The organism is Luteolibacter flavescens (genome assembly GCF_025950085.1).
GTDB lineage: Bacteria > Verrucomicrobiota > Verrucomicrobiia > Verrucomicrobiales > Akkermansiaceae > Haloferula > Haloferula flavescens.
In genome coordinates, this window is record NZ_JAPDDS010000019.1 from 1 (window position 1) to 57671 (window position 57671).

The 57671-nt window shown below is 63.7% G+C and carries 40 protein-coding genes and 1 CRISPR repeat array (1 of these 41 running past the window's edge); of the genes, 18 read left to right on the plus strand and 22 right to left on the minus strand.

Annotated features, from left to right (window positions below):
- Nucleotides 1–202: hypothetical protein (locus tag OKA04_RS22545; RefSeq protein ID WP_264503485.1), on the plus strand; the 202-nt coding region annotated here is incomplete at its 5' end.
- A 206-nt stretch (nt 203–408) separates the two neighbouring features.
- On the opposite strand, the gene OKA04_RS22550 is transcribed toward OKA04_RS22545, so the two are convergent.
- The 7 genes from OKA04_RS22550 to OKA04_RS22580 form a co-directional block, all read right to left on the minus strand.
- Nucleotides 409–1710 carry a hypothetical protein gene (locus OKA04_RS22550; RefSeq protein WP_264503486.1) on the minus strand — a complete coding sequence of 434 codons (1302 nt, stop codon included), beginning with the start codon at nt 1708–1710 and terminating at the stop codon, nt 409–411.
- Nucleotides 1707–2999: a site-specific integrase gene (locus tag OKA04_RS22555; RefSeq protein WP_264503487.1), complete on the minus strand. Its 1293-nt coding sequence runs from the start codon at nt 2997–2999 to the stop codon at nt 1707–1709. The genes OKA04_RS22550 and OKA04_RS22555 overlap by 4 nt, the downstream gene beginning before the upstream one ends.
- Before the next feature lie 315 nt (nt 3000–3314).
- Nucleotides 3315–6098, minus strand: a complete 2784-nt coding sequence (locus OKA04_RS22560) for an ABC transporter permease (RefSeq protein ID WP_264503488.1) — start codon at nt 6096–6098, stop codon at nt 3315–3317.
- Nucleotides 6095–6856 carry an ABC transporter ATP-binding protein gene (locus tag OKA04_RS22565; RefSeq protein WP_264503489.1) on the minus strand — a complete coding sequence of 254 codons (762 nt, stop codon included), beginning with the start codon at nt 6854–6856 and terminating at the stop codon, nt 6095–6097. Before OKA04_RS22565 ends, OKA04_RS22560 begins: the two co-directional genes overlap by 4 nt.
- Before the next feature lie 95 nt (nt 6857–6951).
- Nucleotides 6952–9081 (minus strand): TonB-dependent siderophore receptor, encoded by a 2130-nt coding sequence (locus tag OKA04_RS22570; RefSeq protein WP_264503490.1) that lies wholly within the window; start codon nt 9079–9081, stop codon nt 6952–6954.
- A 302-nt stretch (nt 9082–9383) separates the two neighbouring features.
- Entirely contained in the window at nt 9384–10196 is an 813-nt protein-coding gene (locus tag OKA04_RS22575) for a DUF4198 domain-containing protein (protein WP_264503491.1), read from the minus strand.
- Between the two features lie 273 nt (nt 10197–10469).
- Nucleotides 10470–11693 (minus strand): RICIN domain-containing protein, encoded by a 1224-nt coding sequence (locus OKA04_RS22580; protein WP_264503492.1) that lies wholly within the window; start codon nt 11691–11693, stop codon nt 10470–10472.
- Between the two features lie 365 nt (nt 11694–12058).
- On the opposite strand from OKA04_RS22580, the gene OKA04_RS22585 reads away from it, so the two are divergent.
- The 17 genes from OKA04_RS22585 (at nt 12059) to OKA04_RS22665 (ending at nt 36810) form a co-directional block, all read left to right on the plus strand.
- Nucleotides 12059–15505 (plus strand): hypothetical protein, encoded by a 3447-nt coding sequence (locus tag OKA04_RS22585; protein WP_264503493.1) that lies wholly within the window; start codon nt 12059–12061, stop codon nt 15503–15505.
- Nucleotides 15502–16197 carry a hypothetical protein gene (locus tag OKA04_RS22590; protein ID WP_264503494.1) on the plus strand — a complete coding sequence of 232 codons (696 nt, stop codon included), beginning with the start codon at nt 15502–15504 and terminating at the stop codon, nt 16195–16197. The genes OKA04_RS22585 and OKA04_RS22590 overlap by 4 nt, the downstream gene beginning before the upstream one ends.
- A 153-nt stretch (nt 16198–16350) precedes the next feature.
- Complete coding sequence (locus OKA04_RS22595; RefSeq protein ID WP_264503495.1) at nt 16351–17220, plus strand: helix-turn-helix domain-containing protein; 870 nt, start codon at nt 16351–16353, stop codon at nt 17218–17220.
- Nucleotides 17221–17449: 229 nt separating this feature from the next.
- Nucleotides 17450–19813: a hypothetical protein gene (locus OKA04_RS22600; protein ID WP_264503496.1), complete on the plus strand. Its 2364-nt coding sequence runs from the start codon at nt 17450–17452 to the stop codon at nt 19811–19813.
- Between the two features lie 90 nt (nt 19814–19903).
- Complete coding sequence (locus OKA04_RS22605) at nt 19904–20695, plus strand: alpha/beta hydrolase (RefSeq protein WP_264503497.1); 792 nt, start codon at nt 19904–19906, stop codon at nt 20693–20695.
- Nucleotides 20696–20709: 14 nt separating this feature from the next.
- Nucleotides 20710–22392: a glycoside hydrolase family 16 protein gene (locus OKA04_RS22610; RefSeq protein WP_264503498.1), complete on the plus strand. Its 1683-nt coding sequence runs from the start codon at nt 20710–20712 to the stop codon at nt 22390–22392.
- Nucleotides 22393–22417: 25 nt separating this feature from the next.
- Nucleotides 22418–23305, plus strand: coding sequence for a heme/hemin ABC transporter substrate-binding protein (locus OKA04_RS22615; RefSeq protein WP_264503499.1), 888 nt, complete (start codon nt 22418–22420; stop codon nt 23303–23305).
- On the plus strand, nt 23302–24381 hold the full coding sequence (locus OKA04_RS22620; RefSeq protein WP_264503500.1) for a FecCD family ABC transporter permease: 1080 nt from the start codon (nt 23302–23304) through the stop codon (nt 24379–24381). Before OKA04_RS22615 ends, OKA04_RS22620 begins: the two co-directional genes overlap by 4 nt.
- Nucleotides 24381–25175 (plus strand): heme ABC transporter ATP-binding protein, encoded by a 795-nt coding sequence (locus OKA04_RS22625; RefSeq protein WP_264503501.1) that lies wholly within the window; start codon nt 24381–24383, stop codon nt 25173–25175. Before OKA04_RS22620 ends, OKA04_RS22625 begins: the two co-directional genes overlap by 1 nt.
- Before the next feature lie 1116 nt (nt 25176–26291).
- Nucleotides 26292–28613 (plus strand): TonB-dependent hemoglobin/transferrin/lactoferrin family receptor, encoded by a 2322-nt coding sequence (locus tag OKA04_RS22630; protein WP_264503502.1) that lies wholly within the window; start codon nt 26292–26294, stop codon nt 28611–28613.
- Nucleotides 28614–28620: 7 nt separating this feature from the next.
- Nucleotides 28621–29487 (plus strand): DNRLRE domain-containing protein, encoded by an 867-nt coding sequence (locus OKA04_RS22635; protein WP_264503503.1) that lies wholly within the window; start codon nt 28621–28623, stop codon nt 29485–29487.
- Between the two features lie 20 nt (nt 29488–29507).
- The gene (locus OKA04_RS22640) at nt 29508–30335 is read left to right on the plus strand and encodes a hypothetical protein (protein ID WP_264503504.1); all 828 of its coding nucleotides are present in this window, start codon (nt 29508–29510) and stop codon (nt 30333–30335) included.
- A 226-nt stretch (nt 30336–30561) separates the two neighbouring features.
- A complete protein-coding gene (locus tag OKA04_RS22645; RefSeq protein ID WP_264503505.1) occupies nt 30562–31326 on the plus strand; it encodes a PEP-CTERM sorting domain-containing protein in 765 nt (254 codons plus the stop codon).
- A gap of 473 nt (nt 31327–31799) precedes the next feature.
- Nucleotides 31800–32480, plus strand: a complete 681-nt coding sequence (locus OKA04_RS22650; protein WP_264503506.1) for a response regulator transcription factor — start codon at nt 31800–31802, stop codon at nt 32478–32480.
- Complete coding sequence (locus OKA04_RS22655) at nt 32477–33910, plus strand: sensor histidine kinase (RefSeq protein ID WP_264503507.1); 1434 nt, start codon at nt 32477–32479, stop codon at nt 33908–33910. Before OKA04_RS22650 ends, OKA04_RS22655 begins: the two co-directional genes overlap by 4 nt.
- 112 nt (nt 33911–34022) lie before the next feature.
- A complete protein-coding gene (locus tag OKA04_RS22660) occupies nt 34023–34367 on the plus strand; it encodes a hypothetical protein (protein ID WP_264503508.1) in 345 nt (114 codons plus the stop codon).
- A gap of 85 nt (nt 34368–34452) precedes the next feature.
- Nucleotides 34453–36810, plus strand: a complete 2358-nt coding sequence (locus tag OKA04_RS22665; protein ID WP_264503509.1) for a TonB-dependent receptor — start codon at nt 34453–34455, stop codon at nt 36808–36810.
- Between the two features lie 95 nt (nt 36811–36905).
- On the opposite strand, the gene OKA04_RS22670 is transcribed toward OKA04_RS22665, so the two are convergent.
- From OKA04_RS22670 to OKA04_RS22740, 15 genes are all read right to left on the minus strand, one after another.
- A complete protein-coding gene (locus OKA04_RS22670) occupies nt 36906–37997 on the minus strand; it encodes an alpha-hydroxy acid oxidase (RefSeq protein ID WP_264503510.1) in 1092 nt (363 codons plus the stop codon).
- 44 nt (nt 37998–38041) lie between these two features.
- Nucleotides 38042–39028: a tetratricopeptide repeat protein gene (locus OKA04_RS22675; protein WP_264503511.1), complete on the minus strand. Its 987-nt coding sequence runs from the start codon at nt 39026–39028 to the stop codon at nt 38042–38044.
- Entirely contained in the window at nt 39025–40059 is a 1035-nt protein-coding gene (locus OKA04_RS22680) for an ABC transporter ATP-binding protein (protein ID WP_264503512.1), read from the minus strand. The genes OKA04_RS22675 and OKA04_RS22680 overlap by 4 nt, the downstream gene beginning before the upstream one ends.
- Entirely contained in the window at nt 40056–41690 is a 1635-nt protein-coding gene (locus tag OKA04_RS22685) for an ABC transporter permease (RefSeq protein WP_264503513.1), read from the minus strand. Before OKA04_RS22685 ends, OKA04_RS22680 begins: the two co-directional genes overlap by 4 nt.
- A 14-nt stretch (nt 41691–41704) precedes the next feature.
- A complete protein-coding gene (locus OKA04_RS22690; RefSeq protein WP_264503514.1) occupies nt 41705–42727 on the minus strand; it encodes an extracellular solute-binding protein in 1023 nt (340 codons plus the stop codon).
- Nucleotides 42728–43066: 339 nt separating this feature from the next.
- Nucleotides 43067–46172: direct repeats of the CRISPR family, unit length 33 nt; unit sequence GTTTCAATCCGCGCCTCTCGTGTGAGAGGCGAC.
- A gap of 232 nt (nt 46173–46404) precedes the next feature.
- Nucleotides 46405–46695 carry a CRISPR-associated endonuclease Cas2 gene (cas2, locus tag OKA04_RS22695; protein ID WP_264503515.1) on the minus strand — a complete coding sequence of 97 codons (291 nt, stop codon included), beginning with the start codon at nt 46693–46695 and terminating at the stop codon, nt 46405–46407.
- A 13-nt stretch (nt 46696–46708) separates the two neighbouring features.
- Nucleotides 46709–47749, minus strand: a complete 1041-nt coding sequence (gene cas1c, locus OKA04_RS22700) for a type I-C CRISPR-associated endonuclease Cas1c (protein ID WP_264503516.1) — start codon at nt 47747–47749, stop codon at nt 46709–46711.
- The gene (cas4, locus tag OKA04_RS22705; RefSeq protein WP_264503517.1) at nt 47746–48405 is read right to left on the minus strand and encodes a CRISPR-associated protein Cas4; all 660 of its coding nucleotides are present in this window, start codon (nt 48403–48405) and stop codon (nt 47746–47748) included. Before cas4 ends, cas1c begins: the two co-directional genes overlap by 4 nt.
- A gap of 55 nt (nt 48406–48460) precedes the next feature.
- Entirely contained in the window at nt 48461–49102 is a 642-nt protein-coding gene (locus OKA04_RS22710) for a hypothetical protein (RefSeq protein WP_264503518.1), read from the minus strand.
- 3 nt (nt 49103–49105) lie between these two features.
- The gene (cas7c, locus tag OKA04_RS22715; RefSeq protein WP_264503519.1) at nt 49106–49963 is read right to left on the minus strand and encodes a type I-C CRISPR-associated protein Cas7/Csd2; all 858 of its coding nucleotides are present in this window, start codon (nt 49961–49963) and stop codon (nt 49106–49108) included.
- 37 nt (nt 49964–50000) lie between these two features.
- Nucleotides 50001–51773 (minus strand): type I-C CRISPR-associated protein Cas8c/Csd1, encoded by a 1773-nt coding sequence (cas8c, locus tag OKA04_RS22720; protein WP_264503520.1) that lies wholly within the window; start codon nt 51771–51773, stop codon nt 50001–50003.
- Nucleotides 51770–52495, minus strand: coding sequence for a type I-C CRISPR-associated protein Cas5c (cas5c, locus tag OKA04_RS22725; protein WP_264503521.1), 726 nt, complete (start codon nt 52493–52495; stop codon nt 51770–51772). Before cas5c ends, cas8c begins: the two co-directional genes overlap by 4 nt.
- 15 nt (nt 52496–52510) lie before the next feature.
- Nucleotides 52511–54826, minus strand: coding sequence for a CRISPR-associated endonuclease Cas3'' (locus tag OKA04_RS22730; RefSeq protein WP_264503522.1), 2316 nt, complete (start codon nt 54824–54826; stop codon nt 52511–52513).
- A gap of 395 nt (nt 54827–55221) precedes the next feature.
- On the minus strand, nt 55222–55953 hold the full coding sequence (locus OKA04_RS22735) for a hypothetical protein (protein WP_264503523.1): 732 nt from the start codon (nt 55951–55953) through the stop codon (nt 55222–55224).
- Between the two features lie 132 nt (nt 55954–56085).
- On the minus strand, nt 56086–57671 hold the 3' portion of the coding sequence (locus OKA04_RS22740) for an Ig-like domain-containing protein (RefSeq protein ID WP_264503524.1). Its footprint extends 2734 nt past the window's final position; 1586 of the gene's 4320 nt are visible here — the last part of the coding sequence; its start codon lies off the right edge, out of view; the stop codon is at nt 56086–56088.

Below are 57671 nucleotides of genomic sequence, written 5' to 3' on the forward strand. Positions count from 1 at the left end.
CATAGGTGTCGGATATCCGACACCGACGATTGCCCAGCTCCAAGAACCTACGGACGGTGCTGCGGACCACGCTTACGCTGGGGCATCACTGCGGGCAATCAGGATGGGAGAAGCTTCAGATTGGTTTTCTCCGACTGGGTTCAACCTGAAGTTACCATTCACCGTGGCGCTGCTCAGAGAGGGACGCTTTGGAGGCTTCTGAGCAGGCGTGGCCTAGAATGTTTCATTTTCACTCACGGTGCTTCCAAGACTGATGCCGAGCGCGTCGCCAAAGCTCTGATCGAACGGATTGGGAGGCGTAAGCCGCGATGGCTTAGTGGAGTCCTTGAGCGGTTGCACCACGATTTCCAGTAGCATCGTCCTCATGTCTGAACCCCAACGAATCCGAATGACGGATCGTGCGAAGCGTCAGAATCGTGGAATGCCTTCGTCTGAGTCGCCATCGTCAAACTCTGAGGCGCTTTCCGCTACATCAGCAGGGTCAAGTCCGTGGATCTCCAATTCGTCGGATGTCATCGCGCTATCCGAATAGCTCTCATCGTCATGAAGCTGGCTGACTAGATTTTCAGCTTCCTCATGTAGCGGTCCAAAGTCGAAACCAGCGGGCATGACTCCCCGGATATCCGGAATTAGCTTTTTGTTTAGATCGGATCGCTTGGAGCGAATCCTGAGATTTAGGTCATTTCCCAGTTCGTCGCCTGGTTTTCTGCCATGACGTCGGAGATAACGGAAAATGGCCCAAGGGCGATAAGAAGCAGAGCTTGCTTCCAATGTGGAGGGGGCCCCCTCCTGCAAGCCGCCGTCGCCATCAGCGGCATTATCTTCTCGAGGGCTACGCGGTCCACGGTCGCCGAACATGACCATGATCAAGTTGTTTCGCTCGATTGCGTCGAAGGTCCGAGATGCACCTCCAAAATCCATGCCGTTGCGGCTATTGATGAAGTTGGATACCGCGGCGGATAGATCTCGATACGATGACCGACTTGGCTCCAATGGCTCCTCCCCGGATGGCTGCTGGAGTAGCCACATCAACTTCTCTGCCTCGGATTCGATTCGGACGTCGATCGGGATTGTCGGGTCGGTCGCTGAGACCGAATCAACCCCGTCCTCTTGCCGGTGCGAGGAGCGAAGCTCATCAAGGTGTGTGTAGAACCAGAAATTGACATCCCTCATGAGCCTGATGACCGAGTCCGCCGATTTGAGCCCGGGCCACTCGAAGTCGATGAGTCGCTTCCGGATCGCTCCCTCGGTGAGAATCTCGTCAGGTCTGAAGATCTGTTCCGCAAAGACGATCCTTTCGGGGTCGAACGGAGCATTAAGCATCACAAACGCCCTTCGCATCGCAGACTGAAACATCCGATCGAGATCCGGATGGCTCATTGGCTCAAGCAGGCGGAGCCTTCTCATCCGTCGGCGGTCAAGGCGGGTTTTATTCATGATGTCCATCGCGAACTGAAAATCGGACGAGACCTCGCCCGCCGATCTGACATCGTTGAGCGATTCGATGGCATCTAAAACCACTTGTCGAAGCTCCTGCAACATGTCGATGGCCGTGGTGTGATACGAGCTAGCCACGATCTGCGCGGACACGAGACTGGTCGCCAGGGTGACGACATCCTTCATGTCAGGGCTGCCCTGACTGGACGTCGACGAGCGCTTCGCCGCTTCCTTGGCTGAGGTCTTCTTGGCGGGGGCTTTCTTCGCGCTCATGATTGACTTGTGCCCATCCGGGTCGGTTCCAGTCGTGGGAGGTCTGTTAGGCTTGCGTAGTAGGCGGAGGTTACCGCCGGGGTCGAATGGGCGAGCAGCTTTTGAGCATGGAATAGGCTGAAGCAGGTCGCCACGTACGAGCCAAACTCCTTCCGCAGGGCGTGACAAGGCTTGGAATCGGTAACGCCGCGCTTCTTCAGCCAAAAGCCGAGAGCCTCGTGGGAGTGATTGCAGCGGTAGGTGCGCTGAAGCTTCTTGGACGGCTTGGCTGCCGCAGGACCCGGGACAATGAACACGGAATCGTCCTTTTTCAGTGGACTGAGTGCATCCCAGACCTCGTCGGCCACCGGGATGATCCTCGACTGACGGGATTTTGGCCTGAAGTCGGTCGTTTCTCGTACTTCGAGGTAGCGGCGTTTGTCGGCTGCCTGGAATACCCAGTCCCAGCGGGCCTTGTCCGCCTCGTTGCGGCGGAGACCGAGGCCCAGCTCCAAAATTAACAGCGCGTAAACCGCCAGTTGTGGATCTCGGAAATCCGTGGACGACCGATCGTCGTCGTCCGGTTCACCCGCGTCTGGATCCCCGTCCCGAAGCAATGACGCTTTCTCCCAAATGGCCGCCACCAACTCGCGCGACATCGGCGAGTAGGCTTTCACTTTGACCCCGCGAACCTTGGTCCCAGCGAAGGGGTTGGGAAACTCGATACCCTGTTGGCGGAAGACTTCGAGGGATTGGCGGGAGAAGACTCCCGCTGCGTTCCGGATCATGGCGGCCAATGTGGTGATGGCGGAATCTCGGTTCCGATCCTCTTTCTCGGCCTGCTTCAGGTACTTTGCCTTCGCTTTCTGAATCGCGTCGGGTGTCAGATTCGAGATCCGCGGCACCCCGGCCAGGGTGCCAATCCGTGCGAGCATGGCGGCGTAGTAGCGGGCAGTCTCGGGCGAAGGCGGTTTCTCAAAGAGTCGGGCGTTGCTCTCGTAGAGCTTGCCGAGCTCCACGAGCGTGGGATTGCTGCCGATCGTCTCCTCCTTCTTTCGCGCGTGCAGTTCGATCGCTTCTTTGAATCCCCGGCTCTTGATGTCCGCTAGGATCGTCTTGGCCTTGGTTTTGGCCGCGCGCTCATTTTTTTCGCCTGTCGAGAACTGCCGGCGCTTGCCGTCGACCATCACGCGCACATGGAGGTAGGGGCTGTTCTCTTTTGTGAAGAGCCGGAACTCGTTCTTTCCTGCCGACTGGACCTTGCGGGGAGTCGTTTCGACAGGGGGATCTTTGCGTTTCGAGACAGGCATCGGTGGCGATTTACTGTGCCAACAATGTGCCAATCCATGCGCCGCAAGACTGAATCAGAGTCGACGATAATCCACTTGGGATGGGTCGTAAGTCGCTAATCGTGGGTTAAATAGTGTGGAGTTTCGTGGGTTCTAGTGGAGTCCTGAAAATCTGCAAAAATGGACTTAAAATCCGTTGCAGGGTAACCTGCGTGCCGGTTCGAGTCCGGCCGGTGGCACTTATTGGGATCAATGATTTCGATCTTTGGTCTCGGCGGATTCAGGAGGGTTGACCTGGATTTGAGGGGGACTTCAGAGCTCGCTCCTCAGCAAGAGTCAGAAAGAGCCTCTCCCCTGCTGCAGCAGATCCAGCGGCTTCGCCCGGCCGAGGAAGACCGCGGGCCACAGGGCGGCCAGCGAGGAGAGCAGGAGGACGATTCCGAGCCCGGCGAGGACCGGGCCCCAGGGGATGACGAGTGCTTGCGTCATGCCACCGAAGAAACTCACGTGCCGTGAGATGCCAGCGCCGCACCAGCCGGCCATGATGCCGAAGGCGAGGCTGACGGCGCAGGCCACCAAGCCGATCAGCAGGCCCTCTGCCAGCACCAGCCGCACGATGGTGCCGCGCGTGATGCCCACCGCCCGGAGGATGCCGGTCTCCCACCGGCTTGACCGCACCGAAGCCAGCAGCGCATTCAGCACCCCTACCGCGGTGATGATGAGGATCACCAGCGGCAGCCGGCTCAGCACCCACAGCCAGGCAGTGGCGTGCCCGTGGACCAGCGCGCGGATGTCGGCGATAGTGTGGACCTGCACGTAGGGTTCGTCATTCCGCGCTTCACCAATGACGACTTCCCGCCCGAGAGAGGAAGCGAGGAGATCGCGCGCCGCCGCGGCAAGGGCGTCGGCATTGGTACTAGATTCATCGTAGTCGATCCAGGCGTGCGAGGCGGCTTGGAAGCGGAAGTCCTCCGCGACGCGCGTCAGGTCCGCGAAGACCAGCGCCGCGGACCGGTGCGTGCGGGTTCGCATGCCCGTGGGCTTCGTCTGCCAGTGCCAGCCGGGCATCTTGACCGCGCCAGCGATGGTGTAGCGCACGGGAGTCTCCGGGCTTTCCGGCGGGACGAGTTCGAAGGAGTCGCCCACCTGCAGCCTCGCCTCGCGCAGGAAGTGATCCGGCACCAGGCACGCGCGGGATTCACCCATGAGCCGGATGGCCTCGTCGCGATCGCCCGCCACCCACTCGAAGGGGATCAGTGGATCATCCCCGCCAAAGGCCCGCGCGGGATCGATGCCCACCATCACCACGTTGTCCTGTCTCACCACGGTCGCCCGCTCCGCGCTGTGGGTGAGATCTTCCTTCAGCCGCGGCTGCTCGACGATGACCGGCAGGCTCTTCTCCACGCCGGGAAATGACGCGACCTTCTCCGCATCCTCGAAGGGAATGCCGCCCGGCCGGAAGCCGACCAGCGCATCCGGTGCCCACGCGCCGGGCAGGAAGCCGCTCAGCATCGTGTGCCCCCACACCTGGATGCCGGTGTAGAGACCCAGCCCCACCGTCATCGCAAATGCCGTGGACACCGTGCGCCCGAGATTCCCGGAAAGCCGGCTCGCCAGCAGCTCGCGGGGTACCATCAGCACCCTCGCCACCACCGGTCCGCCGAAGCGGTCCACCAGTCGCACGATCGCCGGGGCCAGCAGCAGGAATCCCGCGGCGAGCGAGGCCAGTCCCGCGAGCATGAAGAAAACGAAGGGCCGCCCGTCATCGTGGTCGATGCCGTGGGCCAGCACCGGATACACGGCTAGCAGCAGCAGTCCGGCCATCACGGGTTGCCACGAGATCCCGCGTTCCACCGCGGCCACCGGCGGGGCCATCGCATCCACCGGGCGCACCCGCATCGCCCGCACGGCAGGCCACAGAGAGGCAAGCAATGCACCCCCGTAGGAACACGCCGCCGCGAGCAGGATGCTATTCCTCCCCACCACCGCGCCTTCCTCAAAGAGATCCGGCGCGGACTCCACGGCGAGCGTCATCAGCACCTTCCCCACCGCGCATCCGGCGACGAAGCCGATGGTCCCGAGCAGCAGCCCCTCGATGAGCACGATGACGCCAACCTGCGAACGCGTGAGCGCCACCGCCCGCAGGATCGCGAGCTGCCGCACGCGCTCGCCCACGCCCATATTCAGCGTGCTGAAGATGATGAAGAGCGCCGCCAGCATGGACACCACCGTGGCCATCCGTGCCTGCATCCGCACGTTGTCCGCGGACGCGCTTTCATCCAGCGCTTCCTCGATGTCGTGCGCTTCCTGGAACTGGCTAGGCGTGGAAAGCGCGGCCAGCCTCGGCGACCAAGCGTAGCGGAATTTCGTGAGGTCAGCATCTTCCCGCAGGCTCACGCCGATGAAGCTGATCTCCGCCTTGCGGCCCGTCAGGCTCTCCGCCAGCGCGGTCGGCACGAAAACACCTCCCACCGATGGCGTGAGCAATTGTGACCCCGCCACCGTCGCGCTCCATCCGTCCACGCCCGGGGTATCGACGAGGCCGACCACGAGCAGCCGCCGCGATTTCTCCCCGCTGCCGATGACCACCTCGCCCCCCACGTCCAGCCCCATGCCGCGCGCGGCGGCCACGCTCATCGCCGCTTCCATGATATCCGCCCGGGCCGGATCAATCCAGCGCCCCGCCACGAGATCGAAGGGCGGGGCAGGGGCATCCGTGGCGAGCAGTCGCGCATCCGGCAGGCGACGCCACGGGATGACCTCGCCGCCTTCCGGGACGTGGGGCGTCACCTTCTCGCGCAGCGCCCACATCGGGTCGGCCGCGGCCACCGCGGGGTCCGAGCGCAGTCCGGCCAGCACTTCCACCGGCACGTGCTTCTCGGCGTGGGAAGGAATCGCGCCGGGTGCCTGCTGGCTGAAGTGCTGGATCGGCGCGACCGACAGCGGGTAGCGCCCGAGCGCGAGATCGGAATACTTGTCGAAGGAGCCGAGCATCGCATCATACCCGCTCACCACCCAGATCACCATCGCAGCGGCGGCTGCCGTGGCCAGCGACGTGAGCGCGATCCTCAGCGGGTGCTCCCGGACCCACGCCGCCGCGAGACGTAGCGGAGTGCTCATGATCCCGCGGGGGCGTGCAGTGCGTGTTGGTAGGCGAGCGCCACGGCCTCCGGATCATGCCCGGCAGGCGTGGCGAATTCCGCGAGGCGCCGCCCGTCCCGCAGCACCACGATGCGGTCCGCCCACATCGCCACCGCGGGCTCGTGCGTGACCATCACGATCGTGCGGCCCTCGTCTGATGAAAGCCCGCGCAGCAGGCGGCACAGCTCCTGGCCCGTGGCCGAGTCCAGGCTGCCGGTCGGCTCGTCCGCGAGGATGATCGCGGGATCGGACACCAATGCCCGCGCGATCGCCACGCGCTGCTGCTCCCCGCCGGAGAGCGCGTCCGGCTTGTGGTGTCGCCGCGCCTGGAGCCCGAGCTTGTCCAATAGCTTCCGCGCCTTTTCCAGCGAGCCAGGCTGGTCCATCACGGGCAGCCGCACGTTGTCCTCGGCGGTCAGCACCGGTATCAGGTTGAAGGCTTGGAAAACGAGGCCGATGCGGTCGCGGCGGAAGCGCGTCAGCACCGCGTCCTTCATCGTGGCGAGATCCTTTCCTTCCACCCGCACGGACCCGGAGTCCACGCCCGCGAGGCCCGCCATCACGTGGAGCAGCGTGCTCTTGCCCGAGCCCGAGGCCCCCATGATGGCGACGAATTCACCGGCAGCCACGCTCAGCTCCGTACCATCCAGCGCGCGGACTTCCGTCGTCCCCTGGCTGAAGCTTTTCACGACGGCCGAGACTTCGAGCGGAGGTGGCGAATGCGGGGTTTCGGGCATGGCGGACCGGGGTTTTCAGGAAAACACATGCGGCACCCGGCGGAAATCTCCGGGTGCCGCAGCCTTGTATCTGCGATGAAGAATACGCGGGCGGATCAGAAGTCCACCTTCACGGAGAAATTCGCTCCGATGGGTGAACCGTAGGCCAGATAGCCTGCGTCGCCGGGGTAGAATTCGCCGGACTCGTAGTAGCGCTCGTCGAGCAGGTTCTGCACGTTCACGCGCAGTGTCCAGTCGGTGTCCGCCGCGCGGAACTTGTAGCGCGCACCCACGTCCACCACAGAGTAGCTGCCAGTCTTGAACTGCTCCTGCTGGTCCAGATACTGGCCGTCCACGAAGCGCACGCCCGCGGTGAGTGCCAGCCCCGGCACCTGCGGGATGTCCAGCACGGACCACAGGTTCACCTGGTACTCGGGCACGTACTGCGGCGTGCGGCCGGAGGTCAGCACGCTGCCGGTATCCACCTGCTCGGCATCCAGCAGCATGGTGGCGACGCCTGCCTGCCACTCGTCCGTGATGCGTCCGCGCAGGGCGAGTTCCACGCCGCGGTGGCGCTGGAGTCCGCTGAGAGCGGCGATGTTCGAGACGGGGTCGATCATCGCGAGATCCTGCTCGATCTGGAACACGGCCAGCTCGCCGGAGAAGCGCCCGTCGCACCAGTCGGTCTTCACGCCCAGCTCGACCTGCTCGGACTCCTGCACGCCCAGCGGCGCGAAGGCATTGGCCGCGGTGCGTCCCGCGAAGCCGCCGTCTTGCAGGCCCTTCGTGTAGGTGAGGTAGGCATGCACCTGCTCCACCGGCGCGTACATCAGTGCCGCGGTGGGAGACCAGTCGCTGACGGTGTCATTCGACGCCGGGTCGCTCGGGTAGGTATTCTCATACCGGCCATAGCGGGCGCCGAGCATCGCGGACCATTGCTCGGTGAACTTGATGGTGTCCGTGACGAAGAAGCCGAGTTCCTCGTATTCGAAATCGATCGCGCGCCACGGGCCCGGAGCCGGGATCGGCAGCGGCACGGGACGGTAGGCATCGTTCGGACCCACGTCGGGAAAGCTGCGTTCACCGTAGCTGTCGTAGGAGCGGTATTGTGAGCCGATCACGATGTCGTGCTGCAGGCTGCCGGTGTTGAAAGTGCCCTGCAGGTGGACGTGCGCACCCCACGAGTCCCACTCGAAGGGCCCGTTCGTCAACAGCGCGCCTTCCGTGTAGGTGCCGTCATCCTGCACCGAGTAGGGGTAGCTCAGGCGCGACTCGCGGTCGGACTCCTGGTAGTTCACGGAGGCACGCAGCTTCCAGTCCTCGTTGAAATCGATGTCCGCACCGATTGCCACGTCGTAGCTCTCCTGCTCGTTGCGCGCCCAGTCCTGCATGATGTTCGTCTTCACGCCGGTATCCAGCACCAGGCCATTCGCCGAGATCATCGGGCCGTAGTAGCCGTTGCGCGTGAGGTCCTGCGTGCTGAGCGAGGACCAGATGGTGACCGTCTCCGTCGGCTTCCACTGTGTGAAGAGCGAGCCCATCTGACGGTCTCCGCCGGCATTGTCGTAGAAGCTGTCGAACTCGTCGCCCGCGAGCACCAGGCGGTAGCCGAATTGCCCGTTCGCCACCGTGTCGCTCACATCGAGCTGCGAATACATCCGGCCGAAGGTGTTCACGTCGAATTGCAGGCTCGTCGAGAGTTCCTCGGTCGGGCGCTTGCGCACCAGGTTGATCGCACCGCCGGGCGGCATGAATCCGTAGCGGAGGGCCGCGGGTCCCTTCAGCACCTCCACGCGGGACTTGTCGTCCAGATACGGCGAGACCGTCTGGATCATCGGCAGGCCATCGACACGGTAGCCATTGAAGTTGTCCACGGTGAAGCCGCGCAGCGAGAGATTCTGCGTTCCGTAGAAGCCACCCGGCATCTGCACCGCCACGCTCGGCTCGTTCTCGAGCACTTCCTTCAGCGAGAAGGCGCGTTGGTCCTCGATCAGTTGCTGGTTGAAAACGCTCACGCTGAAAGGCGTCTCGAGCAGCGGCGTGTCCGCGAAGAGTGCGGCGGACGAGGAAAGCTCGCGATAGCGGAGCTGGGAATTATCCGCCGTCACCACGAGCTGGGAGAGATTCGTGGTGGCATCGGGCTCTCTGGCCGGAGTCGTCTGGGCGGACACGGTGACGGTGGTGAAGCCGGCAGCCAGCAGCATCGCCACGCGGGACGGGGTTGGGTTGTTTCTTGTCTGTTTCATGGAGCGGAGGGTTGGGGCGATGGCATCCCGGCCGCCAGTGGCGGTCGGCAAACACGGCGGCTCATTCGGATGCCGAACGAAGACGCGCGGTATTTCTTAGGAGGAAGAATGTCACCGCGGGTCGCGGATGACACTTCCGCCCGGAAAGAGAACGGGCGCACCGGATCCCTCCGGCACGCCCGCGATGCGTATGGGAAATCAATGCAGGGACCCTGCCTTCCCCGCGTCCGCCTGTCTGGCGAGCGCTTGCGAAACATTGACGCGCGTTTGCCCTCCCGCTTGCGGGGTCAAACGCGGGGTGATCACTGCGGCAGCACGTCCAGCGTCAGGAAGTAAGCCGCGCCCCGCTCCAGCGGCTTGCCCTTGTATTCGCCGGGCTTTTGCTCCGCTTCCGCGGAAAGCCAGAAACGTCCCGCCGATGGCCATGCGACTTTCACCAGCCCCTCCGCATCGCTGGTGATGGTCAGCTCACCGACCTCGTCGCGGAAGCGGTCGTCGCCCTTCACCACCGCGACCTTCGTCTCCGGCAACGGCTTGCCGTCCCGCAGGAGGCGGAAGGTGGAGGTCTCGCCGTGGAAGAGGTCGTTCGGGTGCGAGATGAACTCGAACTCGATGCCCTCGCCCGTCGGCTTCAGCGGAGTCGGCTCGCCACAGGTGACGACGGTCTCCACGCGGCTGATCCAGCGGGACAGCTCCACGCCTTCCAGCTTTGTCAGGTCCCGCTTGTCCATCTCGGCAGGCGTTCCGCGGGCGTGGCGGGTCTCGCCGCCTTCCTTCCAGCTCAGGAACATCATGTCATTGATCGTCGCGATCCGGTAGGTCCCGGTCTCGTCCAGCTTCAGCTCGAAGGACGTGCGGATCTTCCCTTCCGCCGGGCTCAGCAGCTCCAGCTTCTTCCCGCTCGGAGAAGTCGCGGTCGTCGCCGCCAGCGGCAGCGAGAGATGATTCGGGAAGAAGAGGTCATTCGAGATCGCACCCTCCACGGCGATATGCTGGCCCGTGCCCGACAGAACCGTGGTGGACGCCACCAGCCACAGGCGATGCGCGTGAGTCGCAGGCGAAAGCAGGAGAAGGGCAAGGCCGGCAGCGAGCGGGGTAAGTCGTGGGCGAATCATGGCAATGTCCAGAGTCCTCCGACAGAATGCATGAGGCTGCCAATGATAATTTCCCCAGGCCCGCTCAAACTGTGCAAGGACGCTGCATCGTGCTCTTCGGAACATTTCAACGATGTCGCGGGAGGCGGACAATTCATCGCACCCCTGACCATCGGTGTAATGGAACGGGCATGGCAGAGCGGCTCGGTGATGAATGGGGATGATGTAGAAACAAACCTGCCGCCGCCAGAGAGGGAAGAGACGGCGGCAGGCGTTGCATGCCCGGGTGTATTGTTATTCCACGCCGAAGAGCTGCATGTGGAAGTACTGCGGATCGGTATCGTGGTCCGTCCAGAGGTAGTAGGGGTTGTTGTTCGCGGTGTTGCCCAGTTTCAGCGAGAGGACGCTGGAGGGGGCGCATTGGGGCTTGAATTGGAACCAGCCACCGCCGGTGTGGTAGATCTTCCAGCGCTGGGCACTGCTGGTATTGTGCGTCCAGATTTGGACCTTGGTTCCGTCAGCGGAGGCGCCGCCATTCACGTCGAGCGCCTTGTCCGGGGAACTGAGCGGGCTGAAGCGCCAGTAGCCGCCGCCATCGTCGGTGATGAGCCAAAGCTGGTTGAGCAGGTCGTAGTAGTCGTAGTTCACCAGGCCGGTGCCGTCGGCATACTGGTCGAGCGGTACTTCGAGACAGCGGTGCGTGGCGAGGTAGGGTGAGATGCGGTAGATGCCACCGTCCACGATCGCGGGCGGCTGGATGGATGGCGGGGTGGCATTCGGATTCCACTGATAGACGCGTGCCCAGGCCACCTGCATGAGGGCCTCGCCTGTCATGGTGGGGTAGTAGGCATCGAGCTGGATGCAGAGACGGTGCAAGTAGTCGGGCACGCGCGAGGGATCATCCAGCACGGCGATGGGCAGCTCGTCCGGGCGGAAGGGAGCATTCTCCTGCTTGCGGTAGATCTTGATGCTGTCGGGCGTCCAGTCCATGGCGACGGTCCACCACTGCCATGCGGGTGCGGCGGGATAGGTCCGCTTCCAGGCGTGGTGGGTGCTGGTGGCGTCGAGGTAGTGGATGTTCGTCTCGAAGTGTGGCCGATCCCCGTCGGTCATCGTCTCGTAGATGTCGTTCTCGCCCTCGGCGGGCCAGTTGTCGGAGATGGGCCAGGTGAGCACGACGCCGCTGGTGCGGTCGTCCGCGGTCTGCAGCGTGCGGACGCGGAATTCGAAGCGACCGTATTGGAAGTTCTGCGTCGTGGCGATGCCGCCGCTGACGAGCTGGCCATTCACCATCTTCGCGGTGATGTTGAGCATGCTGTCGGAGACGGTGACGGCGCTCGGCTTGCGCAGGCCATTGCCCGCGTGGCCGACGCTGTCGTAGATGTACCATTTGCTGGTATCGAGCGGTGCGTCGAAGCCTTCGAAGAAGGTCTCCTGCCACCAGCCCGCGTGTGCGGTGGTGATGCCGGTGAGGACGAGCGCCGCCGTCGCGATGAGGCGGCGTGCCGTTTGTGTCATGGTGCTATGGATCGTCGGCTGCATGGTGTTCCAGTCGTGATGTGATGTGTCGTTGTGTTGCTGCCTGGCGGTCCCCCGGGTCTCCAACGCCCGAGTGGACCGGCCGGGCCACATCGAAGCTGTGGCGGGTGTCGCCGCGGGTCGAATGCCGGCTCTGGCGCGCGGCGGGCATTCTCTGGTGCATCTTGGAACACGAAACTGGAGGGCAAGTGCGGGGCGACGCAGGTCATTAAGAATCCACCAGCATTCCACCGCTTCGTGCCAGATTCGACTTTGGCCGGCGGGAGGGGCGCGGGGGCATCATGCGGACCGGACGACCCCGGCGGCCGAGAGTGAGTTCGCGTCCCGGCCCCCACGTCACCTGCATGAAGCGCACCCGGCATCACGATCTTCTTTCCCGTGCGGTGGCGCGAGGCTTCGCCTTGCCGGTGGTGCTCCTGCTCATGGTGGTGCTCGCGGTGTTGGCGCTCGGCCTGATGACGCTGTCCACCGTCTCGCTGCGGGCCGCCACGGCGGAGACGGATCGCCAGGTGGCGCGAGCAAATGCACGGCTCGCGCTGTCGCTGGCGCTCGGCCAATTGCAAAAGGCGGCAGGCCCGGACCAGCGGATCAGCGCGCCCGCGACGCTGCTTTCCGAGGACGCGCATCCGGCGAAGACGGGCATCTGGGAGTCCTACAAGCTCTCGCCCGAGGGTGACGACGACATGGCGGTCCGGAAGCGAAGGCGGAATCAGACGGACGATGCCGATGGTGAATTCGTGACATGGCTTTCCTCTCCCGGTGCGAGCGATGTGCTGGATCCGGAAGGAGGTTCTGTGGAGGAGGATGGGATCACGCTCTTCCCCGGGCATGACGGACGGAAGGCTCTGTCGGCTGAAGCGGTCCATGTGAGTGGCGGGGCGGCGGCATGGGCGGCGGCGGATGAGGGTGTGAAAACTCGTATCGACTTGCCGGTGGAAAGCGGGCTGCCTGACGAACTGGCGGCAGCGCGGCTCCGGGCTCCCGCGCGCAGTGCTGCGGAGGTCCTGCCGGGCTTGGGTGGCCTGGTGGCGGAGGGTGATGACGCAGGGAAGCTGGCGAGCCTCGCGCAAGGCGACCTGCTGGCGGGCCGCGCGGCGCTGGATGGCTATCGCGACGATCTCACGGTGTGGTCGGCCAGTCTGCCCGTGAATGTCGCCGATGGTGGGCTGAAGGTGGATCTCACGAGGGCATTTGAGGGAGATACGCTGCCGGCGGCGTTCCAGGGTCGCCACGTATATTCCGGGACCACCACGCCGCTGGTGCCGGCGGACCCGATGTATTCCACGCTCGCGGATTGGTACCGTCTGTCGCGCCACGAAGCGGGGTCGGTACTGGAGACGAGGCTGCCTCGCGACTACAAGCCCGTGGTGAAGCGCTACGACTCCGCGACACGGACGGTGGTGAGCAGCCCGAATCCCGCGGCGACGGACGGAATGATGTTGGCGCCGGTGGTCACGCGCGTGCAGGTGGTCTTTTCGCTGGTGGCGCGTGAAGCGCACGAGCCGTGGTATTCCACGCTCCAGGGCATCGATCCGAAGCTCAAGTACATGCTGTACCTGATCTACACGCCGGCGGTGACCCTGTACAATCCCTACAACCGGTCGCTGGCGGTGGATGATCTGAAGGTGTCCTTCAAGCATCTCCCGCTCGCCTTCCAATTCTACCGCAACGGGATGCCGGAGACGCAGCGTCCTGCACTGCTGAGCCAGATGCACGGGGTGTATGAAAACCGGGACGACTGGGAGGACGAGTTCGTCGCGCGGCTACGGACGTCGCCCGGCTCGCAGGGCGGGGCGAAGATCACGCTGCGGCCGGGTGAGTCCCGGATTTATGGGCTGAATCATCCCCGCGGGACAACATGGCCGCAGATGCTGAATTTCATCTACCAGGGCGGGCAGACGAGCAAGACGACTGACTCGCTGATGCCGGGACCGGGATGGGATTATCGCGGCGGCTACATCGTCGATGTGTTGAGGCCGAATGCCGCGGGCCGTGCCCCGTCGAGCACGAGCCACTACATCATCGGGATGAGGGGCACGGACGTGGTGGATGTCGCGTGCTCGCTGCGGCCGCCTGCGAACGGGAAGGTCTCGCAATTCGGCATTGAGATTTCGGCGAAGGTGGGCGGTGCGGATAGCCTGCTCGGGGTGTATCAGTACCGCTACAAAGATGCCTCCACGCTCGAGGCGGCGCTGAGCGGGAATCATCCCTCGCTGGGGCGGATACGTTTCCCCTTCCGCCGGGAGCGGCCATGGGCGGTGGACGAGCTCTACCAGCGGCGCAGCGACTCGGATCCGGTGGAGACCTGGACGGGGCCGAAGCCCTTCGCGATCTTCAGCCTGGCCGACCGAACCTCGCTCGACTCGCTGCATGCGGGGAGGCCGGTGAGGGAGAATTCCTTCGTCCACCACGTGCTCGACCTGGATCTGGCGAAGTCGCGGCCGGGAACGCTGCCGCTGGAGGCAAGCTTCCTGCCGATACTGAACCAGAGCTCCGGCACCGAGGGCTCGATCGAAACCGACGCCGAGGGCGGCGACCGTGTCTATCACCACTCCGGTGTCACGGCTGACAGCGGGGTGCTGGATTTCTCCAGCTACGAGATGCCTCGTACTTCACCCGTGAACGTTGCCTCGCTGGGTCATGCGAATCTTGCGGGCAGCGGCCACCTGCCGCTGCCGACCTACACGGTGGGCGAGTCCTTTGCCCATCCGCTGCTGCCGCGGGACCGCGCCGTGCACCGGGGTGGCGGAGCGGGCTATGACATGGCGGACCATAGCTGGCTGGCGAATCACGCGCTGTGGGACGGTTGCTATTTCTCCGGCATCCGTGATGCGGCGGAGGCGGAGCGCTTCCACGACGGCGAGCCCCTGCCGCTGAATCCGCGTCACGAGGCGTGGACGGACGGGGACGAGGATGGCAGTGCCTATGGCGCGGCGGTGACCGGAGCGGAGGGCTGGCATCGCACAGCGGCCCGGCAGATGATGAAGGGCGGATTCAACGTGAACTCCACCTCGGTGGCTGCTTGGAGGGCGCTGCTGGCATCCGGGAAGTCGATGGAGATTCCCGTGATCAATCCGGTGAATGCCACGGAATCGACCGTCACCAGCGCCGCCGCCGCGTATCCGCGCGTGCTGCCCTCGCTTTCCGCCGAGACGGGCCCGTGGGACCAGGACCGCGATCGCTCGTGGACCGGCTTCCGCGTGCTGAGCGACGAGGAGAATGAGAAGCTGGCCGAGGCCATCGTCCGCGAGGTGCGGGCGCGCGGGCCATTCCTGTCCATGTCCGAATTCGTGAACCGCAGCCTGGTTGCTGGTGACGCCGCGCTTGCGGGCACGCTGCAGGCGGCCATCCGGCATGCGGGGATCAATCCGGCGACGATACCCGACGGCCGACCGATCTCGGCACAGGACGTGGCAGCCTTCGGCTATGCAAATCCGGACGCGGCCTGTGGCGACGCGCTGGAGGCCGGGCAGGCATCGCTGACACAGGGCGACCTCCTGGCCGGCATGGGCTCCACGCTCACCGTCCGCTCGGATACCTTCGTGCTGCGGGGCTATGGAGATGCTCGCGACGATCGCGGGAGCATCCTCGCCCGCGCGTGGTGCGAGGCGGTGGTGCAGCGCATCCCGGAATTCATCGACCCCGCGGATGCCGCCGACGGGGTGATCGAGCTCCCGCGCGCGGATGGCATCGGCGCGCGCGAGTTGAGCGAGGTGAACCGCCGCTTCGGCCGCCGCTTCCGCGTGGTGGCATTCCGCTGGCTTTCTCCTGCCGAGGTCCACGAATCATGAAATCGCTGCACGTTATCTTGGGCATGCTCGTCCTGATCCTCGCGGATGCGACCGCGCAGGAGGCGCGCCGGATCAAATTCCGCGCCGTCTGTCTCGCGCATGCGGGCGAGGTGAAAAAGGTGAGACTGCTCGCTGCCTCGCAGCCGGTGGAGATCGATCTGATCACCGGCGACTTCACGCGCGAGGCCGAGGCTACCGTGGCGGGCGGGACACTGCGCTTCGCCCTGCCGGATGCCGGGGCTGATGGCGAGCCGGAGGTCGTCGCGACGGTGGATGCCTTGGAGGGTGAGCGGCATCTGCTGGTCTTCGTGCCAGGCACCACGGGGGAGCGAACTTATCGGGTGCTGGCCATCGATGACTCGGAAGCGGCGTTTCCCATGGGCAGCAGCCGCCTGATCAATCTGGCACCCGCGAAGGTGCGATTCACCATCGGGGAGAATTCGCGGGAGCTCGCGTCGGGCGGCACGGGGGATCTGCCTCTGCCGAAAAAGCTGAACTCCATGAACCAGTGCCCGGTGCAGGCGGCGATAGCGGAGCCGGGCGGCGAGTGGCGGGTCTTCAGCAGCACCCGCTGGCATGCCACGCTGCAGGAGCGCAGCCTGGTGATCACCTTCATCGATCCCTCACGCGGCAGGCCGGCCTTCCGCCGCTGGGCGGACGTGCCGCCATGGCGGAGGCCGAAGCTGGATTGAGCCGGAGATAAGTGCATTTTTCCCGACGATAAAGAGGGCAATTCACCGCCAAAAAATCGCAAGTCACCCTGAGACCGGGATGATCCGTCATTGATAGTGTCTTCACTCATGAAGGCGCATCGCTCTGGCATTCCTCTCCTGGATGATCTTGCCGTGGCACATCCGTCCCGCCACAGGACGCTACCCCTGATCGTGAAGCCGATCTGGGGCCACGCCTTGCGTGCGAGCCGCCAGGTACCCCACCGTCATCCGTACTATGAACTCTTCATCCTCCGCGGGCGTGGCACTTTCCTGAGCGACGGGCAAGCGCATCACTTCGACGGACATACCGGTATCTTCATCGCACCGGGGAAGGTCCACGGCTGGGAGCTGGACGTGAGCACGCAGGGATGCCTCATTGCCTTCGGCGGGGAGATGCTGCAGTCAAATCCCCATGCCGGGGACCTGTCCTCGCTGCCCTTCTTTTCCTTCCTCACCTCCCGGCCCCTGCTGGATATCCCCGGGTGCCAGGGCGAGGACTTCGATGCGATGCGCGACACCATCTTCCAGGAGTTCCAGGGAGACGGCGAGTGGTCGAGCGCCATGCTGGTGCAGATGATCCAGCTCCTGCTGGTGAGGTCGGCGCGGATGTTTCCCGCGATGTTTGACGAGCAGGCGAGCGCACCCGCGCGCATCACGCAGAAGTTCCTCAGCATCCTCGCGGGAGCCTGCCCGGCGGGACGGCGCGTGCAGGACTATGCGGCGGAGCTGGAGCTGACGCCGCATCGCCTGATCGAGTGCGTGAAGTGCCTCACCGGCCGCACACCGGGCGAGCTGATCGATGACCGCACCATGCAGGAGGCGAACCGCCTGCTGGAATACACAGGGATGACGATGGCGGAGATCGCCTATGAACTCGAGTTCAAGGATCCCTCGCACTTCGGGCATTTCTTCAAGCGCCACGCGGGATGCACCCCGGGCGAGGCGCGCAAGAGGCTGCACTCGCAGCCTGCCGCGGAGCGGTGCATGAGCCTGGCGGGCTGAGCAGCGAGGGGGTTGCTGACAGGGGGTTTCAAACGGGATGCCGCGTCCCGATGTCCAGAATCCACCATCGATTGCGGTTTCCTTGCCAGAAGCTGCCATCGCCCGGGCTGAGGACCGGCGGCCATGATCGTATCCACGCAGCGGCAACGTGGAGTTGTCCGCCCGACTGCCCCCGGGGTCACTCATCACCTTGTGTGTATGGGTGGAGGCTTCATCGCTGCGTCCTATCATGAACACGTATCTTGCTCAGAAATCTTCCTCCCCCGTGGTCTTGGCCGGTCTGATCGCCGGCTGCAGCCTGGCGTCCGCCGCTCCCATCGGCATCAATTTCTGGACCGACGCCTGGAATCCCGGTGGCGACGTCCTGCCCACCGAGTCTGCCTTCGGAGTGCCTGCAGGGAACTGGGTGAATGCGCGTGCCACTCATGGTCGCAATCCGGGCTTCGTGCAGACGGCAGGTCCGCTGAGCCTGACCACGGCCGATGGCACCGCGCTCACGGTGAGCTTCAACTACGGCTCGCTCTTCGACGGCTCCACCGGGGCATCCGCTCCGCCCGCCGCGGCCGAGCTGCGCATCCTGAACCAATACATCCAGAATACCACGGCCGCGAGCTCGGCCCCGGGCTACAGCGTGACGGTCTCCGGCCTCTCCGCCATTCCGGGCGGTCGCTATCAAGTGAAGCTGCTGGGTGCGAGCCGTGACGTCACCGAGTGGGGAAATACCTCCGGCTTCAAGCCCGTGACCCTCACCGCGGGAAGCGAGACCGCGACGCTGACCTATTCTGCGCTCTCCGGCCATCCGCTCAATCCCGCGCGTGCGAACGCAGCCGTCGCCATCTCCAGCAGCTCGCCGGTGCTGACCGCAGACTCGATCACGCTTTCCTCCCCGGTGGGCAGCATCACCGGTGACGGCCTCGCGGCGATCCTCATCTCGCCTGCCACGGACATCAATTCCTTCGACGCTTCCGGCGAGGTGACGGATTGGGAAGTGCTTCCGACCCCGTCCGGCACGGTGGTCATCGGACACTCGACCAGCATCGCGCCGCGCTTCGTCGGCGGCATCCAGGAGACACCGCATGCCGAGGGCGAGTGGTCCACGGATGTGGATGCAGATCCCGCATCGGGCTCGCTGATGATCGATGCGATGCACAGCCAGACCACGAACAGCCAGTTCAACGTGCGGCGGAATTTCGCCGAGCCGGTGGATGCGGGCGACTTCGAGGCACTGGAGCTGGACATCCTTTTCGACCCCGCTTCGGTCCGCCGCCGCTTTGGCAACTACTCCTTCTTCACCGTCTATCTCCAGTATCTGGACGGGGAAGAGACACGCGAGATCGAGATCGACTCCTTCAATACCCAAGGCACGAAGACGAATTCCCAAGGCGGCGGTATCCCCGGCGTCGAGGGCAACTCCTCCACCTACGCGGACCAATGGGTGTGGCAGCGGGTAACCGCGCCGCTCCAGACGGCTGCGGCCCTACCGGCCCTCTCCAGCATCACGGGCATCCGTCTCGCGTCGACGGCCTCGGGTAACAGCGCACCGAGCGGCGTGGCGTATGTGGACAATCTCCGCTTTGTCGCTCCGGAAGCACAGGGCGAGTCGCCCGAGCCCGCGCTGGCGATCGAGAAGGCTGACTCCGGCCTCCTCCTCTCGCTGACGGCGGCCGATCCGGAGGCGACGCTCGGCACCGCCGAGTATCAGAACGTGCGTGTGCTCCCTGGTGACTACACCTGGATCGGCAAGGCGACGGCCGAGACCCCGGTCACCTACAGCTTCACCATCGAGGGCTATCCCGGCACTCCTGCTGGGGCTACGGGTCAATTCGAGAGTCACATCTTCCTGGTTCCCGCGGCGGATGACTACGAGTGGAGCCACAATCCGAACATCACCCACCCGCATGCGGTGCGTCTCACGCTGAATGGCGACGCCACCAGCGCCTGGGCCCATCTCGGCTACAAGATCGATTTCCCGGATGCAGATGGCTACTGGACCACCGACAATGGCCTGGGCGGACAGCTCGGCTCGGTGGGCCGTCCCTCGGTCTATGGCACATGGAGCCTCCGCTTCACCGCTGACAACGTGGTCACGCTGGTCGCACCGAATGGAGCGACACAGACTTGGACGATCGTGCTGCCGGACTTCACGGGAGTGGAGAATCCGCCGCCAACGATCGCGGATGCCTTCGCCGGTCCCATGGCGGTGTACTTCGGCTCGGGCGTGCGCGACGCGCAGGGCCAGCATCATCTGAATGCCCGGGCTTCGTCGGTCTTCAGCAATATCTCGATCACGGGCGTGCCCACGCCAGTGAATGAGTCCTTCACCGGTCCGCTGGACACGCAGCTCTACAGCCTGGAGTCGTCGATCAATCCGGCATCCGTGCTACCGCTGGCCGCGACGGAGAGTCCCTTCTGGGTCACGTGGAACAGCGCCGCCACGGGCTACCGCTTGCAGGAAAGCACCACGCTCGATGCGTGGACCGACTCCGAGACCTCGATCCTGGGAGCTCCGGGTGAAAGGCAGCGAGTGCTGAAGCCATCATGGCTCCGCCCGGCCGGCGGCAAGGGCTTCTACCGCCTGACCGACGCGCCCTGATTCATCATTCGATCCAATGATAGCGGGGATGGTCGTCCTTTCGCCATTCCCGCTTCTTCTTTTCCTCCACCCTCTCTCCACCACCGCATCGTGAAAAAGCTCCTCCTGCTCGCCGCCATGTTCATCGCGCCGCTGCACGCGGCAGAATCCTGGGATGAAAGGGAGGTCGCCCATGGCAAGATCCACGTCCACACCTACGAGGCGAAGTCGCTCGGAAAGGAGCGCGAGTGTGTGGTCTACACGCCGCCGGGCTACGAGGACTCGGATCAGCGCTACCCTCTGCTCGTGCTGAACCACGGGCGCGGCGAGAACAACCGGACGTGGACGGAGAAGGGGAAGGCCCACGTGATTTACGACAACCTGATCGCCGAGGGAAAGGCAGTGCCCGCCGTGATCCTCATGATCGACGGTCATCAGCCCTTCAAGGACGACGGCACCAATCACCATGCGCAGGCAATGCGCGCTTTCCGCAGCGAACTGATGGAGGATGCGATCCCGCTGGTGGAGCAGAGCTATCGATTGCTGTCCGGCCCGGCGAACCGCGCGATCGCGGGGCTGAGCATGGGAGGTCGCCAGGCGCTCGAGAGCGGTCTGGAGCATGCGGACAAGTTTGCCTGGATCGGTGTCTTCAGCCCCGCCTTGCCACCGGGCGGCGATGCCTATGTGGAGAAGTTCAAGCAGGCGGAGACCTACAACCGCGCCTTCAAGCTGCTGTGGATAGGCTGCGGAAAGGATGATCCGGTGCTGGGCCGCGTAACCCCGCATCTGGCCGCGCTGAATGAAGCACGTATCAAGCACGAGTGGCACCTGAGCGATGGTGTTCATGACTTCGAGCTTTGGCGGGTTCACCTCGTCGCCTTCTCGCAGAGGATCTTCCGCTGACCTGATCTGATCAGATGCGCCTGTTTTCCCTCGTTCTCGGCATCCTCATCTCCTCCGCTCCTATAGGTGCGGCGGCATGGAAGGAGGTTTTCCGCGATGACTTCGACGGCACCTCGGTGAACGCCGCGGAGTGGTCGATGTATCACAGTCCCGGCCACAATGGGAACGGGCTCCGGAGGGCGTCGGCCTTCTCGGTGGCGAATGGCATCCTCACCTGCACGGCCCGCATGGTGAATGGCCAGCTCGTCAGCGGAGGCATGGCGCACCATCGGAACTACCTCTACGGCAAGTTCGAGTTCCGCGTGCGCACCACGCCGGAGAGCGGCACCTCCACCAGCGGCGTGGTGCTGACCTGGCCGCAGTCGGAGCAGTGGCCGCGCGATGGTGAGAATGACATCTACGAGACCACGACGAACCGCGACCGGAAGTCCTTCCACACCTTCATCCACTATCCAGACGCCCAAGGTCGCGATGCCACGTGGCACCGGCAGCACCAGGTGGATGCCAGCCAGTGGCGGACCGTGGCGATGGAGTGGGAGCCCGGCCAGATCCGCATCTATCACAAGGAAGAGAACGCACCCTTCCGCGGGGACGAGCAGCCCGCGGCAATCCTGAGCGATCCCGCGATGATCCCGGACAACCCGCACCACCTGTGCATCCAGCTCGACGCCTTCGCGCAGACGATGACCGGCGAGTCCCGGCTGGAGGTGGACTGGGTGCGCATCTATCAATGGGAGCAGCCCGCCATCGCTCCAGATCCAGCCTCGGGCAGCCTGTTGCCCGCTCCACCCGCCGGGAAGACGTGGAAGATGGTGTGGAACGATGAGTTCGACGGCCAGGTGATCGACGGGACGAAATGGGACCGGCCGAACTGGCCCCGACGCGATCACTTCTGGCGGGCAAACAGCGCCTTTCTCGATGGCCAGGGGCACATGGTCCTCCGCACGGAGAAGATCGATGGGAAGTACTACTCTCCCTGCATCCGCACCATCGACCGCTTTTACAAGGCCTACGGCTACTTCGAGACACGGGCGAAGTTGCCGCGGGAGGAGGGACACTGGACCGCCTTCTGGCTCTATCACCCGGACGTGAACAAGGTGGGGAACGAAGGCCGCGATGGCACGGAGATCGATATCTTCGAGTGGCCGCACCGCGATGGCTCCGTCCACCACGCGCTGCACTGGGATGGCTACGGGGCCGCCCATAAGAACACGAGCAAGACCTCCCACCCGCCTGGCATCCTGGACGGTGGCTTCCACGTTTTCTCCCTGTGGTGGACGCCGGAGGAATACGTCTTCTACGTGGATGGCCGGGAGACATGGCGCACCTCGGACGGAGGCGTGTGCCAGATCCCGCTCTACCTGAAGTGGTCCAGCGAGATCGGCGATTGGGCGGGCGACATCACGAAGGCGGAGCTGCCGGACGACACGGTGATCGACTATGTGCGGGTCTTCGATCTCGTGGACGTGCCCTCGACGTCGTTCAACATCCGCACCTTCAACCGGCGGAACAACCAGATCCACCTGAGCTTTCAGACGCAGCCGGGCAAGCTCTACACGATCTTCTCCAGCCCGGATCTCTCCACCTGGAGCGCGGTGCCGCTGCAGCAGTCGCTGAGGGGCTCGGGCGGCATCTTCGCGCGTTCCTTTCCCGATCCCGGCGGACAGAGGCATTTCTTCCGGATCGATGAGTTCTAACAATTTCTAACACCTGACAGCGATGATGAGAAAGACGACAGCGGTGATTTTCCTTTTGCTCACCCTGGGCCGGCTGGCAGCCACGCCGATCAAGGGAGCGGATGGCGTGGAGGTGGAGATCGGAGATCCGCAGCGGATCGTGGCGCTGAATGCCTCCACCGTGGAGATCCTGGTGGAATTCGGGATGGGAGACCGTATCGTCGCGACAGACAATGGCGGCGAGCGCGTGCTGGCACCGGCGAAGACAACGGGCCTCGGCCATCCGTACAGGCCGAGCGTGGAAGGCATCATCGCACAAAAGCCAGATCTGGTCATCACGCCGCTGGAGAACATCAAGGAGCCACCGCTCGCCCAGCTTCGCAGCGCGAAGGTCCCGGTGCTGGTCCTGGAGGACTCGGACACGGACGGGGTGGATGGCCTGAAGCGACGGATCACGATGATCGCCGCGGCATTGGCGGTACCCGAGAAAGGCAAGGCGTTGAACGACTCGATTGATGCACGTCTGAAGCCGATCGCCGAGACGAATGCGAAGCTCGCGAAGAAGAAGCGCGTCTTCTTCCTCTATGCGCACGGCCCGGGCAGCGCCGTGATTCATGGTCGCGACACCGGCGCGCACTGGCTCATCGAGCTCGCCGGAGGAGCGAATGCTGCCGACTTCACCGAGGGCACGAAGCCCCTGACGCCGGAAGCGCTCGTCGCAGCCGCGCCGGATGACATCATCATGCTGGAGAGGGGGCTGAGCGCGGTGGGCGGCATGAATGGTGCGCTGGCTCTGACGGGTGTCTCGCTCACGCCCGCGGGGAAGAATCGCGCGATCCACACCGTGGATGACAATATCCGATGGATCGGCCCCAGATTCCTGGGTGAGGTGGAGAAGCTCCACGCGGATCTCTACGGCAAGCCGGCGAAATGACCGTCTCCCCGGCATCCATGGGAAGGCGGCCGTCGCGCCACCGCGGTGTGCTGGTGCTGCTGCTGTGCCTGCTGGTCGGCAGCATGCTTCTGGGAGCGGGAGCCGGAGCTGTGAAGATTCCTGCCAGCCACATCCTCGCAACGGTGGCGGAGAAGGCAGGGCTGCGGGGCATGCTGGAGTTCCTCGGGTTGGCATGGCCGGAGGTCACAGAGCTGGAGGCCACGGTGCTGCATGCCATCCGGCTGCCCCGGGTGCTGCTGGCAGCGCTGGTGGGTGGCGCGCTCGGGCTTTCCGGTGCGGTTTTACAGGGCCTGTTCCGCAATCCTCTCGCAGACCCGGGGCTGCTGGGTATCTCCAGCGGGGCGACCTTGGCGGTGTCCGGTGCCATCGTGCTGCACCTGGCTTCGCTCGGACTATACACGTTGCCGCTTGCGGCATTCGCCGGCAGTCTGACGTGCATGCTGGTGATTCAGATCTTCGCCCGCCATGACCGGCGGACGAATGTGGCGACGATGCTGCTGGCGGGCATCGCGATCAATTCGCTCTGTGGCGCGGGGACGGGGCTTTTCACCTACTTCTCCAGCGAGGACCAGCTCCGCGCGATCACCTTCTGGATGCTCGGCTCGCTTTCCGGCGCGACGTGGACCTCCGTGGGTGCCGCTGCGCCACTCATCCTGCCCGGCCTGCTCATCCTGCCGCTGCTGGCCGGACCGATGAATGCGATGCTGCTGGGAGAGAGCACAGCGCAGCATCTCGGCGTGAGGGTGGAGTGGGTGAAGGCGCTCGTCGTGTTGCTGATCGCGCTTGGCGTGGGAGCCGGAGTCGCGGTCTCCGGGATGATCGGCTTTGTCGGTCTCATCGTGCCAAATCTGATCCGGATCTGGACCGGGCCGAATCATCACGTGCTGCTGCCCGCCTCCGCCCTGCTCGGCTCCGCCCTGCTGGTGCTGGCGGACATGGCAGCGCGCACCGTGGTCGCACCGCTGGAGCTGCCGCTGGGCATCGTGACCGCGGCGTTGGGTGCGCCTTTCTTTCTCATCCTGCTGGTCCGGCAGAGACGCACCGGGGAACTATGATGGATCCCGTACTTCATGGCCACGGGCTATCCTTCCGGGTGAGGGGAAAGCAGCTCTTGCATGGGGTGGACATCGGCCTGCACGCCGGGGAGATCCACGCCGTCGTCGGCAGGAATGGAGCGGGAAAAAGCACGCTGCTGAAGCTGCTGACCGGCGAGATGATGCCGTCCGCAGGCAGCATCGGGCTGGATGGCCGTCCCCTCGCCGTGCACAAGACACGCGATCTTGCCCGCCGCCGCGCGGTGCTCGCCCAGCATACCACGCTCACCTTCAACTACGGCGTGCTCGAGGTGGCCCTACTCGGCCGCCTGCCCCATCTGAAGCACGGCCGGGAGACCGCGGAAGACATCACCCATGCGCGCGATGCCCTCGCTCGCGTAGGTCTCGCCAGCTTGTCAGACAGAGGCTACCTCACCCTCTCCGGCGGCGAGCAACAGCGTGTCCACCTCGCCCGCGTGCTCGCCCAGCTCGCAGGTGGGGAACCACAGGAGAAGGTGCCTCTCCTCTTTCTCGACGAGCCGACGAACAACCTCGATATTCATCACCAGCATCAGGTCCTAGAGATTGCCCGCGAGCTCGCATCTGCCGGTGCGGCGGTCTTTGCCATCTTGCACGACCTGAATCTCGCTGCACGCTACGCCGACCGCGTGACCCTCCTGCAGGATGGCAAGCTGCTGGCCACCGGCACCCCCGCGACGGTATTCACCCCCGAGCTGCTCCAGCGGGCCTTCGACCACCCCGTCCTTGTCGAGACCCACCCCATCCACCGCTGCCCGATTGTGATCCCCATCTGACCGCTCGCTGCTCCATCAAAAAACGTAGAGGGTGCTCGGATGCGTTGGCATCGAGAATGAATACATGAGTTGGTGCCCTTATTGCCTCTGAAAGTTGAGGTTACTGGTTGCGAAGAAGAGACAGTTGCAGGTCGTGCCTTGCTCGACGGTCCGTCCGTCCCAGACGATCGAGGAAGGAAGCCACAGTGCGGTGGCGCCGATCTGGATGACGCGATCCAAGTCCCCCGACATCGATGCCGAAGATGATCCGCAGCCAGGCAGGAATGAGTCAGACGTGACAGTCAGTAGCGCGATGGTGAGCATAGAGCAAAGGGACGCTAATTTCTCCGCGCATTCTCGTCTGGGAAATAAGCTCGGCTTCAGTGGTTCTATTGGTTTTCACCTGCGGATGGTTTCCGATCTGGACCAGGAAAGAGAAGTCCTGCGAGTGAGGGTGGGGCCTCGGGCATGAGCTTATAGATCGTGGTCTGAGGTTCTTTCAGGGGCGGTATGCTCTGACGCGGCGATGTAGATCGGTGGCTGTATCGTAATGGTCATGCTGCTTGATCAGCCAAGGTAGCGCTGGAGCCGAGGTCTGACTGCGAGAATCCGAGTGCACCCTTCGGATCACGCGCGGTGTATTGACTTCTGCTGGCGTTGGCTTGCTTTGCCCACGGGTGATTCCGTGCGCGTCAGATGGACTATGCATGTGTCGGCATGTGACCGTGGGTGCATCCACGCGGGCGGTTGTTGTGTTAGGCCGGATGGTCTTGTAGCGAGGGGCTTTCAAGATGCTGAATGGCCCTTATCGTGAGAGCGATACAGCTGGGCGTATCTGTCGCTTGTGGCAAAAGTTCGGGATCGATTGTTGGCCCCTGAAAGGGGCTTCTGTCGTCTTTCCAAGAGGCAAATATGAGATTGGAAAACGGGCCGATTTGGCGTGATGCCCTATGACAAGGGGTCGTCAAACAAAAGCAAACAGGCGGTAGCAACGGACGCATGGCGTCTGCAAGGGTCGCCTCCAGATGAGCGACGGAGCTTGCCACGAAAGTGCAAGCGGACGACCGCGACGATCGGTTTCCCCAAGATGATTTTTCCCCTGTGAGTTCCCCAAGTCCATTTCTCATCCGGGTGACAATGCCGCCGAAATTCCTGCTCCTCGCAGCGGCGCTGGTGCTCATGCCGGGCCTGCATGGCGAGGAGAACGAAGACCCCGGCGACGATGCGGAGAAGAAGGATGAAGGTGGGGATGGCGGCAGCGAGGTGGTCCATTTCGATGAACTCGTGGTGGTCGGCACGCGCACGGCAAAGCCGTGGATTGACTCGAATGGATCGGTGACGAGCGTGCGTGCGGACGATCTCGTGAGGGAGGGCACGTACGATGTGGGTAGTATTTCAAGGTATGACCCGCTGGTCTCGGCTCCCTTCGACTTCAGCACGAGTGATACGCTGTATGCATACGCCGGCAGCGGTTACACGGGATTCAATGTCCGTGGTGCCGAGGGGAACAGGATCTCGCTGGAGGTGGACGGCATCCGCCTGCCTCCGCAGTATGTCTCGACTTCCTTCGACATGGGGAGTGCCGGTGGATCGGGTGGCATGGGGCGGGACTATTTCGATCCGGCGATGTTCAGCCTCATCGAGATCTACAAAGGCGGCGGCAGCGCGCTCTATGGAAGCGATGCGATGGGCGGGGTGATCGCGATGCGGACCCTCGATGCCTCCGATATCCTGGATGGAAAGGGATGGGGAGGCTTCTCGCGGGTGCAGTATTTCTCGGTGAATGACATGCTTGCCCGGCAGGTGGGCGGAGCTTGGGAGAAGGGGGACTTCCGCATGATGCTGCTCTATAGCGGGCGGAATGGAGGAGAGACGGAGAACCAGGGAAGGTCCCTGTACCAGCCGAATCCCGTGAACTTCGACAGCCATTCCGGGCTCGGGAAATTCGACTATTCCGCGGGCGACCACCGGTTCCAACTCACCCTGGAATCCTTCCGCCGCGATGTGGACGTGAACACGCGCAGCGCCGTGCGGGAGGCTGCGATGGGAGGCTTCAACAACTATGTGCTCAACTACCAGATGATGGAGCGCCAGAGGGCGAGCCTGCGCTGGGAAGTGGAGCCTGCCGCCTCGTGGATCGACAAGATGGAGGCCCAGGCATACTGGCAGGCCTCGGAAAACCGGAGTGACAATCTCAGCGCGAGCAAGGACCGCGACTTCGGCGGCGTGATCGTGAAGGGGCGCAAGAGGAAGCAGTCGATCGACTTCGGCACGCGCATCGCGGGACTGGCTTATCAGGCACTGAAGCAGTACGAACACGGGGCCATCCGGCAGCAGTGGCTTGGCGGGGTGGATGTGAGCCTGGAGCAAAGCGAGAGCTCCTTTGCTAGGGTGGACACCAGCGTCCCCTCGGACCGGAACCGCACTCCCTTCGCTCCGTCCGATACCTGGCGTGCGGGTGCCTATCTGCAAAACGAGATCCGTGCGGGAGAGCGGTGGAGTTTCACACCGGGCCTGCGTGTGGACTACCAGCTCATCAAGCCGGAGATATCCGAGGAATACCGGGACCGGATCGAGGAGCTGGCGCTCAATGGAACCTACGTCGAGCTGTCTGATGAATACGACAATGTCGCGGTCTCGCCACGCTTCGACATCGCCTACAAGCCGACATCGGCGACCCGCCTCTACGGGACCTATGCCATGGGCATCCGGAATCCATCGGCGGAGGAGCTGTCGATGGTATTCATCCACCCGGACTCGAGCGGCGGCACCGCCGGGACGGTGAATCTGCCGAATCCGGACCTGAAGGAAGAGGTGAGCCATGCCTTCGAGGTCGGCTACAAGGCGGAGGGCGATCCGGGACGCTTCCAGGTCGCGGGCTTCTACACGCTCTACAAGGACTTCATCGAGAACAACCGGTTCACCGGGGAAGTCGATGACGAGGGACGCGAGATCAACATGTCGGTGAACCGCGGCGAGTCCGTCATCTATGGCGCCGAGCTGAGCGGGGAGGCGAATCTCGGGTATTGGTCCGGCACGCTGTCCGGGTGGCGGATGGGAGCCGCCAGCGGGATCTCGATCGGCAAGAACAAGGCCGACGACTCGTGGCTGAATTCCATCGAGCCGTGGAAATCGAGCGTGTTCCTGGCCTACGACAGTCCCGGCGGGAAATTCGGGACGCGGCTCACGGGGACCTATGTCGACAAGGTCCGGAGAGTGGATGACACCATTCCGGAGACCGGGACCCTCTTCCGCCCCCCGGCATATTTCCTCGCCGATCTCTCCGCCTACTGGCGTCCCGACGAAGGCCTCACGGTGAATGCCGGGGTCAACAATCTCCTCGGTGAGAAATACTGGTCGTGGGCGGCAGGCCGCCGCACGGCCGCCGCCTACGGGGACCGCGATCGCAGCAGCGCGGCGGGGACGAACTGGTACCTCTCGGTATCGCAGACCTTCTGAACGAACTATGAAGTTTCTAGTAGTTGCCTCATTCATCCTGGCCGGGCAGATGGCCTCGAGGGGAGAGTCCGTGACGCTGACGCCGGTCAAGGACCGCGATGTCTATCAAGGCACGGGGAATCCCACCGGCTCGGATTTTTCGCTCGGGGTGAGCGCTTCCCTGGCACTCGGAGGCGGGCATTCCCAGAAGTCGGTGATCCAGTTCGACGTCGGGTCCGCCTCTATCGGCATGGCCGAGGCGGAGATCGGGAGTGCGACGCTGAGGCTCTACGTCATGTCTCCCGAGGTCTATCCCTACGAGCAAAACATCGGCGGGGATGTCCTGATCTCCTACCAGATGCAGACTTGGACGGAGGCGTCGCTGCGCTGGTCCACCTTCAGCCGCGGGGACTCCATCGGCACCCTCAAGCTCATCGGGGACAGGCCCTACAATGACGGCAGGGGCACCACGATCTACGAGATCAACACGTGGGTGGAGGTGGACGTCACCGCAGCGGTGAAGGAGTGGACCTCCGGCAGGAAGACGAACCACGGATTCCTGCTGGAGCCGGATGAAGTGAATACCCCTTACCTGAGTGCGGCCTTTGCCGACTCCATCACCGGGTGGAAGCCGGAGCTGGTGATCACCCGTGCGGAACCGCCTGCCGCTTTCAAGCTTCTCTCCTGGGAGCGTGGGGTGGGCAAGGTCACCCTCACCTGGAGCTCGGTCCCCGGACGCAGGTATGCGATCGAGGAATCGGTGGATCTGGTTGCATGGAATTCCATCGGGGAATTCACGGCCTCCGCCACGACCACGACCGGAGAGGCGACCACGGACGCCGGTGGCGGAGACCGCGCCTTCTACCGGGTGAATGAGATTCTGACCCAACCTTGAGACCTTCGAACAAGATGAAGATGAGAACCCGACCCCTACCGCTCCTGCTTCTGTTGCTCGGCCTCGTGCAGCCAGAAGTGCAGGCGGCGACGAGCATCATTCCCACGGAAAGCGCCTTCGCCACGTCCGGCTGGGGTGTCCCCGCAGCGCCCTACCGCAGGGATGTGTGGAGCGGGAGTGTCCTTGGCATCAGCAATGCCGATCCCTACCAGATGGGAGAATACATGGCCTCGCCGGAGGGCGGTGGCCAGCAGTGGCAGTACGAGCTGAAGTCCTGGGAAGAGACGACCTACCTGGTCTTCGACAAGGGCTCCTTCGGAAGCGCTTCCTACGTGCAGTCCGCGATACTCTCGGTCACGACCACGGGACGTGCAGGAGCCCCTGCCGGGATCGGCGATGGCATGTCGATCGCGGCGCACGCGCTTTCCGACGATCCGACGAAGATCCTCTACACCTCCGCGGATCCAAATGCCGGGGTCTATAATCCCGCCAGCCCGTCCTACGATCCCTCGCTCGACTACTCGAACAACTACGGGACATTCAAACTCGATCACCTGGGAGCGATCATGGGGACCGTGGCCCACGATTCCGGGTTCGGCCTCTACGACATCGACCTCACGTCGATGGTGAACGGTTGGCTCGCGGACCCGGACGCCGAGGGTGCCTTCGCGCTGGCGCTCACGGGGAGGGCGGAGGGAAACAGCCCGGACGCGTGGCTCGCGATCTTCGCCGGGAACCAGGTGGATGCTCCTTTTCTCACGATCACCACGATACCTGAACCCGGTGCCATGACCCTCGCGTCTCTGGTGACTGTCCTGGTCGTGGGATTCCGGAGAAGGCCGCGCTGATTTTTGTGCATAGGGCTGCCGGATAGCCGACGGAGGTTCCTGCCCTCGGGGGAGGGCGGGAGCCTCGTGCCCTGACGCGCCCATGTCATGCCCTGATGGGACTCTGGTCGCCGGGGACGAGGAAGACGCCGCCGTCCCGCTGAGGATTTGCGCCAGCACGGACCTCTTCGTCCGGCTGGATGCGATGCAATGAAAAACCCGATCTGAACAAACGAATCGAATAACAATGAAGTTATCTAACAGAAATTACCGGGCGCTGCTTGTGCTCGGTGCAGTCGCCTCGGTCACGGGACTTTCCGAGGGAGCGGTCCTCCACGGCATCAGTGCTCCCGGCTGGGACCGGAGCTCATCCTCGGCAGGTCACGCCGCGTGGGAATACTGGGATGTCCCGAGCGGACAGGGAGCCTTCACGGACCTCGCGCCGGACATTTCCTACGGTGGCGCGGCATTCACCTCCACGCTCACGCAGAGCTTCGCCGGTGCCTACACCACCGGAAGCGGTGGGCCGGACAATAATCCCGCGCGCCTTGGCGTGGGTGGAGAGGGCACCCAGTTCCTCTTCTCGCTCGCGGGCACCGGGTCCTCGGCCATCGAGAGCATCACCCTTCAGATCAAGCATTCGAACAGCCTGAATGCCGCCTTCGAGGAAATCCCTTCGCCCTTCGTGGCCTCGCTCAATGGAGCCACAGGCATCACGGGAATCAAGAATCCGAACGGCACCTCGACTCCGGAGAACTACCGGTGGTCCGCCTCCGATCCCGGGACTTCGGTATTCTTCTGGGTCTATAGCTATACCTGGACCGGGCTGGACATCGCGGCGGGCGAGCACTTCACCATCGACTTCTCCAATGCGCCCGATGATCTGGGGTTCGGCTTCTCCGTGGACACCGTTTCCATCGACGTGAACTACGCGGTGCCGGAGCCATCCGCACTGGCGCTGCTCGGTCTGGGCGGCCTGGGCGTCGCATTCAGGCGCCGCCGCTCCTCGTGAGAGCTTGGATGTAGTTCAAAGCCGCCTTGTCGGGTGAGTCCTGCTTCATGCGCATCTTCTCACCAGGCAAGGCGGCTTTTGGCAGGTAAAGAGTGTCACCTTATAGGAACGGACATGAGGGCCGTCATTCCCGTCCCGCGGACTGCCCCCATTGCCTTACAATTGAGGAAGCCTTGGTGCGGGCCAAGGGGATCAGCCAATGAACTACCCGCGCCTACACTGATAGGATCCGCGGCATGGATACGACGGATTTTCAGTTCGCGCTGTATTGTAGTGGCGAGGCTCGTGGGTAATTGATTGCGAGCTCATTGTGAGTTCAGTGTCTTGCTGGAAATCGGTCGCAGTGTGACCCGCGTGTCGGTTCGAGTACGGTCGATGGCACTCGGCGGGGGACGGAATTGAGGGGGCGGATTGGGCTTGTGTCGGGTGTTAAGGCTTGCTTCGGAGGGTCGCGGTGATTCCTTCCGGATCAAGTGCGCTGTCTATTGATCGAGGACTATACGCCGTTGCGCCAGAGCATGGGCGAGTGTCTGCGCCATGCCGGCTTCATCGTGGATGAGAGCAGGACGGGCGATGAGGGGCTGTGGAGCGCGAAGAACCATGATTACGGGGTGATCGTGCTCGATATCATGCTGCCCGGCTTGGACGGCATGGCCATCCTGCGGGAACTGCGGAGGAGCCGGGACAAGACGCCGATCCTGATGATCAGTGCGCGGGATGCGGTCGCGAGCCGGGTGGAGGGGCTGGATTCGGGAGCAGATGACTATCTTGTGAAGCCCTTCGATCTCCAGGAGCTGGTCGCGCGGGTGCGGGCGCTTTCCCGGCGGAAATTCGACAATGAGACGTCCGAGATCCGCGTGGGGGACCTGCATGTGGATGGCCTTCGGAAGCGGGTGACGCGGGCCGGGCGGGAGATCCAGCTCACGCGGCTGGAGTACAAGCTGATCCATTACCTGGCGCAGCGTGCGGGCCAGCCGGTCTCACGCCAGGAGATCGGGGCGCACGTTTACGAGGATGGCGGTGGTGATGGCGGGACGAACAAGATCGACGTCTGCATCAACTGCCTGCGGAAAAAGCTGAATGCTCCGGGTGAAGCCGATCTCATCAGCACGCGCCGCGGATTTGGCTACATGCTGGAGGGGCAGGGAGAATGAGGGCGCCCTCGCTCCGTCTGCGGCTGATCCTTGCCAGCGTGCTCGTCATCGCCGTGGTGCTGGGGCTTTCGAAGGTATCGCTCTATCGGGAGATCCGCCATTCGCTGGAGGCAAAGGTGGATTCCCAGCTCCTGAGCATGGCCCATGTGCTTGCAAAGACCTCGGAGCTGGAGGCGACCGGGGTGCAATACGAGTGGCAAGAGGCACTGAAATTCGACGATGCCCTGAAGCTCGGAGGGCTCTTCCAATTCCACGATCTGAAGACGGGCCTCGTCACCCGATCCCCGGAGCTGGGAGCGCAGACGCTGGAGTTTTTCGACGGCGGGTTGAACGAGCCCGTTTTCAAGAACGTCCTCTTGCCGGATGGATCGCCGGCGAGGGCGGTGGCGCTGCAGCACCTGCCTTTCATCAATGACCATGGACTGGCGGAAATGGAGAGGCGGGGTGTCCGGCTGCATGCGAAGGATTTCCCGCAGGTGTTGGTCTATGCCAGCAGCATGACGCGCGTGGAGGCCATCCTGCACGAGGCCCGGCTGAGACTGTGGCGCACGGGGCTGATGACGCTTGCCGCGACGTCGCTGGTCATCTCGCTGGTGATCCGCTGGATGGTCCAGCCGCTGAAACGGCTTGCGGCCGATCTGGCGAAGCACACAGCGGCGGCCGAGATCAGCGTTCCCGAGATGCCGCGGCACGTCCCGTCGGAGCTGGTGCCGCTGGTGAGTTCATTCCGCGAGGCATTGCGGCAAGCGCAGACTGCGCGGGCGCACGAGCGCGAGCTGGCATCGCACGCGGCGCACCAGTTGCGCACGCCGCTTGCGGGGATTCACTCCATCCTTGAGCTCGCGATCATCAAGGACGGCGACCGGGACGACCTGCTCCGGAGGATCGAGGCGGCGCTGGTGGAGACCCGGCAGATGCGTGAGACCCTGAGCGGCCTGCTCCAGCTCGCGCGGTTGCGTGGCGGTGCGGAGGAAGCGGGGAGCTTGCCCTTCGATGCCTCCGCTCTCGTCACTCGCTTGCTTGCCCAGGAGCAGGAGCGCGAGGGGAATTCGCGCCGGGTGGAGACCTCGGGGTTGGAACAGGAGCAGATCGTCCGTGGAGATCCGGCACTGGTCTCGATCATGATTTCGAATCTGCTGGGAAATGCTTTCCACCATTCTCCGGCGAACGGGCTGATCCGGGTGGAGATGGATGCGGGGGGAAGCTCCATCGTTTTCCGGACGATCAATCCCCGTGGAGCTCTCAAGGAGGAGGATCTGGAGAGAATCCTGCAGCCATTCCAGAGAGGCGCGGACGTGCCGGTGGACATGCCGGGCGCGGGACTCGGGCTGCCGCTTGCAAAGGAGATCGCGGAGAAGTCCGGCGGAGGCTTGCGCGTTTATCTCAGGGGAGAGTCGGTCGTCTTTGAGGCGAGTCTTCCGAGGGGCTGAGAAAGATTATTGAGAATAGTTCTCAATGCTAACCATTCCCTAATGGAGAGTCAGGTAAGGTGCCCTTGGTTCGACCCCGCGCTGGCGGGATCGAGATCACCGCACCCTCACCATGGACACTCCTTCCATCGGCCGACCGCAGCCATCCATCGCTGACAGTGGATTCATTCCGCTGGAAGCGCGCGTGGTGCTGGTGGATGCGATCCTGGAATTCGAGACCGCGGAAGCTGCGCGCGAAAAGCTCCGCGAGATTGGCATCAAGCGCGGGATACGGGCCGTGATGAATTGGCTCCAGAGCACCCGGCAATGGCTGGGCCTCGGTGACTTCTACCCGCGGGCGAATGTCCCTTCCTATCGGGAGGCGGTGCAGCGCTGGATCGCCAAGAACGGGCGTCCATCTCCCCGGCAGATTCTCTCCGGCTGGGCTCCCGCCGGGGCATTGCAAGCCCGCTCCTAGCATTGGCTGCATTCTCTTTTCACGCCCGTGATGAATCATCCCGATCCGCTGAGATTGAGATTCATTTGAATAACTCTCCTATACCATGAAATCCACCGACCAACCACGTCCCCAGGCGTCCTCGAAGGAACTGCTGGTGCTCGCGACCTTCGCGTCCGTAGCTGCCCAGGCATCCGCCCAGTCGTCTGCCCCAGCCGCCAAGCCCCAGGGTCCATCGAAGCCCGACAGCAGCGAGATGCCGGATCTGGTCGTGGAAGCGGAAAGGGACCGCGTGCTCTACAATGCACAGCTTCTCTCGCCGGAGAAGATGACGGCACCGCTGCTCGATACGCCGCAGACCTTCACCGTCATCCCGGAGTCCGTTTACAAGGAGCAGGGCGCGCGCAATCTGACGGACGTGCTGAAAAACACCCCGGGCATCACCTTCAATGCGGGTGAGAACGGCTTCGGCACCGACATGAGCAGCTTCAGCATGCGCGGCATCAGCACCGCCGGCAGCATCTTCTATGATGGCGTGCGCGACAGCGGCAGCTACTCCCGCGACATCTTCAATGTGGAGCGCGTCGAGGTGGCGAAGGGCCCCGCCGCCGACTTCGGTCGCGGAACGGCAGGCGGCTACGTGAACATCGTCACGAAGACCCCGCTGCTGGATACCTTCCTCTCGGGCACCACTTCCTACGCCTTTGACGAGACGGATGCGAACGGCCGCTTCCGCAACTCGATCGACTACAACCAGCACATCGCGGGCTCGCCGATCGAAGGCACCGCGCTGCGCGTGAATGCCCTCTTCCAGGAAGGTGGCATCGCGGGCCGCAACTACGCGGAGATGAATTCGTGGGGCATCGCGCCGTCGCTGGCATTCGGCCTCGGCACCACCTCGCGCGCGATCTTCGCCTTCCAGCACGTGGAGCAAAACGACATCCCGGACTGGGGTGTGCCGAGCGGCAATTCCGCGACCGGCGGTGGCTTCGACTACGTCACGCGCCTCGGCCGGGATCTCTACTACGGCCTGTCCACGGACTATGACGACAGCGTGTCGGATGCCTTCCTCGCGCGCTTCGAGCACGACCTCACGCCGGACATCACGATCAGCAACCAGACGCGGATCGCCCGCACGGATCGCGAGACCGAGTTCACGATGCCGCACAGCTTCAACAATGCGACGGGCACCACCGTGCGCCAGGAACACACGAAGTATGACCGGGACAACTTCAGCCTCTCGAACATCACCGGCCTGACCTGGACCTTCAACACCGGCGGCATCGAGCACTCGCTGGCGACCGGCCTGGAGTTCATGCGCGAGGAGTCGAGCTCGAACCGCTTCGGCTCCACCTTCCGCAGCACGCCATCCTATGCGCCGATCGGGAATCCCGCGGGCTTCCCGCCGCTCACCTTCGGCGGCACGGGCGACGTGACCATCGATACCGCCGCGCTCTACCTCTACGACACGGCGAAGCTGAACGACCAGTGGCAGATCACCGGTGGCTTCCGCGCGGAGTACTACGAGGTGGAACTCATCGACCGCAATGCAGCGGGCGTGCTCGGGCCGAACACCTACACGAGCGATGACTTCACCCTGGGTGGCAAGCTGGGCATCGTTTACAAGCCCGCCGAGAATGGCAGCATCTACGGTGCGGCCGGCATCTCCTTCCTGCCGCCGGGCTCCTTCCTGTCGAACTCCGATGCCTCCCGTACCGGTGACAACGGATTCCCCGGTGCCGGCGCCGGCATCAACAGCCCGGGTGCGGATCCGCAGTACAACCTGAACTACGAACTGGGAACGAAGTGGGACTTCTGCGACGGCCGCATCTCGACGACCCTCGCGTTCTTCCGTACCGAGCGCCATGACGTGGCGATCACCGGTCGCCAGCACGTCAATGGCGTGCCGACCGTGCCGGCCCAGACCATGACCGGCTATCACGAGCAGATCCTCCAGGGCGTGGAGCTGGGCGTGGCGGGCAAGATCACCGACGAGTGGAGCATCTTCGGCGGCATGCTGTGGATGGACAGCGAGCGGAAGGTGGATGCCTACTGGGAAACGGCACGCCGTCTGGCGAATGCGGGCGACTACACCGCCCAGTACTCGACCTTCGATGGCGACGAGCTGGCCTTCACGCCGAACTTCAGCGCGAACGTGTGGAGCACCTATGACTTCCCCTTCGGCCTGACGGTCGGCGGCGGTCTCCAGTATGTCGGCTCGTCCTACGTCGGTCGCCCGGATGATGCCGAGCGCATCATCCCGAACGGCCGCTACGGCGAACTGCCGGACTACGTCACGGTGAATGCACTCGTGGCCTACGACGTGACTGAGAACGTGACCGTGCGCCTGAACGTGGACAACGTCTTCGACGACGTTTACGCGGTCTCTTCAAACTGGAGCGGCGTGCGTTCCAATCTCGGACCGCCACGGACCTACACGATCAGCGCCGACTGGACGTTCTGATTTGATTTTGAGGTAATAGTTAATTGCTGCGTTTGGTATCAGCGCCGTCCGGTCCGTTCATGGGGCCGGGCGGCGTTTGCTTTCCGGCGGATGCTTCAGGGAGCGAAGGTCAGCGAGGCATTTCGGATCTCCGCGAGCGTGCGGCATCCGGCGAGGGCCATCGTCATTTCCAGCTCGGTACGCAGGAGCTTCAACACGTGCGCCACGCCCACCGCACCCGCGGCTGCGAGGCCATGGACGACGGGCCTGCCGCAGAGGACGGCATCGGCTCCCATGGCGATGGCGATGAAGGCATCCGAGCCACGGCGGATACCGCCATCCATCAGCACGGGCACGCGCCCCGCGACCTTCTTGACGATGGCAGGCAGGGCATGAAGCGCGGCGGGGACGATGTCCAGGGTGCGGCCGCCGTGATTCGAGACGATGATGCCGCTGGCTCCCGCCTGGATCGCCAGCTCGGCGTCCTCCGGGTGCAGCACGCCTTTCAGGATGATGGGCAGAGAGGTGTGCGAGCGCAGCCACGCGATGTCCTCCCATACAGGCGCACGGTCTAACAGATCGCTGCCGAAGACGCGGTCCGCGGGTGGGAAGGCGCGGACGCCTTTCATGTTCACCGCCTCGATGCCGGGCGGCAGGGAAAAGCCCGCGCGTTGCTCGCGGTTCCGCAAGCCGTTCAGCGGTGCATCCGCGGTCAGCACGAGTGCCTTGTATCCGGCGGCCTCCGCGCGTTGTGCGAGGGCGATGGTGAATTCCCGGTCCGGCTGGATGTAGAGCTGGAACCACAGCGGGGTGCGTGACGTGGCTGCGATGTCCTCTAGCGTGTGGGTGGCGGACGTGCTCACGACCATCGGCGATTCCGTCGCGGCTGCGCCGAGTGCCGTGGCCAGCTCGCCCTCCGGATGGAACATGCGGTGGAATGCGGTGGGCGCGATGATCACGGGGTGCGCGAGTTCCGTGCCCAGAAGCGTCAGCCGCGTGTGCGCGCCCTGCATCGGTCGCAGCAAGCGGGGCAGCACCTTGATGCGCAGGAGCGCCTCGCGATTTGCCCGCATGGCCAGCTCGTCCGCGCTGCCGCCATTGAGATACGCCCACACGGATGCCGGCAGGCGCTCGCGGGCGAGCGCTTCATAGTCCTCCACGGAGGCGATTTCCGGAGGGATGGTCTCCAGGGGAGGCGGCAGTTGCATGGCACAGGACTACCGGGGAGCAGCCGGATTACCAAGCCATCCCTTCAGGCTCGCCCGAGGAAGGATAACGTGGCCTGGATCGCCTGCAGGGTCTTCGCCTGGCGTGCCACATGGGCATCGTCATGAGGGCGCAGGAGGATGAGCTTTTCCACCTCGACCTGTGCCAGCAGGAGTTCGTTCCGCATCTCTTGCAACAATCGCTCGTCCTTGCGAAGCGCGCTTCCCGAGTGGAAAACGTCCTTGAGGAAAGGCGCGAGGAATTGCGGCTGGCAGGTGCGATAGATCCTCGCCCCGTAGCGGATGAGGTCCGCGATGGTGCCGGAGTCGTCAGCAGTCCGGCGCGCAAAGCCGAGGGACTCCTCCACGGCATCCGTCGCCTCCGCGATCCAGTCGTCCGTGAGATCGAGGTGTTCTGGCGCATCGAGCAGTGCTGCCAGTGCGCGGCAGAGGATGGACCGCACGAGGATGCTGCCGGAGGCATCGCCAGCGGCTTCCAAGCTGCGGGACATCTCCACGGCTCGCCTGGCGTCCGCGAGTCCGGTGATGACCTCTCCCTGATCCAGCAGGAAGCGCGCGCGATTCGCCGTGAGCATCATGGCGAGCTCCCTGTTGCCGGGGATTTCCACGAGCAGGGACTCCGCTTTCCGGAAAGCATCGCCCGCCGCAAGCGGATCACTGCACGAGGCGCACAACTCCGCGCGCTTCAGCCAGGCGAGGATGAGGCGCTCGCGGACACCGGGAGCGGCATCGGCAGGGACGTGCTCCATGGCACTGATGCCGAGATCGAGTGAAGCGAGCGCCTTTTGCAGAGAGCCTGCGCCCTGGAGGGCATCTGCGCGATTGATCCACGTGGCAGCGAGCATCCACGCGAGCTCCGGGTCTTCCTGCCACGGCCATTGCGAACGGATCCCCGCCACGGAATCGAACTCCGCCAGAGCCTCCGTGAAATCACCGGCAGCGAGGTGACGGATGCCCCGTTGCATGCCCTCGTGCGTGAGCTGCCGGGTCCGTGAGATTTCCCCGGCGGTCATGATTCGGCGTCACGCGGGAGGATGCCGACGCGCTCGCCCACGTTCAGAGGTTCATTGCTCCCGTGGTGGACGATGACGTGGAAGACGCCGTGCTCCGGGACATCGCACTCCAGCGTCACCTCGAATGCCATGCCCAGGAAGCTGACACGGCGGATCACCCCGGTGAGCGTCTGGGCGGGTGCCCGGCCAGCAGGCACGAGGTGCATGTCCTTCGGTCGGATCCACAGCCCGCGGTCTCCCTCGTGCGGGCCGATGTGGTGGCGCTTCCACGGGCCGCCGGGCATCAGCGGGCAGAGCGGGATGAAATTGCAGATGCCGAAGAAGGAGGCCACGTAGGCATTCGCCGGGGCGCGATAGATTTCTGGCGGAGCGCCGGACTGCTGCACCACGCCCTCGCGGATGACGGTGATCTTGTCCGCCACGGCGAGCGCGTCATCCGTATCGTGCGTCACGAAGATGGCGGTGGTGCCGTGTTGCTTCAGCACGGCGCGGGTATCGTCGCGCACGCTCTGTCGCAGCCGGGCATCCAGGCTGGAGAAGGGCTCGTCCAGCAGCAGCAGGCGCGGCCGCGGTGCGAGGGCACGGGCGAGGGCGATGCGCTGGCGCTCGCCGCCGGAGAGCTCATGCGGGTAGCGCCTGGCGAAGTCCGGCAGGCCGATGAGGTCCAGCAGGGAGGCGATGCGCTCGGCGCGATCCTTCCGGGGCAGGCGGCGGATGCCGAAGGCGATATTCCTCTCCACCGTGAGATGGGGGAAGAGAGCGTGATGCTGGAAGACCATGCCGATGCCTCGGCGCTCCGGTGGCAAGATGGTGCCGGGCGCGGAGATCACGCGCTCGTCCAGTTGGATATCCCCGGAGTCGGGCGTCTCGAGTCCGGCCAGGATGCGGAGCAGGGTCGTCTTGCCACTGCCGCTCTCCCCGACCAGTGCGAGGATTTCGCCCTCGGCCACGCCGAAGCTGGCAGCATCCACCGCGGCGCGGGAGTTCCCGCGGTAGCGCTTCGAGATCGTATTCGCTTGGAGCAGGTTCATCGGCGGGCGTCGTGGAGCAATCGTACCAGGGGAATCAGCCCGAGCAAGCTGAGCGAGACCATGAGGAGGCCGGGCAGGGCCGCCTCCGGGATGCGGCTCTCGTCGGTGAGGCGGAAGGTGAGGGTGGCGAGCGTCTCGAAGTCGAAGGGGCGTAGTACGAGGGTCATCGTAAGTTCCTTGAAGACATCGATGAAGACCAGCGCGGCACCGGCCACCAGCGCGGGCCGTATGAGGGGCAGGTCCACCTCCAGCAGCGTGCGCAGCGGACCGGCACCGAGCGTGCGGCCGGCATCGTGCAGGCTCTCCGGCAGGCGCTCGAATCCCGCGGAGGCGGGCTGGATGGCCACCGCGAGGAAGCGGATGAAGTAGGCGAGCATCAGGCCGAAGGTGGACCCGCTCAGCGCGAGCGAGGCCCAGCCGGGGAAATCGAACGCCAGGGTGGAGACCAGCGCGCCCATCCCCACCGCCACCAGCGCCCCGGGATACGCATAGCCCAGCACGCCCACCTGCCGCGCGAGCAGCAGGGACCGCCGCCGTAGCGCCCGGTGCGCGGCGGTAACAGCGAAGGCCGCGACCAAGATCAGCAGCGTGGCGCCAGCGGCCAGGGTGAAGGAATTCACCGAGGCCTTGAGATTCGTGGGCCAATCCATCACGTCCCACGATTGCAGGGTCCAGCGCACGAGGCGCCACCCGGGGATGAGGAAGCCGAGGAGGAGCGGAATGCCGCAGGCCAGCCAAGCGGTGGCCACGCCCGCGGGGCCCAGCCTGGCGCGCGTGAGCGGGGCATCCGGAGTCTCGGTGAAGTATTTCTTCCGGCCCCGCTGCCATCGCTCGATCCCCAGCGCGATGACCACGATGACCAGCAGGATCATTGCGAGGCGCATCGAGGAGACGAGGTTCCCCTCGTTCCACGCGCGGAAGATGCCGGGCGTCAGCGGCACCAGCCCGAAGTGGGTCACCACGCCGAAGTCATTCACCGCCTCCATCGCCACCAGGCTGGCACCCGCAGCCACCGCGGGCCGTGCCATCGGCATGGCCACCGTGGCGAAACACCGGAAGCCGCCCGCACCGAGCAGGCGCGCCGCCTCCAGCGCCCCCGCCGCCTGCCGTGCGAAGACCGCCCGGCAGCTCAGATAGACGTAGGGGAAGAGTGTCGCCGCCAGCACCCCGGTGCCAAAGATCCATGGCGCGATCTCCTGGGACTTCAGGAAAGCCTCGATGCCCCAGTTCTTCCGGATCCAGACATACACCGGGATCAGCTCGCGGAAGGCATCCACATACCCGACCGCTGCGATGAAGCCCGGCATCGCCAGCGGGAGCAGCAGAGCCACCTCGAAGAACCGCCGCCCCGGAAAGCGATACACCGAGACGAACCACGCCGCGGGCACGCCGAAGAGCACCGCCAGCGTGGTCACGCTGCCCAGCAGCACCAGCGTCTGGCGCAGGTAGCCGGGCAGGCGGTTTTCCACGATCTGGTCCCATGCCTCCCCCGCGGGCTGGAAGGACCGCCACAGGATGATCAGCAGCGGGGTGAGCACCAGCAAGGCGGGAAGCCATGCCCCGAGAATGGCAAAGCCACCCCCGGCGCTGGATTTCGCCGGGGATGGCTTGTTGGTAGAAGTGACGGGCATCCGTCAGAGTGAAGTCACTTCCAGCCCGCTTGGTCAAAGATTCGGACCGCTTCCGGCTGGTTTTCTCCCATCTTCGGGAAGGTCTCGGTGTCGATCTTGAATTCGCCCCATGCCTCGTGGGTCGGGCTGAGCTTCGTATCGCCGCTCACCGGATACTCGTAGGTCGAGTTTGCGATCATCTTCTGCACTTCCGGGGTGACGAGGAATTCCATGTAGGCCTTCGCCTGCTCGACATTCTTCGCGTGCTTCGTGATGCCGGAGGCGCTGACATTGCAATGGGCACCGCGGCCGTCCTGATTCGGGAAGATCACGTGGACCGACTCACCGGCCTTGCGGTCGGCCTCGTCCTTCGAGTTCAGCAGCAGGCCGAGGTAGTAGGTATTCGAGATGCAGACATCGGCGAGGCCGGAAGCCACGGCCTTGATCTGGTCGCGGTCGCCACCCTGCGGCGGGCGGGCGAAATTGGCCGTCACGGCCTTGGCCCACTCGGCGGCCTTGTCCTTGCCATTGGCCGTCACCACGGAAGCGGCGAGCGCCTGATTGTAGCTGCTGGAGGAGGAGCGGGCGAGCAGGCGGCCTTTCCACTTGGCATCGGCGAGGTCCTCGTAGCTCTTGATCTCGTCCTTCTGCACGCGGTCCTTTGCCGCCAGGATGACGCGGGCGCGCAGGGTGTAGGGATACCAGTAGCCCTCGGCATCGCGCAGGCCGGGTGCGGAGGCCTTTTCCAGCGCCTCGGACTTCACCGGCTGCAGCAGGCCATCGGCCTTCGCGCGCTGGAGGCGTCCGGCATCCACCGTCACGAGCAGGTCGGCAGGGCTGTTCTCGCCTTCCGACTTCAGGCGCTCGATGAGCTGGTCCGCATCGGCATTCACCACCTTGACCTCGATGCCGGTTTTTTCGGTGAAAAGCTTGTTGATCGCCTGATCCTGCGGGTAGTGGCGGTGGGAATAGATATTCAGCTCCGCGGCATTTGCGTTCAGGGCGAAGGCCGCCGCGGCAAGCGGCAGCAGATGGAGGATTCCACGATTCGGTTTCATTGCCGTCGTGAGAGTCGGAATGCGCGATCTTCGTCCCAAAAGAAGTAGCGCCCGCTTGTGAAGCCTTGGCGGTGAATTGATCGGTCCCAAGTGATTCGGGGTCATGGAGATCGATCCGGGCAGGCAGGTAGTGGGAAATGCAGGGGATGTCTTGGAAAGTCCTTGCCTGTGAAACTGAGAAATCGCCGTGGCGCGCACCGGTGCCGGGACCGCAGGGCAACTGCAAACAGAGATGCGAAAGAGGGGTTGAAAAGCGGGGATATGCTCGCACGAAGGAGGAGCGTCGCCTCTCGTGTGAGAGGCGACCCTGAAGGCAGAGAATGCCGTGCTGACCTACGAGTTTCAATCCGCGCCTCTCGTGTGAGAGGCGACTTGCGGACGGGAACACGTCGCGCGCGCTGACCGTGTTTCAATCCGCGCCTCTCGTGTGAGAGGCGACCAGCGAGGTCGGCGAAGAACTCCGAGGCTCAGGTGTTTCAATCCGCGCCTCTCGTGTGAGAGGCGACGGACGGCAAGGTTACGTTCGAAGAAATCGCCCGGTTTCAATCCGCGCCTCTCGTGTGAGAGGCGACGATATCGTCCGACCTCCGCCGCCGATGATACCGTTTCAATCCGCGCCTCTCGTGTGAGAGGCGACGAAGGCCTCGCGGATCACTTGGGGCATGGAGTTGTTTCAATCCGCGCCTCTCGTGTGAGAGGCGACCACGGCTCATCCGGGATTGTGCCACGAGGAGGACGTTTCAATCCGCGCCTCTCGTGTGAGAGGCGACAAGCTGGACCGCGTCCGCCTGCGACCGTTCGAAGTTTCAATCCGCGCCTCTCGTGTGAGAGGCGACCAACCTTGACGGATGGCCGGGCGATACTCGCGGAGTTTCAATCCGCGCCTCTCGTGTGAGAGGCGACCTCGCCGACGCTCGCCGCTGCCGTCCACGACTGGTTTCAATCCGCGCCTCTCGTGTGAGAGGCGACTCACGTCCGTGCTCCGCACCCCGTCCGCATCGGTGTTTCAATCCGCGCCTCTCGTGTGAGAGGCGACCCGGCTGCTCTACCCCTGAGCTACAGTGGCCTCGGGTTTCAATCCGCGCCTCTCGTGTGAGAGGCGACCCACCAGCTACAGCGCCGTCTCTGCCCGAGCAAAGTTTCAATCCGCGCCTCTCGTGTGAGAGGCGACTCTCCGTCCTGATCCGTGAATTTCACATCGAAAGTTTCAATCCGCGCCTCTCGTGTGAGAGGCGACCGCGCCCCGCTGACCCATGGCTTGCCAATCAGGGGTTTCAATCCGCGCCTCTCGTGTGAGAGGCGACCCAAGGATGGCACTCCGATCCTAATAGCGTGCAAGTTTCAATCCGCGCCTCTCGTGTGAGAGGCGACGCTCAATCTTCGGGCGGGTCGTCGTGTCTTGCCAGTTTCAATCCGCGCCTCTCGTGTGAGAGGCGACCGATGCGCTTGGCCGTCCAGCATTCCATGATCGGTTTCAATCCGCGCCTCTCGTGTGAGAGGCGACCGTAAGTGCCACCCACGAGCGATTGCACGTCGATGTTTCAATCCGCGCCTCTCGTGTGAGAGGCGACGCGGATCTACAAACCACGGGAAGAAATAGAGGATGTTTCAATCCGCGCCTCTCGTGTGAGAGGCGACTCGTCATCACTGGCGTGGCGGTTGGATACATGCGGTTTCAATCCGCGCCTCTCGTGTGAGAGGCGACTCTTTTCCCAAGTAACAGAACCACGCCCCAAAACTGTTTCAATCCGCGCCTCTCGTGTGAGAGGCGACTCCACAGGGACATTAACCGGTTCACCCGTATGGCGTTTCAATCCGCGCCTCTCGTGTGAGAGGCGACGCCTGCGGGTCAATCCGAACAGGCGTGCAAGTGGTTTCAATCCGCGCCTCTCGTGTGAGAGGCGACAAGCCACGCGGAACCATTCCCTTAACAATCAGGTGTTTCAATCCGCGCCTCTCGTGTGAGAGGCGACAAATGATCCCGAACATTTGCGGTTTCATGCCCCGTTTCAATCCGCGCCTCTCGTGTGAGAGGCGACCGATGGATTCGAACTTGCCCGCGGTCTCATAGCGGTTTCAATCCGCGCCTCTCGTGTGAGAGGCGACGAAATTGTTCAAGACAAGGCTCCCGTGTTTTTCGTTTCAATCCGCGCCTCTCGTGTGAGAGGCGACGGGAGGGACCGGGCTGTGGGGGGCGGAGGACGGTGTTTCAATCCGCGCCTCTCGTGTGAGAGGCGACCCTCAAACCACAGTTGAGAGAGCAGGAAGATATGTTTCAATCCGCGCCTCTCGTGTGAGAGGCGACAGCGGTCCCTGATCCCGTGATTGCGGAAGTGAGGTTTCAATCCGCGCCTCTCGTGTGAGAGGCGACTTGTCCTCGGCAATGGGCAAGATCATCCACGCCGAGTTTCAATCCGCGCCTCTCGTGTGAGAGGCGACTGGAGAAGGCCCGCACCCTTCACATCGACACGCTGTTTCAATCCGCGCCTCTCGTGTGAGAGGCGACTGCCGAAGGTCTGATTCCGCGCTTCTCAATCGTCGTTTCAATCCGCGCCTCTCGTGTGAGAGGCGACGGGTCCATTCATTCCCGGGAAGGTTGGGATTCTGGTTTCAATCCGCGCCTCTCGTGTGAGAGGCGACCCGGGCCCGGAGGCGAAAACCCCTACAACACGAAGTTTCAATCCGCGCCTCTCGTGTGAGAGGCGACCGCGCCCTCGCTCTGGCAGCTCACCGAGACCTACGTTTCAATCCGCGCCTCTCGTGTGAGAGGCGACAGTCAGGGAGCGTGGCAATCTCTGGCTCCATGGAGTTTCAATCCGCGCCTCTCGTGTGAGAGGCGACTCGCTGAAGCAGGACAGCACGACGCAGACGAAGAAGTTTCAATCCGCGCCTCTCGTGTGAGAGGCGACCGTGTGGGTGACGAAATCCGAATCACGCCTTTACGTTTCAATCCGCGCCTCTCGTGTGAGAGGCGACTCACCCGGAACTGGTTTTCGATGGTGTCATACGTGTTTCAATCCGCGCCTCTCGTGTGAGAGGCGACTCTTCGACTTCGTAGCCGACGCGGGACTTCAGGTGTTTCAATCCGCGCCTCTCGTGTGAGAGGCGACCTGGCAACGCAAATCTTCATTCCGGCAGTCTGTTAGTTTCAATCCGCGCCTCTCGTGTGAGAGGCGACTAGTGGCCAAGGTTCAAATACGAAATATCCAACAGTTTCAATCCGCGCCTCTCGTGTGAGAGGCGACATTTGTTCCGGCTGATACAGCAGGACGCGCGGGCGTTTCAATCCGCGCCTCTCGTGTGAGAGGCGACCGTGTTCCCGGTATACCACGACAAGCGCGGCAAGGTTTCAATCCGCGCCTCTCGTGTGAGAGGCGACGGTCGGTCCCTGCTTCGGCGAAGACGGCAAGGTGTTTCAATCCGCGCCTCTCGTGTGAGAGGCGACCGCGGCAGTCTGGAGCCCTTGTCTCCCTAGGGAAAGCAAAGTCTTTTCCGCGAACCCCATTTTCCTGACGGCGTTACCAAGCGGTGTCGTCAGGTGGAAAATTGTCAAAGAGCTGATCCGGAATCACTTGCGAGCCGCGCGAACCTCCCGGGGTGGGGATGATCGCTTGGGGTTCGCGGTGCTTCCCGTCATGGGGGGCTCCCATGATGTCCGCAGTGTGGCAGCCCGTCGCTCACACGACAAGCGGTCCTTCCACGTCGTAGCCGGGATCGGCTCCGTAGTGTTCCACCCGGTGCTGCCAGTTCGACCCCAGATGATAGAATCTCAGGCTATCCGTCTGGGGGTCGATGATTGCCAGCAGCCTCGCCTTGAATGCCACCAGTTGCGCGGGATCCACCTTGCACTCGAAGACGGAATTCTGAACCCGCTGCCCGTAGTCGAGGCAGGCCTTGGCCGTGCGGCGCAGCCTGGACTTTCCCGCGGGCGTCACGGTGGCGACATCGTAGGTGACGAGGATGTACATGGGCAAGAGGCGGCTACTTCGAAAGAAAGGCGGGATACGCATCCAGATCTCCCCGCAGGTGCCTCGCCAGCAGGCGGGCCTGGAGCTGTGGGAGCATCCCCACCGTCACGGTCTCATCGAGGAACGGATGCGTGATCTCGTCCTGCTTGCGCTCCTGCCAGGCGACCAGCACCGCCTTGCGCGAGTCGTCCTTCAGGAGCACCGCTCCCGATTCCTCCGTGCGGAAATCCGTGGCGGTGAGCTGTCGCCGGTTGAAGAGAGTGAGGGCGACCCGGTCCGCGAGAAAGGAGCGGAATTCTTCCATCAGATCGAGCGCGAGGGAGGGGCGGCCCGGTCGATCACGATGGAGAAAGCCGCACTGTGGATCCAGCCCGCAGCTCTCCAGCGCGCTGCGGCAGTCGTGCATCAGCAGCGAGTAGAGGAAGGAAAGCAGCGCATTCACCGGGTCCAGCGGCGGGCGGCGCGAGCGGCCGGTGATGGCGATCGCGGGGTCGTGATTCACCAGCAGGTGAGGAAAGGCCGCGAAGTAAGCCGCCGCGGCATCGCCCTCGATTCCCCGCAGCGAGTCCAGCGACGTGGCACGCCCCAGCAGGCCGATCCTCACCGCGAGGAAATCCGCCGCCTGACTCAGCGCAAATGCCCGCGTCGCGGACTTGTCGCCATGGTCCCGTGCCGCGCGCATCATCACCTGGCGGCTGTTGGAAAGCTTCGCCGCCAGCATGTTCGCAGCGATCGCCACGGCGGCCGGCTCGTGGTCCGCACGACGGTACTGCTCCCGTCGCAGGAGGACATTGCCGGAGGTGTAGCCGCGGGTGGCCGCCATGAATTTGCCGTGCGGATTGTGAAAGGAAATCGCCACGCCGGCCTCGGCACAGGCGGCGATCAGCGACGCGGAGGCACCGATGTCCCAGCCGAAGCAGGCGATCCCTTCCAGATTGTGCAGCGGCACCCGCAGCTTCGACTCCCCGTCATGACGTATCTCCACCGCCGCGCCATCCTTTCTCAAGTAGGCACCTTCCATGGTGACAAAGAGGGTATTGAGATGCTTCTTCATGAGTCTCCGGGGTCGGCATTGACATCGGTAGCCATGGCGGCACGCAGCCGCTGCTGGAACCAAGCGGCAGCCCCGCGCCTGAAGCGGAGCGAACGCGGCTGGCAGAGCTCGATGAGCGAGCAGGCATCGCAGCGCCGCGGCTCATACTCCGCCGGGGGCGTGGTGCCCGTGGTCAGGCATTCCCGCACGGAGCTCGCGGTGACGGTGACGAGATCCCGCAACTCGTGATCGAAATTCACCGGCGTCCTCCTACGGCGTTCACCGTAGTAGAGGCATCCTCCCTCGATGGCACCGCCGAGCATCTCCTCCAGGCACAGCGCCTGCGCGCAGAGCTGCACCTCGTCCGCGCGGTGCGCCTTCGGCTTGCCCCGCTTGTATTCCACCGGGACCACGCGGCCATCGGTGTGAAACTCCACCACATCGCACTGGCCGGACAGCCCGAGCCCCAGCGACCGGACCGGCAGCCCGCGGGTGATGCGGATGCCGGGCCGCGATTCATTCGGGCCCTCGTGCGCCCGCTCGTGCATCACCCGCCCCTGCGCGGTGAATTTGTTTTCCTCCCATGCCCGCTCGACATGGATCAGCGCACACTGCCGCGGACAATACAGCCAATGCTGCAGCGCCGAGATTGCGACGAGATGATCTTCATCGAACATGGGGAGAGTCCGGGATGAGATGACATTTGATAGATAACAAATTGATTTGCCAGAGTCAACCTTCTCCGCCCGTGCGAACTTCGGCCAATGCCAGCCTCCGGCTGAAATCCGAGCGCATGAAGTGGATCAGGAAGTTCCCCAGGCTGCGGCCGATCGCGGAGAGATTCTCCGCCGGCATGCCATTCGGGTGGGCCGTCAGGATGCCGTGGGCGAAGATATGGCGGATGCTCGCCGCCAGCGTCAGCACCGAGAAATCATGGCCCTCCAGGAAGCGCCTCAGGTAGGGCTCGTGCACCGGCAGCGACTGCGCGACCAGGAACTCTCCCAGCAGGCCCTCCGGATCCAGGCTGCGGCAGTGGCATGCCAGCTCGCGCACGTGACGCCGCGGATGATGCGCGAAAAGCGCGCGGAATGGCGGCCGGTCATTCGCGAGGTCCGCATATCGCTCGAAGGCGGACCAGGCGAAGAAGACCCGCGTGAGGGCATCGTAACCCGCCGCCGTCCCGTCGGTGAAGCCATCCAGCCGCATGCCCTCGAAGCACGTCGCCAGGCGGAAGCGATTCACGAAGCGGTAGAAGTCGAACTTCGTCCCCGTGAACCCGAGCGGAGCCACGGAATCCCCCGCGGCCTTCAGCAACTCGCGCGCCCGGGAAAACCCGGGCAACGCGGCTTCGAGGTGGGCGTGCTCGGCGGACACGGATCAGATGCGCTCGATGATCTCGATGCCATCGGGGATCGCCGAGCGATCAATGGTCACCTCATAGTCGGCGAAGGATCTGGGTGTCTCGATGCCGTCCTTCTTCCGGATCGAGATAGCGTCGAAGAGCTTGTGGGAAGGTGCCTTGCCCAGCCCGTTGTCGTGCTTGAAGATGATCAGGGCCCGCGGATTCATGCTGCCTGCGGGGCGGGCGGCGGATTGGTCGAATTGGAAGGCATTCTCCAGTGACTGGAAGAGGAGTTCCAAGTCCTCGTCGCTGAAGCCGGTCTGCTTCGCGAGGAAGGGATTCACGAAGCCGTGCACCCTGTAGAGGCCGTAGGGGATGGTGAATTTCCGGCCCATGGTGCGCTCCTTTTCGGCATCCTTCTCATTGGTCACCGAGGTGCGGGTGATGGCGTGCTCGCTGGAGACGATGGGGTCGATCGAGCGGGCGAAGGAGATCTGGACCGGCCCGCGGACCTGTCCGCAATTGATCTCGGTGGACATTACGGCGCCGAAAGTACGGACATCGTAGTAAGTTTTTTGCATCCACTCCGTGGCCTTGTCCTTCTTTCCCTCTTTCGGAGCCTTTGCTTCCGCAGGAGGGATTTTCACGGCGGCGTGGGCTTCCTTGTGCTGCAGGTTGTGGACGGCTCCTTCGGTGAAGTAGATCCGCCTGCCGTCCGCGCCGCCGCCGGTCATGGCGACAAAGTTGCGGATCTTGCGCTTGAGGCAGACATCGGTGACGAGGCCTTGGCCGGACTCCACGTCGATGCGGGGCAGGTTCCCGGCATCGGGATCGCCGTTCGGATTGGCGTCCCGGGCGTCGAAGAGGAATACGAAGTCGTAGCGATGGTTCATGGGAGTGATGGTTGGGGAATGGAAAGGAGCTGGGGTATCAGGCATTTTCCTCGGGAGTTCCGGGCGTGTCCTTCTTCGTGAAGAAGTCCTTGCGCTGGTGGTAGTAGCCGATGGCAAAGATGCCCTGCTGCTTGAGCGGGAGCTGGTTTGGGAATCCGGAGGAATCGACCGACGACAGGATGTCTTGGACAAGGCGCTCGCGATTCACCTTTGCTCCTCCGCTGAGCTTGGAGAGGTGGTGCTGGTAGGTGCGGAGCAGCCGCGGGAAGACGCTGGCGGGAGTGGCCGAGGCGGCGCTGTAGAAGCGGTCGCGGATGCCGGCATTGACGTTGCCGAGCGCGTCTTCCTGGGTTTTTTCCAGAGCGGAGAAGAGCCTGCCGAGAAGATAAGCCGGGTTGGGATTGGCGGTATCGAGCATGGTGGGGATGGGGAGTTTGTGATTGCGGACGAGGACGGCCTTCAGCGTTGAGGCGCGGAGGTAGTTGATGGTGCGGTCGGCCTGGATGCGGCGGATGATGGCGGAGAAGAGCCCCTCCGGATAAGGGACGCCCTCCACGATTGAGCGGGTGAGGGCTCCGGCGAGCAGGGGAGGGATTTCGTCGGCCACCCGGGCCGTCTCGCGAAGGATCTGCCAGACCGCCGGGAACTCCGGATCGGGGAAGCGGCTGCCGGAATCCTCGGTGAACTGGCGGACCATCTTCATGCACTCGTGATGGTCGTGCAGCTTCGCGACGAGATCCGCGATGGTCGAGCGGTGGAAGAAGCGAACGGAGACGCGGGCTGCATTCGGCGCGAGGCCGAGAATGTAGAATGGGGTCTGCGATTCCCCGTGCTCTTCGTAGCGACCACCGGAGCGCACGGCTTCGAGCAGTTGCTGGATCTGTGCCCGGCGGGTGGGATCCTCGGTTTCTTCCAAGGCCTGCGATCCGCCGGAGAAGATGTCGGCGAAGAGACCTTCGACGATGGTCGGCTTCTCGGTCCAGAAGACGGTCGTGGTGTCGCCGATCCGAATGCGGTGCCTCTTCGACCGCGGGCCCGTGAGCAATGAGTTCAGGGCGGTGCCGTATTGGAATGCGGCTTCTTCGCTGACAGGGGCGTTGAAGCTTTGCGATTTTCCGTACGACTCATAGGCGTTCGCATTGAATGATACGATGGATGCGCCTGCCGCCTGAGATCCGGTGACGCCTTTGATCTTGGGATGAAGTCTCGCGACCGGGCCGACGACGCCTGTTAGAAGACATTGGGAGCTTTCGACATCGCCGTCTTGGGCTTCTTCCGAGTTGGCCCGCCACCACTCTTGAATGCGCTTGGCCTCGTGGACCGGGCGCTTTTCTCCTTGGAGGGAAAAGATTCCGAATCCCGTGCCGACATCATTGAGGATTGGAAACCGGGCAATGTCGTCCGGCGACCATTGTTCGAGGAACCGGCAGACGGCGGAGAAGGAGGGATCATTGATGGCGGACTCGACTTCCAGGTGACGCTGCCGGAGTGCTTCGAAGCGCTTCTGGCCAAATCCATCCGGCTTGTCCTCCGGCTGTCGTCCGAGGAGATAGGTCTGGTTGTCCCACAGCAGTCCCGGATTGATGCCCGCACCGGGAGGCTTCGCCTCTCCGGGGACGAGCATCACGGTGTTCTGGAGCTTGCCCTTCTCGTCCGGACTGCGTGCATCGCTGATGTCGAAGAGGCTCCCATCAGGCCTGAGCACGATGCGGAAGCTGATCTTCTGCGGGGAGAAGCCGGGAGGTGCGATCTCGTATTCGGGATCGGTGGCCAGGCGGTCGTAGAGTTCGTTGAGCGCTTGGAGAATCATGCCTTGGCAGGGAAAGGGAGTTCCGGGATGCGGATGATGCCGTCGGACATCGAGGCGCGGAAGAAGTGCGGGGTGGTGGAGCGGACCTTCTTGGTGGAGCGCTCCTGATCGAACTCGATGTCGTGGAGCATGAAGCCGAGATCCTTTTCACCGAGCAGGCTGGCATCGGGTGCCGGGAGATCGGCCTCGTTCTCGATGAGTTCGAAGCGGACCGGAAACTCGCGGCAACCGAAGTAGGGCTGATGAAACGCCTGGCCCTTGCGCGCGCGGCGCTTGAACATGTCGAGGTGTTTGCCCACGGCCTCGTTCTCCGGGGAAGGCGCGTCGTCCTTTTCCAAGCGGAGATCGAGGACGAGCACGTGAGCCTTGATGAGGTAGGCGACGTCCTTCAGGAGCAGCGATGCCCGTTGCTGGCGGTTCTCCGCGACGTCCATGGTCGGGCGGATCTCCGGGTTCGCCATGGCGGCATTGATGCCGGCCGCGCCTTTCACCGACACCTTCGAGGCGATCTCGTTGCGGCGGATATTGGTGAAGCGGATGGGATTCAGGACGTGGATCTCATCGATGATCCATCGGATCTGGGGCTTCCAGTAGATGGCCTCCAGGATGCCGCGCGCAGCGGAGGGCGTCATGACATCGTAGGAGACGCGCTCGACCTTCATTTCCGGTCGGCTGAAAAGGGCGTAGTCGCCGGAGACCTTGAGATGGATGCCGTAGTTCATGAGGGGTTGGTATGTCTAATAGACAAGATGTCGAGACGACGAATAGTTTTCGTCGATACACAAGCCGAAGTCTTTCGAGTAGTTCAGTTCTTTGGATATGAGCACTTGAAACTGATCGTCCCGGAGTGCCTCAAAAGCGTGGGCATTCGCTTTGCGGAGATCGGGGGAGATCTGGACCGTGTAACGCTGGAGCGAACGCAGGAGGTCTCGGTTCAAAGGTTTGAACGGATTCTTCAGTTCCTCGATCAAGCTCTCAGCTTTCTTGTCGAAGGGGATGATGACGGGCTCCTGCCAGTCCTCGATGAGCTTGAAACTCTCCACCACGGTCTTGAACTGGAATTTGAGGGGCAGTGTCTTGTCCGGCGGGAGATGGAAGTTGTCCTTGGAAAGGATGTCCTTGGAATCCCAGCGCCGCTTCTGGTGGTAGTAATACTTATCGAAGTAGCGTCGGATGGCGTCCTCCCCGAGGAGGTCCGGGTAGAGTTCGATCAATTCGCGGGCAACCTGCGCGGTCTCGCGGAAGTAGGCCTCGCCACGCTGGTCCTCGGCTTCGAAGATGTAGGTCGAACCCATGGCCAGCTTGCCATTTCGATTGCAGCGACCGGCGGCTTGCGCGATGGAGTCGAGCCCGGCGAGAGAGCGATAGACCACGGGGAAATCCACATCGACCCCGGCCTCGATGAGCTGGGTGGAGATCAGCCGCACGGGCAGCTTTTTTTCGAGCCTTTCGCGGACCTGGCGCAGGATCTCCGACCGATGCTCCGGGCACATGAGGGCGGAGAGGTGGTAGTTCCCCTCCCCGGCACCCAAAAGCCGGAAGAGTTCCTGAGCATGCTTGCGGCGGTTGACGATGCAGAGGACCTGCGGCTGATCACGAAGTCGGCCAACGAGTTCGGCGTCGGTCAGCGGACCGGAGAATGCGACCTCCACGCGCTTGAGCGCGGAGAAGAGCGAGCGCGTATCGGAGATGATTTCCCGGGTGGAACGGAGGCCGATGGGGAACTCCGTTTCATCATGGCCGATGGCGGGCTGCGTCGCGGTGCAGAGGACGGTGGTGGTGTGGTAGTGATCCGAGAGCTCCTGCAGGACACGCAGGCAGGGCCGGAGGTAATCGACCGGTAGGGTCTGTGCTTCGTCCAGGACGACGACCGATTTTGCGATGTGGTGGAGCTTCCGCGTGCGTGATGTCTTCGCGGCGAAGAGGGACTCGTAGAATTGCACCGCCGTGGTGATGATGACGGGTGCGTCCCAATTCTCAGCCGCGAGGCGGGATCTCGTGTCCTCCTTGTCCGGGGAGAGCGCGGAGTGGTGCTCGATGAGCGGGGTGAAACTCTCCGTCTGGAGCGGCGCGAGGATCTCGCGGATGACGTCGGCGTTTTGCTCGATGATCGAGGTGAAGGGGATCACGAAGATCACCCGGGTCTGCCCATGCTGGATGGCATGCCGCAGTGCGAAGCTGAGCGACGACAGCGTCTTGCCGCCGCCGGTCGGCACGGTGAGGGTGAAAATCCCGGGATCATCGGAAGCCTTCGCCCGGCAGTCCTCGACGACCTTTCGCCTTTGGAAAGCCACGGTATCGTCCGGGGAAGGCGTGCCGAAGTTGTCGATCTTCGCATCCACCAGACGAGCGATCTCTTCGAGGATGCCCTCGGGCTGGCGGTTGCGATTGCCCGCCTGCGATGGATTCATGAATGCCTCGGTGGCGAGGAAGTCGGCATCCACCAGGCACGAGAAGAGCATGCGGGTGAAGAAGGAGAGGGAGAACGCGTCTCCTTTCAGGAATGACGGAAGCTTCGGAATGCCCAGCGATCCGATATCGGACGGGATCTCGGGAATCCGGGGAAGATCGGTCTTCTTCAGCCGGGCGGCGAGGCAGGTGCCATTTGACGTAGCGTCCTGCAGTCCCGAGTGATGCCCGGAGATGGGGTAGGCGAGCAGATGGCCGAGCGCCGCGTGGAGCTTCACCGCGTATTGAGCCCCGGCCGTGGAGTGGTCGAGCTTGCCGGAGACATCGGCCTGATGCGGGTCCGCCTTTGACTTCAGGTAAGCCTGCCACTCGGGTGCGAACTTCCCCAAGTCATGGAGCAATCCGAGAAGGTATCCCCATTGCCAAGCCGCGTCGCGGTCGGGGCCGGGCGGGAACATCGCGGCGGCGAAGGCGGCGCACCAGTAGGCGACCTTGTTGGAGTGGCCGTGCTGGGGTGCAAGGGTGCGGCAGCTTTCGCAGGCTTCGCGCTGGCACTGCGTTGCGGGGTCGCTGCTGAAGGGAGTGAAGAGCGGTTCCCAAGGCAGGCCGTCGGGCGCGCTGTGGGCGTAGGGAGGGGAGTCCATGGGGAGGATACATGGACGTATTGTGAATTCGCGTGTCTTTGGCTATGCGTATGTTGATGGAATCATGTCATGAATTGTGGTAATGATGGCATGATTGATGGGGGAACTTCCCATCGGGCCGAGAGATTGAGGCCTGGGTATGTGCGGGGCGTGGCGAGATTTCGGGTGAAACCAATGAGTTATCGAATGATCGGCAGGGGTGAAGTAGCCGATCAGTTCGTGGGTCTCCGCAGGCTTTCAACAGGTGGGTGCCGGTGGGGGCTGCTGCCGAGGAGGGAGGCCCGGGGAGCCGAGGGTGGGGATGGCCGTGATATGGCTTCGCCGCACGCGGAGCGATGCGGACCACGATGGTGGGCCGCTTTGGCTCTGTGGAGCAGGCGGCGCGTGATCTTGCCTCAGCGGGTCTCGGTCAAGGGGAGCACCTTCACCGGGACGCGGGGCTTGTTGCCGTCGGCTGCGTAAATGACGTACTGCTGGAGCTTGTCGGCGCTCCTTGTGACGGTGGTGGAGAGGCAGGATTGCAGGGTGCCGTCGGCGCCGGGGTAGAGGATGGAGACGGTGGTTTCCTGCGTGCCGGCGGGCAGGCTGCGCATGATCGAGGTGCGCGGCTCGAGCTTGAGCTTCTCGGTGCCGATGACGATGCCCATGGGCTTCGCGGTCACATTGATGAATCGGCAGTCGCCCTTGCTGCGGTCGGCCTTGCCATCGGGGACGTGGATCACGCCGACCTTGTTCCAGTCCGGGCCGGTGCGCCAGATGAGGGCGAGGGTGGCCTCAGAGGTGGAAAGCGGGATCTTCGCCCATGGGCCGGAAGGCTGGCGCGTCTCCACGGAGCGGTTCTCCGGGAGCGGGAACTGGAGCGGATCCGACGCGATGCCGAGGCGGAGGCGCAGCTTGAGGTTCTCGGGCTCGCCGGACTCGGAGAGCGCGGGGACTTCCAGATTGCGCGGCGGGATGGTGCCGTCCGCGGCGGGGATTTCGTAGCGCACGCCATTCCGCACTTCCTGGCGGTATGGCGGTGGATCACCCAGCGTGAGGATGCGCAGGGAGTGCGGCGTCGGCTTGTCCTGTGCGGAAGCGAGCAGCGGCGAGAAAATGAAAAGCAACCGGAGCGTGCGGAGCATCATGCCGGGGGCTGTAAGGGGAAAGCCCGGGTCGGTTCACGATGGGGTTTGTGACAATCGCGTCGCTTTCCCGTGTTTCCTACCGTTCACTATCCCCGCGCCGCATGTCGCGACGCGGGGATAGTGACGCGAGCGTCAAGGCGTGACGACCAGGCGCAGGTAGATCGACGCAGGCACGGGGCCTTCGGAAATGGTGAGCGTGGCCTCGACTGTCTCCGGATCTTCCTCGGCAGCGGAAACGACTCGCAGCGCGATGTCTGCGGTCTGGGTGCCATTGCTTTCACCGCTGCGGTGCCATGTCTGCAGGTCGGTGGACCACTCGACATTGGCAGTCACATCGGTAGCGCTCTTCGATCGTGGGAAGCTGGCGGTGAAAGTTCCGCCTGCATCTCCCGCAGCGACCGCGCGCAGTGAGCCGAGATTGGCAGCCGCCGCGTTGTGCGTGCCATGGAAGTATTCGAGCAGGTTTGAGATGCCATCGCCATCGTCGTCGCCATCCGGGGAGGAGAGGCCCTTGTCGTGGAGGTAGGATTGCAGTGGGCGATCGTGGATCGTCGCGGTGGCATTGCCCGGCTCGCCGAGGGTGTAGGCGGCATTTGGCAGCAGGGTGACGATGATGTTCTCGGTGCCCTCCACCACGTCATCGACGAGGACATCGGTGTTGATGGTGGCGGTGAGCTGCCCCGCGGGGATCTCGATGGTGCCCGGGAGCGAGGTGTAGTCGGCACCATCCGTGGCGCTGCCCGAGGTGGCGTAGTGGACGGTCAGCGGGGCATCCGCGGCACCGCTGCGGGTGACGGTGAAGGCGATCCCGGTGTCTCCTCCGAACTCATGCCCCTCCGCATCGCTGGCCGTCACGGAGACGGCGGTGGTCACCGGCTTGAAGGGCGCGAGATTGAACGGGACGACCAGGAAACGCAGGTCCACTGCCTGGAAGGTACCGTCGAGCTGAGGCAGATCCTGGCTGAAGATGCGGAAGGAATTTCCGGAGCTGGAGTAGGAGTGGATGTTATCTCCTGCGGCACCGCTGCTCGTCGAGTCACCGGTGAGGAAGATGGCGGCACTGGCGGAGCGGATCTCCGTGCCATCGCCAAAGGTGATCTCGAAGTAATCGTTCGTCTTCGTAACGGTGGCACCCATGTCGGAGAGGCGGCCATTGAGCGGGACGAGATTGCCATTGGCGCGGATCATGCCGCTCAGCACGCCCGGCGTATCGGCCGGGATGTGGAGGAAGGAGAAGCTGCCATTCTGCGAGTCGCTGGAGTTGTCCCGCACGTCCACGATCCACTGGCTACCGTCTTTCCGGACGGAGAGCACGTTGTCGCCATCGGTGCCGCCATTGCCATTCGGGAAGGCAAGCAGATTGCCGGTCGTGGGTAGGCCGGAGATGGTGTAGAGCCCGTCGCCGACGCGGCGGACGGTGGTGCCTGCGGGGAGATTGCCGCCGAGCAGCGCACCGTCCGCGGTGATGCTGGCACCGGTCCAGCCAGCGGCATAGGGGAGGCATGCCACCGCCGTGCCTGCCGACTCCTCGGTCAGGGTGGGATTGGCGTCCGCGGCGTTCGGGTTGGAATTGTCGGAGACATTCACCCAGGCGTTGCCGGAGCCGTCGGAGTAGGGCAGCGCCACGTTGTCGATGGAGTCCACGCCGGAGTTCCCCGCGTTTTCCCAGTTCGCCGTGATGATGGCATTGGAGAGGAATTTCACCGGGCTGCCATTCA

Bases quoted from the DNA above. Each gene is read 5' to 3' on its own strand.
- OKA04_RS22550 (WP_264503486.1), bottom strand. From the start codon at position 1,710: ATGAGCGCGAAGAAAGCCCCCGCCAAGAAGACCTCAGCCAAGGAAGCG.
- OKA04_RS22555 (WP_264503487.1), bottom strand. From the start codon at position 2,999: ATGCCTGTCTCGAAACGCAAAGATCCCCCTGTCGAAACGACTCCCCGC.
- OKA04_RS22560 (WP_264503488.1), bottom strand. From the start codon at position 6,098: ATGAGCACTCCGCTACGTCTCGCGGCGGCGTGGGTCCGGGAGCACCCG.
- OKA04_RS22565 (WP_264503489.1), bottom strand. From the start codon at position 6,856: ATGCCCGAAACCCCGCATTCGCCACCTCCGCTCGAAGTCTCGGCCGTC.
- OKA04_RS22570 (WP_264503490.1), bottom strand. From the start codon at position 9,081: ATGAAACAGACAAGAAACAACCCAACCCCGTCCCGCGTGGCGATGCTG.
- OKA04_RS22575 (WP_264503491.1), bottom strand. From the start codon at position 10,196: ATGATTCGCCCACGACTTACCCCGCTCGCTGCCGGCCTTGCCCTTCTC.
- OKA04_RS22580 (WP_264503492.1), bottom strand. From the start codon at position 11,693: ATGACACAAACGGCACGCCGCCTCATCGCGACGGCGGCGCTCGTCCTC.
- OKA04_RS22585 (WP_264503493.1), top strand. From the start codon at position 12,059: ATGAAGCGCACCCGGCATCACGATCTTCTTTCCCGTGCGGTGGCGCGA.
- OKA04_RS22590 (WP_264503494.1), top strand. From the start codon at position 15,502: ATGAAATCGCTGCACGTTATCTTGGGCATGCTCGTCCTGATCCTCGCG.
- OKA04_RS22600 (WP_264503496.1), top strand. From the start codon at position 17,450: ATGAACACGTATCTTGCTCAGAAATCTTCCTCCCCCGTGGTCTTGGCC.
- OKA04_RS22610 (WP_264503498.1), top strand. From the start codon at position 20,710: ATGCGCCTGTTTTCCCTCGTTCTCGGCATCCTCATCTCCTCCGCTCCT.
- OKA04_RS22615 (WP_264503499.1), top strand. From the start codon at position 22,418: ATGAGAAAGACGACAGCGGTGATTTTCCTTTTGCTCACCCTGGGCCGG.
- OKA04_RS22620 (WP_264503500.1), top strand. From the start codon at position 23,302: ATGACCGTCTCCCCGGCATCCATGGGAAGGCGGCCGTCGCGCCACCGC.
- OKA04_RS22625 (WP_264503501.1), top strand. From the start codon at position 24,381: ATGGATCCCGTACTTCATGGCCACGGGCTATCCTTCCGGGTGAGGGGA.
- OKA04_RS22630 (WP_264503502.1), top strand. From the start codon at position 26,292: ATGCCGCCGAAATTCCTGCTCCTCGCAGCGGCGCTGGTGCTCATGCCG.
- OKA04_RS22635 (WP_264503503.1), top strand. From the start codon at position 28,621: ATGAAGTTTCTAGTAGTTGCCTCATTCATCCTGGCCGGGCAGATGGCC.
- OKA04_RS22640 (WP_264503504.1), top strand. From the start codon at position 29,508: ATGAGAACCCGACCCCTACCGCTCCTGCTTCTGTTGCTCGGCCTCGTG.
- OKA04_RS22645 (WP_264503505.1), top strand. From the start codon at position 30,562: ATGAAGTTATCTAACAGAAATTACCGGGCGCTGCTTGTGCTCGGTGCA.
- OKA04_RS22655 (WP_264503507.1), top strand. From the start codon at position 32,477: ATGAGGGCGCCCTCGCTCCGTCTGCGGCTGATCCTTGCCAGCGTGCTC.
- OKA04_RS22660 (WP_264503508.1), top strand. From the start codon at position 34,023: ATGGACACTCCTTCCATCGGCCGACCGCAGCCATCCATCGCTGACAGT.
- OKA04_RS22665 (WP_264503509.1), top strand. From the start codon at position 34,453: ATGAAATCCACCGACCAACCACGTCCCCAGGCGTCCTCGAAGGAACTG.
- OKA04_RS22670 (WP_264503510.1), bottom strand. From the start codon at position 37,997: ATGCAACTGCCGCCTCCCCTGGAGACCATCCCTCCGGAAATCGCCTCC.
- OKA04_RS22675 (WP_264503511.1), bottom strand. From the start codon at position 39,028: ATGACCGCCGGGGAAATCTCACGGACCCGGCAGCTCACGCACGAGGGC.
- OKA04_RS22680 (WP_264503512.1), bottom strand. From the start codon at position 40,059: ATGAACCTGCTCCAAGCGAATACGATCTCGAAGCGCTACCGCGGGAAC.
- OKA04_RS22685 (WP_264503513.1), bottom strand. From the start codon at position 41,690: ATGCCCGTCACTTCTACCAACAAGCCATCCCCGGCGAAATCCAGCGCC.
- OKA04_RS22690 (WP_264503514.1), bottom strand. From the start codon at position 42,727: ATGAAACCGAATCGTGGAATCCTCCATCTGCTGCCGCTTGCCGCGGCG.
- cas2 (WP_264503515.1), bottom strand. From the start codon at position 46,695: ATGTACATCCTCGTCACCTACGATGTCGCCACCGTGACGCCCGCGGGA.
- cas1c (WP_264503516.1), bottom strand. From the start codon at position 47,749: ATGAAGAAGCATCTCAATACCCTCTTTGTCACCATGGAAGGTGCCTAC.
- cas4 (WP_264503517.1), bottom strand. From the start codon at position 48,405: ATGTTCGATGAAGATCATCTCGTCGCAATCTCGGCGCTGCAGCATTGG.
- cas7c (WP_264503519.1), bottom strand. From the start codon at position 49,963: ATGAACCATCGCTACGACTTCGTATTCCTCTTCGACGCCCGGGACGCC.
- cas8c (WP_264503520.1), bottom strand. From the start codon at position 51,773: ATGATTCTCCAAGCGCTCAACGAACTCTACGACCGCCTGGCCACCGAT.
- cas5c (WP_264503521.1), bottom strand. From the start codon at position 52,495: ATGAACTACGGCATCCATCTCAAGGTCTCCGGCGACTACGCCCTTTTC.
- OKA04_RS22730 (WP_264503522.1), bottom strand. From the start codon at position 54,826: ATGGACTCCCCTCCCTACGCCCACAGCGCGCCCGACGGCCTGCCTTGG.
- OKA04_RS22735 (WP_264503523.1), bottom strand. From the start codon at position 55,953: ATGATGCTCCGCACGCTCCGGTTGCTTTTCATTTTCTCGCCGCTGCTC.